This window comes from Nissabacter archeti, from assembly GCF_018257325.1.
Taxonomy (GTDB): Bacteria; Pseudomonadota; Gammaproteobacteria; order Enterobacterales; family Enterobacteriaceae; genus Chimaeribacter; species Chimaeribacter arupi.
On sequence record NZ_JAERKB010000012.1, the window covers coordinates 115,343 to 171,237 of the forward strand.

The 55,895-nt window shown below is 57.5% G+C and carries 57 protein-coding genes, 1 other RNA gene and 1 CRISPR repeat array (1 of these 59 cut by a window edge); of the genes, 21 read left to right on the top strand and 37 right to left on the bottom strand.

The annotated features are described in order from the left end of the window. On the bottom strand, positions 1–2,712 hold the 5' portion of the coding sequence (gene purL / locus JK232_RS17145) for a phosphoribosylformylglycinamidine synthase (protein ID WP_212589443.1). Its footprint begins 1,182 nt before the window's first position; 2,712 of the gene's 3,894 nt are visible here — the first part of the coding sequence; the start codon lies at positions 2,710–2,712; the stop codon falls past the left edge of the window. A 275-nt stretch (positions 2,713–2,987) separates the two neighbouring features. On the opposite strand from purL, the gene mltF reads away from it, so the two are divergent. Continuing rightward, a complete protein-coding gene (gene mltF, locus JK232_RS17150; protein ID WP_072930208.1) occupies positions 2,988–4,448 on the top strand; it encodes a membrane-bound lytic murein transglycosylase MltF in 1,461 nt (486 codons plus the stop codon). Positions 4,449–4,460: 12 nt separating this feature from the next. Here the strand turns inward: mltF and tadA are convergent, their stop codons facing one another. The 4 genes from tadA to murQ form a co-directional block, all read right to left on the bottom strand. Continuing rightward, positions 4,461–4,967: a tRNA adenosine(34) deaminase TadA gene (gene tadA / locus JK232_RS17155; protein WP_276327361.1), complete on the bottom strand. Its 507-nt coding sequence runs from the start codon at positions 4,965–4,967 to the stop codon at positions 4,461–4,463. 164 nt (positions 4,968–5,131) lie between these two features. Then, positions 5,132–5,770, bottom strand: a complete 639-nt coding sequence (yfhb, locus tag JK232_RS17160) for a phosphatidylglycerophosphatase C (RefSeq protein WP_072930206.1) — start codon at positions 5,768–5,770, stop codon at positions 5,132–5,134. A gap of 3 nt (positions 5,771–5,773) precedes the next feature. Beyond that, complete coding sequence (locus JK232_RS17165) at positions 5,774–7,135, bottom strand: PTS transporter subunit EIIC (RefSeq protein WP_101834572.1); 1,362 nt, start codon at positions 7,133–7,135, stop codon at positions 5,774–5,776. A gap of 19 nt (positions 7,136–7,154) precedes the next feature. Continuing rightward, entirely contained in the window at positions 7,155–8,048 is an 894-nt protein-coding gene (murQ, locus tag JK232_RS17170; RefSeq protein WP_072930202.1) for an N-acetylmuramic acid 6-phosphate etherase, read from the bottom strand. A 161-nt stretch (positions 8,049–8,209) separates the two neighbouring features. On the opposite strand from murQ, the gene JK232_RS17175 reads away from it, so the two are divergent. Both JK232_RS17175 and JK232_RS17180 read left to right on the top strand, forming a co-directional pair. Further along, the gene (locus JK232_RS17175) at positions 8,210–9,058 is read left to right on the top strand and encodes a MurR/RpiR family transcriptional regulator (protein WP_072930200.1); all 849 of its coding nucleotides are present in this window, start codon (positions 8,210–8,212) and stop codon (positions 9,056–9,058) included. 84 nt (positions 9,059–9,142) lie between these two features. Beyond that, positions 9,143–9,397, top strand: coding sequence for a YfhL family 4Fe-4S dicluster ferredoxin (locus JK232_RS17180; protein ID WP_072930199.1), 255 nt, complete (start codon positions 9,143–9,145; stop codon positions 9,395–9,397). Between the two features lie 34 nt (positions 9,398–9,431). On the opposite strand, the gene acpS is transcribed toward JK232_RS17180, so the two are convergent. The 7 genes from acpS to lepA form a co-directional block, all read right to left on the bottom strand. After that, positions 9,432–9,812 (bottom strand): holo-ACP synthase, encoded by a 381-nt coding sequence (acpS, locus tag JK232_RS17185; RefSeq protein WP_101857717.1) that lies wholly within the window; start codon positions 9,810–9,812, stop codon positions 9,432–9,434. Next, on the bottom strand, positions 9,812–10,543 hold the full coding sequence (gene pdxJ / locus JK232_RS17190; RefSeq protein ID WP_072930196.1) for a pyridoxine 5'-phosphate synthase: 732 nt from the start codon (positions 10,541–10,543) through the stop codon (positions 9,812–9,814). The genes acpS and pdxJ overlap by 1 nt, the downstream gene beginning before the upstream one ends. A 74-nt stretch (positions 10,544–10,617) precedes the next feature. Continuing rightward, positions 10,618–11,355, bottom strand: coding sequence for a DNA repair protein RecO (recO, locus tag JK232_RS17195; protein ID WP_072930195.1), 738 nt, complete (start codon positions 11,353–11,355; stop codon positions 10,618–10,620). A gap of 12 nt (positions 11,356–11,367) precedes the next feature. Next, complete coding sequence (era, locus tag JK232_RS17200) at positions 11,368–12,273, bottom strand: GTPase Era (RefSeq protein ID WP_101829062.1); 906 nt, start codon at positions 12,271–12,273, stop codon at positions 11,368–11,370. After that, positions 12,270–12,950 (bottom strand): ribonuclease III, encoded by a 681-nt coding sequence (rnc, locus tag JK232_RS17205; RefSeq protein WP_072930182.1) that lies wholly within the window; start codon positions 12,948–12,950, stop codon positions 12,270–12,272. Before rnc ends, era begins: the two co-directional genes overlap by 4 nt. A 182-nt stretch (positions 12,951–13,132) precedes the next feature. Then, the gene (lepB, locus tag JK232_RS17210; RefSeq protein ID WP_072930181.1) at positions 13,133–14,110 is read right to left on the bottom strand and encodes a signal peptidase I; all 978 of its coding nucleotides are present in this window, start codon (positions 14,108–14,110) and stop codon (positions 13,133–13,135) included. A gap of 14 nt (positions 14,111–14,124) precedes the next feature. Next, the gene (gene lepA, locus JK232_RS17215; RefSeq protein ID WP_072930180.1) at positions 14,125–15,924 is read right to left on the bottom strand and encodes a translation elongation factor 4; all 1,800 of its coding nucleotides are present in this window, start codon (positions 15,922–15,924) and stop codon (positions 14,125–14,127) included. 566 nt (positions 15,925–16,490) lie between these two features. Between lepA and JK232_RS17220 the strand changes: the two genes are divergently transcribed. Continuing rightward, positions 16,491–17,309: a hypothetical protein gene (locus JK232_RS17220; protein WP_072930179.1), complete on the top strand. Its 819-nt coding sequence runs from the start codon at positions 16,491–16,493 to the stop codon at positions 17,307–17,309. Between the two features lie 122 nt (positions 17,310–17,431). On the opposite strand, the gene rseC is transcribed toward JK232_RS17220, so the two are convergent. The 4 genes from rseC to rpoE are packed head-to-tail and all read right to left on the bottom strand — an operon-like array spanning position 17,432 to position 20,119. Further along, on the bottom strand, positions 17,432–17,899 hold the full coding sequence (gene rseC / locus JK232_RS17225; RefSeq protein WP_072930178.1) for a SoxR-reducing system protein RseC: 468 nt from the start codon (positions 17,897–17,899) through the stop codon (positions 17,432–17,434). 11 nt (positions 17,900–17,910) lie between these two features. After that, complete coding sequence (gene rseB / locus JK232_RS17230) at positions 17,911–18,864, bottom strand: sigma-E factor regulatory protein RseB (protein WP_072930177.1); 954 nt, start codon at positions 18,862–18,864, stop codon at positions 17,911–17,913. Next, positions 18,864–19,514, bottom strand: coding sequence for an anti-sigma-E factor RseA (gene rseA / locus JK232_RS17235; RefSeq protein WP_072930176.1), 651 nt, complete (start codon positions 19,512–19,514; stop codon positions 18,864–18,866). Before rseA ends, rseB begins: the two co-directional genes overlap by 1 nt. 29 nt (positions 19,515–19,543) lie before the next feature. Next, positions 19,544–20,119: an RNA polymerase sigma factor RpoE gene (gene rpoE, locus JK232_RS17240; RefSeq protein ID WP_072930403.1), complete on the bottom strand. Its 576-nt coding sequence runs from the start codon at positions 20,117–20,119 to the stop codon at positions 19,544–19,546. Positions 20,120–20,333: 214 nt separating this feature from the next. Between rpoE and nadB the strand changes: the two genes are divergently transcribed. After that, on the top strand, positions 20,334–21,989 hold the full coding sequence (gene nadB, locus JK232_RS17245; protein WP_101829063.1) for an L-aspartate oxidase: 1,656 nt from the start codon (positions 20,334–20,336) through the stop codon (positions 21,987–21,989). On the opposite strand, the gene trmN is transcribed toward nadB, so the two are convergent. Further along, positions 21,964–22,710, bottom strand: a complete 747-nt coding sequence (gene trmN, locus JK232_RS17250; RefSeq protein ID WP_241506097.1) for a tRNA(1)(Val) (adenine(37)-N(6))-methyltransferase TrmN — start codon at positions 22,708–22,710, stop codon at positions 21,964–21,966. The two genes, nadB and trmN, sit on opposite strands and share 26 nt — an antisense overlap. A 165-nt stretch (positions 22,711–22,875) precedes the next feature. On the opposite strand from trmN, the gene srmB reads away from it, so the two are divergent. Next, complete coding sequence (srmB, locus tag JK232_RS17255; protein ID WP_072930170.1) at positions 22,876–24,198, top strand: ATP-dependent RNA helicase SrmB; 1,323 nt, start codon at positions 22,876–22,878, stop codon at positions 24,196–24,198. A 63-nt stretch (positions 24,199–24,261) separates the two neighbouring features. Here srmB and grcA read toward each other — a convergent pair whose 3' ends face one another. Next, entirely contained in the window at positions 24,262–24,645 is a 384-nt protein-coding gene (gene grcA, locus JK232_RS17260) for an autonomous glycyl radical cofactor GrcA (RefSeq protein WP_072930169.1), read from the bottom strand. A 340-nt stretch (positions 24,646–24,985) separates the two neighbouring features. On the opposite strand from grcA, the gene ung reads away from it, so the two are divergent. Next, positions 24,986–25,675 carry a uracil-DNA glycosylase gene (gene ung / locus JK232_RS17265; protein ID WP_212589444.1) on the top strand — a complete coding sequence of 230 codons (690 nt, stop codon included), beginning with the start codon at positions 24,986–24,988 and terminating at the stop codon, positions 25,673–25,675. A 52-nt stretch (positions 25,676–25,727) separates the two neighbouring features. Here ung and grpE read toward each other — a convergent pair whose 3' ends face one another. Continuing rightward, entirely contained in the window at positions 25,728–26,315 is a 588-nt protein-coding gene (grpE, locus tag JK232_RS17270) for a nucleotide exchange factor GrpE (protein WP_072930164.1), read from the bottom strand. 123 nt (positions 26,316–26,438) lie between these two features. Here grpE and nadK point away from each other — a divergent pair, with 123 nt between their 5' ends. The 3 genes from nadK (at position 26,439) to bamE (ending at position 29,525) form a co-directional block, all read left to right on the top strand. After that, positions 26,439–27,317, top strand: coding sequence for an NAD(+) kinase (gene nadK, locus JK232_RS17275; RefSeq protein ID WP_072930162.1), 879 nt, complete (start codon positions 26,439–26,441; stop codon positions 27,315–27,317). Positions 27,318–27,403: 86 nt separating this feature from the next. Continuing rightward, on the top strand, positions 27,404–29,065 hold the full coding sequence (recN, locus tag JK232_RS17280) for a DNA repair protein RecN (protein WP_072930160.1): 1,662 nt from the start codon (positions 27,404–27,406) through the stop codon (positions 29,063–29,065). 112 nt (positions 29,066–29,177) lie between these two features. Next, positions 29,178–29,525: an outer membrane protein assembly factor BamE gene (gene bamE / locus JK232_RS17285; protein ID WP_072930158.1), complete on the top strand. Its 348-nt coding sequence runs from the start codon at positions 29,178–29,180 to the stop codon at positions 29,523–29,525. Positions 29,526–29,592: 67 nt separating this feature from the next. Here the strand turns inward: bamE and JK232_RS17290 are convergent, their stop codons facing one another. Next, positions 29,593–29,877 carry an RnfH family protein gene (locus JK232_RS17290; RefSeq protein WP_101829066.1) on the bottom strand — a complete coding sequence of 95 codons (285 nt, stop codon included), beginning with the start codon at positions 29,875–29,877 and terminating at the stop codon, positions 29,593–29,595. Further along, positions 29,870–30,304 carry a type II toxin-antitoxin system RatA family toxin gene (locus JK232_RS17295; RefSeq protein ID WP_072930155.1) on the bottom strand — a complete coding sequence of 145 codons (435 nt, stop codon included), beginning with the start codon at positions 30,302–30,304 and terminating at the stop codon, positions 29,870–29,872. The genes JK232_RS17290 and JK232_RS17295 overlap by 8 nt, the downstream gene beginning before the upstream one ends. Before the next feature lie 159 nt (positions 30,305–30,463). Here JK232_RS17295 and smpB point away from each other — a divergent pair, with 159 nt between their 5' ends. Both smpB and ssrA read left to right on the top strand, forming a co-directional pair. Beyond that, positions 30,464–30,946 (top strand): SsrA-binding protein SmpB, encoded by a 483-nt coding sequence (gene smpB, locus JK232_RS17300; RefSeq protein ID WP_072930154.1) that lies wholly within the window; start codon positions 30,464–30,466, stop codon positions 30,944–30,946. A gap of 49 nt (positions 30,947–30,995) precedes the next feature. After that, positions 30,996–31,360, top strand: a transfer-messenger RNA (tmRNA) gene (ssrA, locus tag JK232_RS17305). 143 nt (positions 31,361–31,503) lie between these two features. Here the strand turns inward: ssrA and phnX are convergent. Then, positions 31,504–32,313, bottom strand: a complete 810-nt coding sequence (gene phnX, locus JK232_RS17310) for a phosphonoacetaldehyde hydrolase (protein WP_101829079.1) — start codon at positions 32,311–32,313, stop codon at positions 31,504–31,506. Positions 32,314–32,322: 9 nt separating this feature from the next. Continuing rightward, complete coding sequence (gene phnW, locus JK232_RS17315; RefSeq protein WP_212589445.1) at positions 32,323–33,426, bottom strand: 2-aminoethylphosphonate--pyruvate transaminase; 1,104 nt, start codon at positions 33,424–33,426, stop codon at positions 32,323–32,325. A 134-nt stretch (positions 33,427–33,560) separates the two neighbouring features. Here phnW and phnR point away from each other — a divergent pair, with 134 nt between their 5' ends. From phnR to phnV, 5 genes are all read left to right on the top strand, one after another. Then, positions 33,561–34,280, top strand: coding sequence for a phosphonate utilization transcriptional regulator PhnR (gene phnR, locus JK232_RS17320; protein WP_072930151.1), 720 nt, complete (start codon positions 33,561–33,563; stop codon positions 34,278–34,280). A 140-nt stretch (positions 34,281–34,420) separates the two neighbouring features. Then, positions 34,421–35,434: a 2-aminoethylphosphonate ABC transporter substrate-binding protein gene (gene phnS / locus JK232_RS17325; RefSeq protein WP_101834557.1), complete on the top strand. Its 1,014-nt coding sequence runs from the start codon at positions 34,421–34,423 to the stop codon at positions 35,432–35,434. A gap of 5 nt (positions 35,435–35,439) precedes the next feature. Then, positions 35,440–36,558 carry a 2-aminoethylphosphonate ABC transport system ATP-binding subunit PhnT gene (phnT, locus tag JK232_RS17330; RefSeq protein WP_212589446.1) on the top strand — a complete coding sequence of 373 codons (1,119 nt, stop codon included), beginning with the start codon at positions 35,440–35,442 and terminating at the stop codon, positions 36,556–36,558. Continuing rightward, a complete protein-coding gene (phnU, locus tag JK232_RS17335) occupies positions 36,551–37,420 on the top strand; it encodes a 2-aminoethylphosphonate ABC transporter permease subunit (protein WP_101829081.1) in 870 nt (289 codons plus the stop codon). The genes phnT and phnU overlap by 8 nt, the downstream gene beginning before the upstream one ends. A gap of 2 nt (positions 37,421–37,422) precedes the next feature. After that, positions 37,423–38,208, top strand: a complete 786-nt coding sequence (gene phnV, locus JK232_RS17340; protein ID WP_072930147.1) for a 2-aminoethylphosphonate ABC transport system, membrane component PhnV — start codon at positions 37,423–37,425, stop codon at positions 38,206–38,208. An 89-nt stretch (positions 38,209–38,297) separates the two neighbouring features. Here the strand turns inward: phnV and JK232_RS17345 are convergent, their stop codons facing one another. Next, positions 38,298–40,712: a DUF3772 domain-containing protein gene (locus JK232_RS17345; RefSeq protein WP_101829082.1), complete on the bottom strand. Its 2,415-nt coding sequence runs from the start codon at positions 40,710–40,712 to the stop codon at positions 38,298–38,300. Between the two features lie 398 nt (positions 40,713–41,110). On the opposite strand from JK232_RS17345, the gene JK232_RS17350 reads away from it, so the two are divergent. Then, positions 41,111–41,404, top strand: coding sequence for a hypothetical protein (locus JK232_RS17350; RefSeq protein ID WP_212589447.1), 294 nt, complete (start codon positions 41,111–41,113; stop codon positions 41,402–41,404). A 141-nt stretch (positions 41,405–41,545) separates the two neighbouring features. Beyond that, positions 41,546–42,187, top strand: coding sequence for a glutathione S-transferase family protein (locus JK232_RS17355; RefSeq protein WP_101829083.1), 642 nt, complete (start codon positions 41,546–41,548; stop codon positions 42,185–42,187). A gap of 40 nt (positions 42,188–42,227) precedes the next feature. Here the strand turns inward: JK232_RS17355 and amyA are convergent, their stop codons facing one another. Continuing rightward, positions 42,228–43,721, bottom strand: coding sequence for an alpha-amylase (amyA, locus tag JK232_RS17360; protein WP_072930140.1), 1,494 nt, complete (start codon positions 43,719–43,721; stop codon positions 42,228–42,230). 488 nt (positions 43,722–44,209) lie between these two features. Between amyA and JK232_RS17365 the strand changes: the two genes are divergently transcribed. Next, complete coding sequence (locus JK232_RS17365; RefSeq protein ID WP_165698459.1) at positions 44,210–44,383, top strand: hypothetical protein; 174 nt, start codon at positions 44,210–44,212, stop codon at positions 44,381–44,383. Positions 44,384–44,387: 4 nt separating this feature from the next. Here JK232_RS17365 and JK232_RS17370 read toward each other — a convergent pair whose 3' ends face one another. After that, on the bottom strand, positions 44,388–45,185 hold the full coding sequence (locus tag JK232_RS17370; RefSeq protein WP_072930137.1) for an AraC family transcriptional regulator: 798 nt from the start codon (positions 45,183–45,185) through the stop codon (positions 44,388–44,390). Positions 45,186–45,475: 290 nt separating this feature from the next. Here JK232_RS17370 and JK232_RS17375 point away from each other — a divergent pair, with 290 nt between their 5' ends. Further along, positions 45,476–45,916: a DUF1198 family protein gene (locus JK232_RS17375; RefSeq protein WP_072930135.1), complete on the top strand. Its 441-nt coding sequence runs from the start codon at positions 45,476–45,478 to the stop codon at positions 45,914–45,916. Here JK232_RS17375 and JK232_RS17380 read toward each other — a convergent pair whose 3' ends face one another. The 11 genes from JK232_RS17380 to casA all read right to left on the bottom strand — a co-directional run bounded on the left by JK232_RS17380 (position 45,917) and on the right by casA (position 55,821). Further along, a complete protein-coding gene (locus tag JK232_RS17380; protein ID WP_072930133.1) occupies positions 45,917–46,252 on the bottom strand; it encodes a DUF2002 family protein in 336 nt (111 codons plus the stop codon). A gap of 151 nt (positions 46,253–46,403) precedes the next feature. Further along, positions 46,404–47,606, bottom strand: a complete 1,203-nt coding sequence (locus JK232_RS17385) for an MFS transporter (protein WP_212589448.1) — start codon at positions 47,604–47,606, stop codon at positions 46,404–46,406. Between the two features lie 124 nt (positions 47,607–47,730). Next, on the bottom strand, positions 47,731–47,829 hold the full coding sequence (ydgU, locus tag JK232_RS23125) for a small membrane protein YdgU (RefSeq protein WP_455423857.1): 99 nt from the start codon (positions 47,827–47,829) through the stop codon (positions 47,731–47,733). A gap of 98 nt (positions 47,830–47,927) precedes the next feature. Next, positions 47,928–48,302 (bottom strand): acid resistance repetitive basic protein Asr, encoded by a 375-nt coding sequence (gene asr, locus JK232_RS17390; protein ID WP_212589449.1) that lies wholly within the window; start codon positions 48,300–48,302, stop codon positions 47,928–47,930. 188 nt (positions 48,303–48,490) lie between these two features. After that, positions 48,491–49,861: direct repeats of the CRISPR family, unit length 29 nt; unit sequence CGGTTTAGCCCCGCTCTCGCGGGGAACAC. 95 nt (positions 49,862–49,956) lie between these two features. Then, positions 49,957–50,250 carry a type I-E CRISPR-associated endoribonuclease Cas2e gene (gene cas2e, locus JK232_RS17395; RefSeq protein WP_072930127.1) on the bottom strand — a complete coding sequence of 98 codons (294 nt, stop codon included), beginning with the start codon at positions 50,248–50,250 and terminating at the stop codon, positions 49,957–49,959. 2 nt (positions 50,251–50,252) lie between these two features. Beyond that, complete coding sequence (gene cas1e, locus JK232_RS17400; protein WP_212589450.1) at positions 50,253–51,170, bottom strand: type I-E CRISPR-associated endonuclease Cas1e; 918 nt, start codon at positions 51,168–51,170, stop codon at positions 50,253–50,255. Beyond that, positions 51,167–51,829, bottom strand: coding sequence for a type I-E CRISPR-associated protein Cas6/Cse3/CasE (gene cas6e, locus JK232_RS17405; protein WP_212589451.1), 663 nt, complete (start codon positions 51,827–51,829; stop codon positions 51,167–51,169). Before cas6e ends, cas1e begins: the two co-directional genes overlap by 4 nt. Further along, a complete protein-coding gene (gene cas5e, locus JK232_RS17410; protein ID WP_212589452.1) occupies positions 51,811–52,566 on the bottom strand; it encodes a type I-E CRISPR-associated protein Cas5/CasD in 756 nt (251 codons plus the stop codon). Before cas5e ends, cas6e begins: the two co-directional genes overlap by 19 nt. 9 nt (positions 52,567–52,575) lie before the next feature. After that, complete coding sequence (gene cas7e / locus JK232_RS17415; RefSeq protein WP_212589463.1) at positions 52,576–53,643, bottom strand: type I-E CRISPR-associated protein Cas7/Cse4/CasC; 1,068 nt, start codon at positions 53,641–53,643, stop codon at positions 52,576–52,578. A 13-nt stretch (positions 53,644–53,656) separates the two neighbouring features. After that, the gene (gene casB / locus JK232_RS17420) at positions 53,657–54,247 is read right to left on the bottom strand and encodes a type I-E CRISPR-associated protein Cse2/CasB (RefSeq protein ID WP_212589453.1); all 591 of its coding nucleotides are present in this window, start codon (positions 54,245–54,247) and stop codon (positions 53,657–53,659) included. Further along, a complete protein-coding gene (casA, locus tag JK232_RS17425; RefSeq protein WP_212589454.1) occupies positions 54,244–55,821 on the bottom strand; it encodes a type I-E CRISPR-associated protein Cse1/CasA in 1,578 nt (525 codons plus the stop codon). The genes casB and casA overlap by 4 nt, the downstream gene beginning before the upstream one ends. Positions 55,822–55,895: the final 74 nt, after the last annotated feature.

Below are 55,895 nucleotides of genomic sequence, written 5' to 3' on the forward strand. Positions count from 1 at the left end.
ATGGCCGGCGAAGGCCATTTCTGCCAGCGTCACCAGCAGGCCGCCGTCACCGCGGTCGTGGTAGGCCAGCAGTTTTTCGTCGGCCACCAGCGCCTGCATGGCGTTGAAGAAACCGGCGAGCTGCTGGGCATCATGCACGTCAGCGGTCTGGTCACCCAATTGGCGGTAAACCTGCGCCAGTGCGGTCGCACCCAACGCGTTCCGGCCGTTGCCGAGGTCAACCAGCAGCAGCGCGCTGTCGCCTTTATCGGTACGCAGTTGCGGCGTCACGGTGCGGCGCACGTCTTCCACGCGGGCAAAAGCGGTGATCACCAGCGACAGCGGGGACGTCATCTCACGCTGTTCGGTACCGGCCTGCCAGCGGGTTTTCATCGACATGGAATCTTTGCCGACCGGGATGGTGATGCCCAGCGCCGGGCAGAGTTCTTCACCCACGGCGCGCACCGCGTCATACAAACCGGCGTCTTCGCCAGGGTGCCCGGCCGCGGACATCCAGTTGGCGGAGAGTTTCACCCGCTTCAGGCCGCCAATCTGCGTGGCCGCCAGGTTGGTCAACGCCTCGCCCACCGCCAGGCGTGCCGAGGCGGCAAAGTTCAGCAGCGCCACCGGCGCGCGCTCACCCAGTGACATCGCCTCACCGTGGTAGCTGTCGAGGCTGGCGGTGGTCACCGCGCAGTCTGCCACCGGGATCTGCCACGGGCCGACCATCTGGTCACGCGCGACCATGCCGGTCACGGTGCGGTCGCCAATGGTGATCAGGAAGGTTTTTTCCGCCACCGCCGGCAGGTGCAGTACGCGCTTCACGGCGTCCGCCAGCGTGATGCCCTCACGCTGCAACGGCGCACCGGCCGCCTGCTGGCGCGTCACATCACGCAGCATCTTCGGCGTTTTGCCCAGCAGCACATCCAGCGGCATGTCGATCGGCTGGTTGTCGAAATGGCGGTCATTCAGCGTCAGGTGGCGCTCCTCCGTCGCTTCGCCAATCACCGCATAGGGTGCACGTTCACGGCGGCAGATGGCGTCAAACTGCGCCAGCTGGGCCGGGTCAACCGCCAGTACATAGCGCTCCTGCGACTCATTACACCAGACTTCCAGCGGGCTCATGCCCGGCTCGTCATTCAGGATGTCACGCAGTTCAAAACGGCCGCCGCGGCCGCCGTCACTGACCAGCTCCGGCATGGCATTCGAGAGGCCGCCTGCGCCGACGTCATGGATAAACAGGATCGGGTTCGCTTCGCCCAGCTGCCAGCAGCGGTCAATCACCTCCTGGCAACGGCGCTCCATCTCCGGGTTGTCACGCTGTACTGATGCGAAATCGAGATCGGCATCAGACTGGCCGGAGGCCATTGATGAGGCTGCGCCGCCGCCAAGGCCGATATTCATGGCCGGGCCGCCGAGCACAATCAGTTTGGCACCGACGGTGATCTCGCCCTTCTGCACATGGTCGGCACGGATGTTACCGATGCCGCCCGCCAGCATGATCGGCTTGTGGTAGCCGCGCAGCTCCACGCCGTTATGGCTGTTGACCTGTTCTTCATAGGTACGGAAGTAGCCCAGCAGCGCCGGGCGGCCGAATTCGTTATTGAATGCCGCGCCGCCCAGCGGGCCATCGGTCATGATCTCCAGCGCAGTGACGATGCGCTCCGGCTTGCCGAAATCCTCTTCCCAGGGCTGTTCGAAGCCGGGAATGCGCAGGTTGGAGACCGAGAAGCCCACCAACCCGGCTTTGGGTTTCGCGCCGCGCCCGGTGGCACCCTCGTCACGGATTTCACCGCCGGAGCCGGTGGCCGCGCCCGGCCACGGGGAGATGGCGGTCGGGTGGTTGTGGGTTTCCACTTTCATCAGGATGTGCGCCTCTTCCTGATGGTAGTCATAGCGCCCGTCCTCTGCGTCAGCAAAGAAGCGCCCTACCTTCGAGCCTTCCATCACCGCGGCATTGTCTTTATAAGCAGACAGCACGTGATCCGGGGTTTTCTCAAAGGTGTTTTTGATCATTTTGAACAGCGATTTCGGCTGCGTTTCGCCATCAATCACCCAGTCGGCGTTGAAAATTTTATGGCGGCAGTGCTCGGAGTTTGCCTGGGCAAACATGTACAGCTCGATATCGGTCGGGTTGCGCCCGAGCGTGGTAAAGGCCTGTTGCAGGTAGTCGATCTCATCCTGCGCCAGCGCCAGCCCAAGGCGGAGGTTTGCCTGCTCCAGCGCGCCGCGCCCTTCACCCAGCACATCCACATGCTGAACCGGGGCGGGCTGATGGTGCGCAAACAGTGCCTGGGCCTGCTCCAGTTCGGTAAACACGGTTTCCATCATGCGGTCATGCAGCAACGCGGCCAGTGCCTGCCACTGATCGTCCGTCAGCGTGGGCGCTTCAATATAGAAGGCCAGGCCGCGCTCCAGGCGCGTGACCTGCATAAGGCCGCAGTTGTGGGCGATGTCGGTGGCTTTGGAAGACCAGGGGGAAATCGTACCAGGGCGTGGGGTCACCAGCAGCAGGCGGCCTTGCGGCGCATGTTCGGCGAGAGAGGGGCCATATTTCAGCAGGCGTTGCAGCTTGGTCTGTTCGTCAGCGCTGAGCGGCGCAGAGACGTCGGCGAAGTGTACATATTCAGCGTAAACCGCATCGACCGGCAGGCGGGCTTCCTGGCAACGGGATAACAGTTTGTTAATACGAAAAGCCGACAAAGCGGGCGAACCACGCAGTATTTCCATCATTTCAGTTCTCTCGTCTTCGAAGCCGCAGGCAAAAGGGCTTCATTGGGCGCAACAGGGGGAAAACGCCGGCCATTATAGAGAATCCCACCCGCATACGAAACCGTTTGCGTAGCGATTGTTGCGATTAACTGCACCGCCCTGCCTTTTGGCATAGGATGCCAATAAAGTTGCACGCTGACTTTTTGTTGAGCAAAATGCCCCGGCACAGTGATTTCAGCTCTATTTTGGCAACATTTTACACACGCAATCAACACGCGCCGCGACGAGACAACTATTTGAAGCGCATACAATTAAATTACCTTTTGGTCGGTGCGGTCGCCCTGCTGCTGGCGCTGGCCCTTTGGCCCGCCATACCCTGGCACAGCAACCAGAACGACCCGCTTGACCGCATCCTGTCGCGTGGCGAACTGCGCATCAGCACGCTTAATTCGCCGCTGACCTATTACACCTCCCAGACCGGGGCCGGTGGGCTGGACTACGAACTGGCCCAGCGTTTCGCTGCCTACCTGGGGGTGAAACTGGTGGTGACGCCGCGCCGCAGCATCGATGAACTGTTTGATGATCTGGACGACCAGCGGGCCGATCTGATCGCCGCCGGCTTGATTTATAACACCGAGCGGCTCGCCCGCTTCCGCGCCGGCCCCGCTTACTACTCTGTGTCGCAGCAGCTGGTTTACCGGCAGGGCAGCGTACGGCCGAAAAATATCGACGCGCTGAAAGGGCGGCTGGCGGTGGCCTCCGGCTCGGCCTATATCAGCACCCTGAAGCAGCTGAAAGAGGGCAAGCACCCGGATCTGGCGTGGGAATCCTCCAGCGATCTCTCCACCCGCGAGCTGCTGGAACAGGTCGCGGACGGTAAACTGGCATACAGCATCGGCGACTCGGTAACCATCGGGTTGCTGCAACGCATCCACCCACGGCTGGCGGTGGCGTTTGATATCACCGAAGAGGAACCGGTCACCTGGTATTTCCCGCGCGGCGGCAATGACAGCCTCTATGCGGCGATGCTCGATTTTTTCAGCCAGATGATGGAAGACGGCTCGCTGGCGCGGCTGGAGGAGAAATACCTCGGCCATGTCGGCAGCTTTGATTATGTGGATACGCGGACGTTCCTGGCCGCCATTGACAGCACCCTGCCCAGCCTGAAACCGCTGTTTGAGAAGTATGCGCGCCAGATTGACTGGCGGTTACTGGCGGTGATCGCCTATCAGGAGTCGCACTGGGACCCCACCGCCACCTCCCCCACCGGGGTGCGCGGCCTGATGATGCTGACCCGCGCCACCGCCGCCGGGCTGGGCGTGGATGACCGGCTGGACTCCGAGCAGAGCATTCAGGGCGGCGCGCTCTACCTTGAGCGGCTGATGGCGAAAGTGCCGGACACCATCCCGCCGGATGAGCGCATCTGGTTTGCGCTGGCGGCGTACAATATGGGCTACGGCCATATGCTGGATGCGCGCAAACTCACCAAAGCGCAGCAGGGTAACCCGGACAGCTGGGTGGATGTAAAACAGCGGTTGCCGATGCTGAGCCAGCGCCGCTATTACACGCAGACCACCTACGGCTACGCGCGCGGCCAGGAAGCGTACAACTACGTGGAGAATATCCGCCGCTATCAGGCCAGCCTGGTCGGCTATCTGGAAGAGCGCGAGAAAAAAGCCGCCCAACAGGCGGCCCTTGATGCGGAATATGCGACAGCGTACCCGGCCGTGCCGGCCGCCGTGGCGCTGGCCCCTTAACCGCAGGGAGACTCAGTGGCCGCCTGCGGCTTTGGCGGCCTGTTTCAGTGCTTTCTGCTGCGCGCGGCGCAGGCGGAAGAAGTCACTCAGCATCGCTGAACAGGCGTCAGCCAGCACGCCGGATTCAATCGCCACCTGATGGTTCATGCCGGGGTGGCGCAACACATCCAGCAATGAGCCGGCCGCCCCGGTTTTACGATCGTCTGCGCCGTACACCAGCCGCCCGATCCGGCTGTGCACCATCGCCCCGGCGCACATCACACACGGCTCCAGGGTGACATACAGCGTGGCCTCCAGCAGGCGGTAATTCTGCATCACCTGCCCGCCCTGGCGCAGGGCCATGATCTCCGCATGGGCGGTAGGATCGTGGCGGCCAATCGGCCGGTTCCAACCCTCGCCAATCGGCTGGTTATCCAGCACCAGCACGGCACCGACCGGCACTTCCCCTTCATCCTGCGCGCGTTGCGCCAGCGTCAATGCGTGCCGCATCCAAAATTCATGGTTAATATCCTGCGTCACCTTGACCTCTCATTCATTTGCCGCGCGCATTATACACGGCAGACGATCGCATTCTAGCTTATCTATCGGCCCCGGCCCGGCTCTGTGGCGCACGCAATAAAAAAGGGCGGAAATTCCGCCCTGAGAGTCCCTGGCTGCCGGTTTGCCACGCCGGCGTGCTGCCGTTACTCGAGCTGTTGCAGCTCCCCTTCTTTGCTGACGCGGAAACGGTGCTCACAGAAAAACAGCAGCGGGTTATCCTGCTTGCTGTCACTGTACCCGCTGTAGAGTTTCAGCGGGGTGCCCAGGCGCTGTTCAAGCTCCACCACTTTCTGCATCCCGAGGCAGCGCAACGGCAATACCCAGCCCCCATTACGGCGCGCCATCCGGCTGCCGACCAGCCGCACACGCGGCAGGAATTCGGAGCCGCTGTAAACCTGCTCCACCAGCCGTTGCGGCGATCCGGTAATCAGCCAGACTTCGGCATTGTGCTTGTCGAGATACTCGTTCAGGCGCATCTGTACCACCGGGAAAGCGGTCACAATGCTGCGGAACCAGGTGACAAAACGCAATTCCAGGTCGCGCAGGTGCGCCTCGCTGTGGCCAAAGGTGATGGCCCACAGCAGCAGGCTCATCGGCCAGCGGGTCGCCCGGCCGCCGATCAGCAGGCCAAGCCCAATCACCGGTAACAACGGCACCACCAGCACCAGATTTTGCGGCATCCGCCACAGCAGGAAACGTAAAAAACTGCCGAACATGTCCTGCTGATGCAGCGTTCCATCCAAATCAAAAAACACTACCCGCCGGGCTTGTTCCGCGCTCAAAAGTTACTCCTCAGGATCGGTGAATCCTAATATCCAGGTGAAAATAAATCCTGCCAGTACCGTGATCAAACAACCCATCAGATAAAACATCACTTTACCGGCAATAATGGTCAGGGCCAGCGGCAATCCTGAGATGCCGAAAGTAATGACCGTAGCCACTTTCCAGTAACTTATCAAGGCACCGCCCACTGCCCCGCCCAGGCACGCACCCAGAAACGGTTTGCCCAGCGGCAGGGTCACACCAAAAATCAGCGGCTCGCCAATACCCAGGATGCCCACCGGCAGCGCGCCTTTAATCACTTTCTTCAGCCGCGCGTTGCGTGTCCTCAACAATACCGCGAGGGCGGCCCCCACCTGCCCGACACCGGCCATCGCCAGAATCGGCAACAGGGGATTGTTACCGTGCGCCTGTACCATCTCCACATGGATCGGCACCAGCCCCTGATGCAACCCGGAGAGCACCAGCGGCAGGAAAAAGCCGGACAACAGCGCACCGACCAGCAGCCCGCCCTGCTCCAGCGCCACATTCACGCCCAGTACAATGGCATCAGAGATATATCCGCCCAGCGGCTGCACTATAAGGATAGCCAAGCTTGCGGTGATCAACGTGGTCAGCAGCGGATTGACTATCAGTTCCACCGATTCCGGCAGCCAGGCGCGTAACCGGCGTTCCACCCAGCACATCAGCGCCACCACCAGCAATACGGCAATCACCCCGCCGCGCCCTGGTTGCAACGGCTCGCCAAACAGCACAATTTGCGCCAGGGCCGGGCTGGTTAAAATCCCGGCCATCACCCCGCCCATCGCCAGCGAGCCGCCAAAGACCCGCGCCGCGTTCACCCCCACCAGGATATTCATGATGGCGAACACCGCACTGCCGAAAATGCCCAGTAACCCCAGCACATTCGGGTAATGCACCGCAAACTCACCGGCAATGTCCGGCCGTTTCAGCAGGTTGATGATGCCGGTAATCAGGCCGGAGGCGATAAACGCCGGGATCAGCGGGATAAACACCGCCGCCAGTTTTTTCAGCGCCTCACTCATCGGTGCCGCGTATCTGGCTTTCGCGGCAGCCTTGTTGCGTGCTATCTCATCCTGCGCGGTGGCCGGCCTTTCTGACAGCAGGCTGCGCATACAATCCACCACTTTGGCCGCCGCGCCGGGGCCAACGATGAACTGATGCTGTTCACCCTGCTTGATGTAACCCTTTATCCCGTCCAGGTTGCGCAGCTCGGCCAGCATCAGTTGCTGTTCATCTTTGACTTCAACGCGCACCCGCGTCATGCAGTTTTCCAGCTTGCTGATGTTCGCTTCGCCGCCGATACCCGCCAGGAGTTCGGTCGCTAAGGCTGTGGTTTTGTCCATTTTTCCACCTCATCTGGTGTCAGCCCGCGATCGCCGCGCGCAAATAGCCGTTATGGTGTGCCAGCCGCCGGCAGGCTTCGTCCGCGCTGACCTCAGCCAGGATCATCAGGATGGCCGGCTTCACCTCAAAACCGGTCTGCTGCAACGCCTGTTCCGCCTCGTGACGTGCAGCACCGGTGGCCTCCACCACAATGCGGCAGGCGCGATCCACCAGCTTTTCGTTGGTGGCTTTCACGTCCACCATCAGGTTCTGGTAAACCTTGCCGGTTTTGACCATGGCGCCGGTGGAGATCATATTCAGCACCAGCTTTTGTGCCGTGCCGGACTTGAGCCGGGTTGACCCGGTCAGTGCCTCCGGGCCCACCACCGGGCTGATGGCCACCTGCGCCTCATGGGCAATGGGCGAGTCCGGGTTACAGGAGATCGCGACCGTGGCGCAACCGGCTTCGCGTGCATGGCGCAATGCGCCGATCACATACGGGGTACGGCCCGACGCCGCCAGCCCCACCACCAGATCATGCGGGGCCAGCGCGATGGCCTGAAGATCCTCTGCGCCCAGCGTCAGGCTGTCTTCCGCGCCCTCCACGGCTTTCAGCAATGCGCCCGGGCCCCCGGCGATAAGCCCCACCACCACCCCATGATCCACACCAAACGTGGGCGGGCACTCTGACGCATCCAGCACGCCCAGCCGCCCGCTGGTGCCGGCACCGAGATAGATAATGCGCCCCCCGGCACGCAGCGCCGCTGCGGCCAGATCAACCGCCTCCGCCACCTGCGGCAGCACCTGGGCAATGGCGTCCGGCACTTTGTGGTCTTCACGATTGAAGGCGGTGACCATCTCCAGCGTGGTCATCTCATCCAGCCGCAGGGTGTCGGGGTTACGGGTTTCAGAAATCAGTGAGCCTAGGTTCATAACGTTGCCTTTGAATATTTAATTCATGAAAGATAAATTATCATTGAATATTTTATTCTTTAACACGAGCAGAATTTGCTACTTTATTTGTCAGGCGATCAAAACCGTGATCGGCGGCGCGCTTGCCCGTGCTTCTGTTGCCCCTTTGCAGGAATGAATTTATGAGCAGCTTTTTACGTATTCGTCAGATTTATCATTCGCTGGCGCAGAATGACCGCAAACTGGCTGATTTTCTATTGTCACACACGGAAAGCGCCCGTCATCTCAGCTCCCAACAACTGGCGCAGCAGGCCGGGGTTAGCCAGTCGAGCGTGGTGAAATTTGCCCAGAAGCTCGGTTACCGGGGTTTTCCGGCACTGAAGCTGGCCCTGAGCGAAAGCCTGGCCTCCGCCGGGGATCAGGCGGCGGTGACGGTGCATAACCAGATCCTCAGCACGGACAGCCTGAAAATTGTGGGCGAGAAATTACTGGCAGAAAAGCAGGCGGCTTTACGCGCCACGCTGGACATCAACAGCGAGGAGCGGCTCCAGCAGGCCTTGAACATGCTGGCTGCGGCGCGACGGGTGTTACTGGTGGGCATCGGCGCATCGGGGCTGGCGGCGAAAGATCTGGCCTATAAACTGCTGAAGATTGGGGTGCTGGCCAGTGCAGAATCTGACACCCATGTGCAACTGGCGACCGCCCAGGCATTGACGGCAGATGACCTGCTGCTGGCTATCTCATTCAGCGGTGAGCGGCGTGAAATTAATCTGGCGGCAGAGGTGGCGCGGCAAGCCGGGGCGAAGGTGTTGGCGCTGACCAGTTTCTCCCCCAATGGGCTGCAACAGCGCGCCGACCATAGCCTCTACACCGTCGCAGAACGCCCGGCCACCCGGGGCGCAGCCATCTCCGCCAGCACCGCGCAATATGCGCTGACCGATCTGCTGTTTATGGCGCTGATCCAGCACGATGCCGATCATGCGTCGTCCCATATCCGCCACAGCGAAGCGCTAATGAAAAAGCTGATTTGACCGGGATCAGGCCGGCGTGGCTTAGCTCAGCAAGATTCAGGCGTTCTGGTATACTCCGCCTCCCGTTTTAATGAAGAGACCACCATGGCCCTGCTGATCACCAAAAAATGCATCAACTGCGACATGTGCGAGCCGGAATGCCCGAATCAGGCCATTTCAATGGGAAAGGCTATCTACGAGATTGACCCGGCGCGCTGCACCGAGTGCGTCGGCCATTATGACGCCCCCACCTGTCAACAGGTCTGCCCGATCGACAAAACTATCCTGATCGATCCGCAGCACACCGAAACCCGCGAGCAGTTGTGGGACAAATATGTTGAACTGCATCTGGTAAGCTGACCCACCCGATGCAGTGTTGTGCCAAAGGCCGGTGTTACCCTTCCACAATCACGGTGGCACAGGCGTAGCGGCGTTCATCCGCCAGGGTGACATGAATTGACGTGACGCCCATTTCGGCAGCAATCTCGGCCGCACGTGCATGCAGTACCAGCCCGGGCTTGCCGAGCGCATTATTGACCACTTCAAACTGCTCAAACGCCAGCCCCTGACGGATGCCGGTGCCAAGCGCCTTGGCGGCCGCCTCTTTCACTGCAAAGCGTTTGGCCAGAAACCGCACCGGTTGCTGGTGTTGCTGGTAGAGCGCCCACTCATTGTCACAGAGGATGCGCCTGGCCAGCCGGTCACCATTGCGTTCCACCACGGCTTCAATGCGTGATATTTCTACGATATCGGTACCCAGCCCCAGAATAGCCATCAGCGGCGGGCATCCAGCATCAGGGTTTTCATATCCCGCACTGCGTCTGCCAGACCGCTTATTACCGCCCGGCCAATAATGGCATGGCCGATATTCAGCTCGTGCATCTCAGCAATGGCGGCAACCGGCTGTACGTTGTGGTAAGTCAGGCCGTGGCCGGCATTCACGTAAAGCCCTTTGCCCGCGGCATAAGCAGCAGCACGTTTGATGCGCTCCAGCTCGGCCAGTTGCGCCTGCGGTGACGCCGCTTCGGCATAAGCCCCGGTATGAATTTCGATATACGGCGCGCCCACGGCTACGGCAGCGTCAATCTGGCGCAGATCGGCATCAATAAACAGCGAAACCAGAATGCCTGCCTGATTCAGGCGCTCAACGGCAACGCCCATTTTGTCAATTTGCCCGGCCACATCCAGGCCGCCTTCGGTGGTCACTTCCTGGCGCTTTTCCGGCACCAGGCAGCAGAAATGCGGCGTCAGATCGCAGGCAATGCCAAGCATCTCATCCGTTACGGCCATCTCCAGATTCATCCGCGTCTGGATAGTCTGCCGCAGAATACGCACGTCGCGATCGGTGATGTGACGGCGATCCTCACGCAGGTGCACGGTAATACCGTCTGCGCCCGCCTGCTCTGAGACAAACGCCGCCTGTACCGGATCGGGGTAATTTGTGCCGCGCGCATTACGCACCGTGGCGATGTGGTCAATATTGACACCAAGCAATAAGTCAGCCATGACAGTCCTCGGAAAAAGGTGGGGGTGCAGGCAGTTTACACTGCCGATGCGGTGAGGGGTAATCGGAGGAGAGGTCAGTCAGCGGAATCGAGGGGTTTTTCGGACGGCGCTTTTACACTGAACTGGCGGAACAGTTCCCGGCTTTTCAGCGGCTTACCGCCAAGATAAGGCTTCAGCGCCATCCGGGTAAACCGTTTGGCCGCGCGCAGGGCATCGCTGTCCGGAAACTCGCGCTCTGCCAGCGCTTTGAGCTGGCGGCCGGTGAAGCTGTGGTTATCAATGACCAGGCTGGCGATAAAACCTTTCTCTTCGCGGTAGCGGTAAGTCATCTCATCGGTGACCTGCTCGCCGCTGCCGGCGCAGTGCAGAAAATCCACGCCATAGCCCAGGTGCGCCAGCAGAGCCAGTTCAAAACGGCGCAGCGCCTGTTCCGGTGAGCCCTGCCCGGCCGCCAGTAACTGAATGCAGGAGAGGTAATCAAAGAACAGGGAGGCGCAGTCTGTTTCCGGCTCCAGCACGCGTGCCAGCAACTCGTTAACGTATAGACCGCTGTAGAGCATCATTCCGCTGAGCGGCAGAGAGAGTGACACCGGTTCGGCATTGCGCAGGGTTTTTACTTCCCCGCGCCCGCCCCAACGCACTAACAACGGGGTAAAAGGCTGCAGCGCCCCTTTCAGGGTGGAACGGCGGCTGCGTGCGCCTTTTGCCAGCACCCGCACCCGCCCATGCCCTTCCGTGAACAAATCCAGCATCAGGCTGGTTTCACTGTAGGGCCGCCCATGTAATACAAATGCCCGCTGCCAGCCTTCCATCGGCATTGCGCCTTAGAGGTCGTCTACGTAACCCAGGCTGCGCAGCGCACGTTCGTCGTCTGCCCAACCGGATTTCACTTTTACCCAGAGTTCAAGGTGCACTTTGGCCTCGAACATCTCTTCCATGTCCTGACGTGCTTCAATGCCGATGGTTTTGATCTTGGCCCCTTTGTTCCCGATCACCATCTTCTTCTGGCCTTCACGCTCCACCAGAATCAGCCCGTTGACGTCATACCCGCCGCGTTCATTGGACGCAAAGCGCTCAATCTCCACGGTGACCGAGTAAGGCAGCTCTTCGCCCAGGAAACGCATCAGTTTTTCACGGATGATTTCAGAGGCCATAAAGCGCTGTGAACGGTCAGTGATGTAATCTTCCGGGAAGTGGTGAACCGCTTCCGGCAGGCGCTTGCGCACGATGCTGGCGATGGTGTCCACATTGGTGCCTTTCTCTGCGGAGATTGGCACCACATCGAGGAAGTTCATCTGCTCGCTCAGGAACTGGATATGCGGCAGCAGTTTGCTTTTGTCTGCCACGTTATCCACTTTGTTGATCGCCAGCACAACCGGGGCTTTCAGGTCACGCAATTTGTTGACCACCATCTCATCGTCCGGCGTCCAGTGCGTGCCTTCCACCACAAAGATCACCAGCTCCACGTCACCGATGGAACTGCTGGCTGCGCGGTTCATCAAACGGTTGATGGCACGCTTCTCTTCGATGTGCAGTCCTGGGGTATCGACATAGATCGCCTGATAAGGGCCTTCAGTGTGAATGCCCATAATACGGTGGCGGGTTGTCTGCGGCTTACGTGAGGTGATGGAGATTTTTTGCCCCAACAACTGATTCAGCAGCGTCGATTTGCCTACGTTCGGTCGCCCGACGATGGCGGCAAATCCGCAATATGTTTTCTCTTCGCTCATTCAAGCTCCAGCTTTTTCAGCGCTTGTTCCGCTGCCGCCTGTTCGGCTTTACGGCGGCTTGAGCCGGTGCCAACCACCGGTTCACTCAACCCGCTGACCTGGCAGTGGATAGTAAATTCTTGATCGTGCGCCTCACCGCGAACCTGTACGACCAGATAAGAAGGCAACGGCAGATGGCGACCTTGCAAAAACTCCTGTAAGCGGGTTTTTGGGTCTTTCTGCTTGTCACCGGGACTGATTTCATCCAACCGGCTCTGATACCAGTTAAGAATCAAACGTTCGACGTTCTGGATATCGCTATCTAAAAACACGCCACCAATCAGGGCTTCTACCGTGTCCGCGAGAATAGATTCGCGGCGGAAACCACCACTTTTCAATTCACCAGGGCCCAGGCGCAAACATTCGCCAAGATCAAATTCACGCGCCATTTCTGCCAGCGTATTGCCGCGTACCAGCGTGGCACGCATACGGCTCATATCGCCTTCATCCACTTTGGGAAAACGGTGATAAAGCGCATTGGCAATGACAAAACTGAGAATAGAGTCACCCAAAAACTCTAACCGTTCGTTATGTTTGCTGCTGGCGCTGCGATGAGTCAGTGCTTGCAGCAAGAGCTCCTGCTGTTGAAAAGTGTAGCCCAGCTTTCGCTGTAGCCTGTTTATTACGATGGGGTTCATGAGTTACCAATAGATCAAGAATGCGTCAAAAACTTCAGCATACGGAACAGGCCTGCTTCGCCCAAAGCCAATCCAAAGCTGTTTCGTTTGCAGTGGCTCCTCTGGGATGAGGAGCCAACTTTTATCGCTCAAGGGGTTATTCTACAACGAGTCGCGACATAATGCTGCGTTTATGGGCCGGATTAATGGATTCCACCAATACGGCTGAAGCGTACACCGGTCGGCCATTCGCCTTCCTGCTTCTCAAAACTCATCCAGATAGCGGTGGCTTTGCCTACCAGGTTCTTCTCAGGCACAAAGCCCCAGTAGCGGCTGTCGGCACTGTTATCCCGGTTGTCGCCCATCATGAAATAGTGCCCGGCCGGTACCACCCAGACGCCCAGCGGCTGCCCAGGTTGCTGGTAGTACATCCCCAGCTGATCCTGTGCGCCCGGTACATCCAGAATATTGTGCGTGACGCCCCCCAGGTTCTCCTGACGGTCGCGCAGGCGGATGCCGCCATCCGGCACGGTATCGCTCTGCGGCACATCATAGAACCCGCTGGAGGCCTCGCTGCCGGCGCTGTGACCAAAGGTCTGCACCAGGTTGCTCGGCACGGCCTGGGTGTAGGTCACAGCCAGGGCTTTATCGCAATTGCTGTCACTGTTGCAGGCCGGTTGCACCGTTACGCGCTTGCTGACCGGGTCATAACTGACGCGGTCGCCCGGCAGGCCAACCACCCGTTTGATGTAGTCAACCCGCGTGTCGCGCGGGTATTTAAACACCACAATGTCACCACGTTTTGGGTGGCCGGTCGGGATAAGCGTCGTCTGGGTGATCGGGTCTTTCAGGCCGTAAGCGAATTTCTCCACCACGATGAAATCCCCAATCAGCAGCGTTGGCATCATCGACCCTGACGGGATCTGGAACGGCTCAAAAATAAAGGAGCGCACCACAAACACGATGAATAATACCGGAAACACCGAGGCGCAGGTTTCCACCCAACCCGGTTGCTTCGCGACACTGTTCAGGGTTGCGCTGTCGAGATTACCCGCTGTCTGAGCGTTAATGGCGGCCGCTTTTTTCCGGCGGGCCGGCGCCCAGACAACGCGGTCAAGACACCAGATAATCCCTGTGAGCAGGGTTGCAACAAACAACCCCAGCGCAAACATGTTAGCCATGCTGACTCCTTAATTTATTTGCTGTCTTTACCAACATGCAGAATGGCCAGGAACGCTTCCTGCGGCAACTCAACGTTACCCACCTGCTTCATGCGCTTTTTACCTTCTTTCTGCTTCTGCAGCAGTTTTTTCTTACGGCTGACGTCACCGCCGTAACATTTTGCCAGAACGTTTTTGCGCAATTGTTTCACGGTGGAACGGGCAATGATGTGGTTACCGATGGCAGCCTGAATCGCGATGTCAAACTGCTGACGCGGGATCAGTTCGCGCATCTTCTCAACCAGCTCACGGCCGCGGTACTGGGCGTTATCGCGGTGGGTAATCAACGCCAGCGCGTCCACGCGCTCACTGTTGATCAGCACGTCAACCCGCACCATGTCGGACGCCTGGAAGTGTTTGAAGTTGTAATCCAGTGATGCATAACCCCGTGAGGTGGATTTCAGGCGGTCGAAGAAATCGAGCACCACTTCCGCCATCGGGATTTCATACGTCAATGCAACCTGGTTACCGTGGTAAACCATGTTGGTTTGCACACCGCGTTTTTCAACACAGAGCGTAATCACGTTGCCCAGGTACTCCTGCGGCATCAGCATGTGGCACTCAGCGATCGGCTCACGCAGTTCGGCAATGTTGTTCAGCGCCGGCAGTTTGGAAGGGCTGTCAACATACACGATTTCACCGGAGGTGGTTTCCACCTCGTAAACCACGGTCGGGGCCGTGGTGATCAGGTCCAGGTCGTATTCACGCTCCAGACGCTCCTGAATGATCTCCATGTGCAGCAAGCCCAGGAAGCCACAGCGGAAGCCGAAGCCCAGCGCGGTAGAGCTTTCCGGCTCATAGAACAGCGAGGCGTCGTTCAGGCTCAGTTTGCCGAGCGCATCACGGAACGCTTCGTAGTCATCAGAACTGATCGGGAACAGGCCGGCGTAAACCTGTGGTTTCACCTTTTTGAAGCCCGGCAGCGCTTTCTCTGCCGGTTGGCGGGTCAGCGTCAGGGTATCGCCTACCGGTGCGCCCAGAATGTCTTTGATGGCGCAGACCAGCCAGCCTACTTCCCCGCAGCTCAGGGAGTCACGATCCACCTGTTTCGGGGTAAAGATGCCCAGACGGTCAGCGTTATAAGACTGGCCGGTGCTCATTACTTTCACCTTGTCGCCTTTGCGCAGGGTGCCGTTTTTGATACGGATCAGTGACACAACGCCGAGGTAGTTGTCGAACCAGGAGTCGATGATCAGCGCCTGCAACGGTGCATCCGGGTCGCCTTGTGGCTGGGGAATGTCGCGCACCAGGCGCTCCAGCACGTCCGGTACGCCTACGCCGGTTTTGGCAGAGCAGCGTACGGCATCCGTGGCGTCGATGCCGACGATATCTTCGATCTCCTGCGCAGCGCGATCGGGATCGGCGGCCGGCAGGTCAATCTTGTTCAGAACCGGCACCACTTCCAGATCCATTTCGATCGCGGTGTAGCAGTTGGCGAGGGTCTGTGCCTCAACGCCCTGCCCGGCATCTACCACCAGCAGTGCCCCTTCACAGGCTGCCAGCGAGCGGGAAACCTCATACGAGAAGTCAACGTGCCCCGGCGTATCGATGAAGTTGAGCTGGTAGGTCTGGCCGTCCTGCGCTTTATAGTCCAGCGTCACGCTCTGCGCTTTGATGGTAATGCCGCGCTCACGTTCCAGATCCATGGAATCCAGGACCTGCGCCGCCATTTCACGATCGGAGAGCCCGCCGCAAATCTGGATAATACGGTCGGACAGCGTCGACTTACCGTGGTCAATATGGGCAATAATGGAGAAATTTCGTATATGCTTCATTATAAAAGTTTTTCTGCCTTGGTATTTCTGAATCGCTCGCCTATGGGGACACGCATGGACAAGAAGCGACGGTGAGTTGATTGGCTCTCTTACGCCTGAGTCGCAGCATTCTACATGCCGGGCCTGTGAAAGCCTAGTCATCCGCCATGCTATCGCTTAATTATGGATATCATCGCGCAAAAGTGGCGGCAAAGAGGGAAATAAGATGTGAGGAGGTGCGACAAACCGCGACAGGTAAGTAAAATTGTTTTGCGCACTGCCCGGCGTGCGCCCTTTGCCGCCTTACCCCGCTATTTTTCCCTAAAATAACTAAGGGAAATAACGAAAATATAATGTTTCATATTATTGGGTATGCTGCGCCCGGCTTTCCCCCCTCCTTTTTATTTCACCTTGAGTCACGCCTTTTCGTGCGCCCGCCTGCCTTTAGGATAATGCTCATTTACACCTTTCCTCTCAGTAGACTAGATAGTGTATTCGCCAGTAGAGCGTAAACAATAATGATTCTAAAAGTGGCTTTAGAGATATTTTAGTTTTTTCATATTATTCAGGTTACAAGGATACCCGTTATGATCGAGGAAGGACGGTTACTCAGCCGCCATGGTTTCACCAAAACCAACTCGTGGATAACCATTGTCATTTCTGCGCTGCTGATGTTGGCGGGGGCGGTGCTGTTTCTGTTTTTACTCACGGCTGAACGCGCAGAAGATGATCGGGTACAATTCACGCTGTTGGCCGGTATGGCCTGTATCGTGCTGGGCATTACATTAATGTTCCTGCGTCATTTAATTAAACCCAAACAAATCTACCAGCTGCATGAGAATGGTATTCTGGTTATTAATCAGCATGACCAAAAGGATCACTTTATTCCTTTTGAGAAAATCTGTGATATTTACCGTTACCGCAGTGGTAACTATACCGGGAAATTAATCAATGCCCTGGCATTCCGCACAGATATATACAGTGCCTGGAATAAGATTTCCCCGAATGTGGCCGGTTCAGCGCGCCTGATTGAAGTGATTATCAACCAGCAGTTGATCCATCGCGGCCCGGCAGCCCTGACCATGTTGGCCAATGATGGGCATGTGAGCTTTTTCTATCTCTGCCCCAGCCGCAGCCTGCTGAAACGGGTCTTGTCACGCAATTTTTGGATGATGAAAGAGAAGCAATTACGGCTGAGCGCCCTGTCGCTGAGCACAGAGGATCAGATGATCCCGATCGATGAAGTTCATCATATTGTTTCCGGCGGCCCCGGCGAGCCGATTGAATTACTGGATGCCCAGGATCGGGTACTGTTCTCGATTCCCTATATGTCGCTGTTCAGTGCCGATCTGTTTATTGCGTTAATCGAGCATATGATTCAAAGCCGGATCCCGATTCGCACATAACAGGTGGAGTGAGGCGGCTCACAGGACGAGCTGCCGGCGGCAACAGGCGTGAACTACAGGAAAGGTCATTACGCGCTACCGTGTTGCAGCGCGTCACGCTTTTTTAGGCAGGGAAAAGGCTATCAGGAAAGGTCGCTTTGCATACGGAACGCCGTAGGCGGCAGGCCAATCTGCAAGACCACCGGCTGGTAGTCATGCTCTTCTGCACTCTGTTTAGCCAGGAAACGTGCAGTGATAAAACCCGCGGCCCCGCCAGCCACCGCGCCCAACAGGGCAAAGAGATCGCTGTTAAGCCACATCTGCATTGCCCCGCCGCCCAGCAACAGCCCCGCCAGCGGTGTCATATACACCAGCAACGCCGAACGCAGCAAACTGCCTTCAGTAATGCCTAATTCCACTTTCTGGCCGGGTTCCAGCGGCTGGTCAATATTTACCTGCAAGTGATGGGTAGGCTGCGGCCCCAGCTTATTCAACGTCCGGGTGCCGCAACCGGTACGTGCATTGCAACTGCCGCACCCGGCCTGAGGGTCACACTGCAGCAGTGCAACGCCCTTTTCCCACGAAATGACGGTGGCCCATTCTTTCATCATAATGAATTACCTTATTGCGACCCGGTCAGAACAATGCTGTCAGCAATGCGCTTTGCTGTAGAGGGCGGCAGTTCGCCGACCACGGTAATCTCCCGGCCGTCACGGATTTCAGTGTGTACCGTGCGCCGCCCCTGCCGGACAAACTGCTCAGACGTCGGGCTGCCGGACGTGCTGATGTTGACAGAGAAACTGAACAACCCATCAGAGTAAAGCCGGGATTCTATCGGAAGCGGCAGATTTGGCAATGTGCGGCGGCTGCGTGAGACTTCCGTGACCCCGACCGGCAGCCATTTCGGCGCCCAACTGAAATTCACTTTGTCGGTGGCCGGAATAGAGAGCAACGGGGGCAACTGCGCTTTTTGCAGGCCGGCCAGCGCTTCCTCTACCTGATCGCTGGCAACAAAGGAGATCACCCGGAACTGCTCCAAAGTCTCCCCATCCCGATCCAGCAGATCGGCCCGCAGCGGCAGTTTGGTTTCTTCATCGATCCAGACGATATAGCTGTAACGTGTGCCGTCACGCGCCACAATGCGGATAACCTCACTGGGCCGATCGGAGATGCGGGCGCGGCCTACCGGGATAAAGTCATAGTATTTTGCAAGCTGCCCGTAATCAGAAAACGCCAGGGCCGGTAATGCATCAACAATGTGATCGCCGGTCAGGGTAAAAGGCTCCAGCCCCGCCTCAAAATAGCTGATCTCATTGCCTCGCTGCAAAATCTCGCGGCGTGGGCCGTCCATCTGCAACAACTGGGCAAACGACTCTTTGCCCAGCTTTACATGGCGATAGCGTGAGGAATCTATTCCCTGCTTGCTGATGCTGATAAAGGCGATTTCATAATCGAGGGTCTGGCTGGCGCTGTTCATCTGTTGCAACAACGCCCCGGACGCAGTCTGCGCCGGGGCGATGGTAGGATAAATCAGGCTGCCTGTCAGCACACTCACGGCAAACCAAAATTGCTTCATTACTGCGATTGCATTCCTAATGACTGATTACCGGGTACCTGAACAGCGGCCTGCTGCGGACTCGTGGAGTCCAGCTGAAGCTGATCAGAATGCAAACGGCGCTGCAACTCATAATCCTGCAAAATCGCGTTAATACGTTTGCGCTGCTCCTGAAGTTGCTGCTGACCCCCGTTCGCCGTGGTGTTATCACTCGGCACACCGAAGCTGACCTGAGAGGCTTTTCCGCCCATCATCGGCAAGGTGTTGAACACCGGCGTTTCAGGTGAGCTGCTGCCTTCAGGCTGGTTGTAGTGCTGAACACCCACGATCACGGCCAGCGAGACACAGGCAGCAACACCTACCTGGGTAAGCTGACTGGCCCACGGGCGGACTTTATGCCAGAACGGCATCTTCTGCCAGGTGTGCGGCTGCGGCTGGGCGTCCGGAATCGCGTTCGGAACCAGGCGGGCCGGTTCTTTCTCAATCGCGGCGGCCACCTGGGCAGCGATGTCCAGATGCATCACCTCACCGACATCGCCCCGCATCGTGTCACGGATCAGATGATAGCTCTGCCAGCGGTCCTGAAGCGCTTTGTCGTTTGATAACGCGTTCAACAACTCGGAATCAAGCGCTTCACCATCCATCAGAGCGGAAAGCTGTTCTTTCTGCATGCCTTAGTACCCTTCCTGTGCCCGCTGTACTAACGCTGAATCAGCGGTTGGACTTTATTATCAATAGCTTCCCGAGCGCGGAAGATGCGGGATCGCACCGTGCCTACCGGGCACTCCATAATAGCCGCTATCTCTTCATAGCTCAGGCCATCCAGTTCCCGCAAGGTTATCGCCATGCGGAGATCTTCAGGGAGTGATTCAATAGTGCGGAAAACTATCTGTCGTAACTCCTCAGACAACATTAAATTCTCAGGGTTCGAAATTTCTTTCAATGCGCCTGCACTTTCAAAGTTTTCTGCATCGTTGGCATCAACGTCGCTGGCCGGTGGCCGGCGCCCTTGTGCGACCAGATAATTTTTAGCCGTGTTTACGGCAATACGGTATAACCAGGTGTAAAACGCACTGTCTCCCCGGAAGGACTCCAGCGCACGGTATGCTTTAATAAAAGATTCTTGTACCACATCCGGCACATCGCCCTGGGGTACATAGCGGGAAACGAGACTCGCCACTTTATGCTGGTAACGGATCACCAGTAAATTGAACGATTTTTGATCTCCCTTCTGGACCCGCTCAACCAGAACCTGATCCGTAAACTGCTCGCTCATCCGAGGTAAATTCTCCCCAAACCTGTTTCCACGCATAAAATTGTACTGCCAGCCATCATCTTTTTTCCTGAGCAAGCACCTGCTTGGAGTTTACACGGTACGCAGAGTTCCGCATTGTCTCTGTTTTTTCTGTTGGCACCTCAAGCACGTGGCTTTTGCCCGAGCAAGTAGGCTAACATGATTTCCACTCTTCTTCTGCACAACATCATACGCTATGTCATCTCCTTCTGAACATGTCAGCGACGTCCTGATTATCGGCAGTGGTGCGGCGGGGCTCTCCCTGGCGCTGCGTCTGGCAGAGCATTGCCGCGTTACCTTACTCAGTAAAGGCCCGCTCCGCGAAGGGGCAACACTCTATGCGCAAGGCGGCATCGCTGCCGTATTTGATGAGGCCGACAGCATCGCGTCGCACGTTGAAGACACCCTGGTGGCCGGGGCCGGGTTGTGTGACCGGCAGGCGGTGGAATTTATTGCCGGCAATGCCCGCCACTGTGTGCAATGGCTGATTGATCAGGGTGTCTGTTTTGATACCGAGGCGGATGCCGCCGGCGATGCCCGTTATCACCTTACCCGTGAGGGCGGCCACAGCCACCGGCGCATCCTGCATGCGGCCGATGCCACCGGCAAGGCAGTAGAAACCACGCTGGTGGCGAAAGCAAGTTCACACCCCAATATTTGCGTACTGGAACGGCATAACGCGATTGACCTGATTACCGCCGCCAAAGCCGGGCTGGCCGGGCCGGAACGCGTCGTGGGGGCTTACGTCTGGAACCGTGACAGCGAATCAGTCATGACATTCCGCGCCGGGGCAGTGGTGCTGGCAACCGGCGGGGCCGCCAAGGTTTATCAGTATACCACGAACCCGGATATCTCCTCCGGCGACGGTATCGCGATGGCCTGGCGGGCGGGCTGCCGGGTGGCCAACCTGGAGTTCAACCAGTTCCACCCTACCTGCCTGTTCCACCCGCAAGCGCGTAACTACCTGCTGACAGAAGCCTTGCGCGGTGAAGGGGCCCACCTGATACGGCCCGACGGCAGCCGTTTCATGCCGGAAATTGATCCGCGTGCTGAGCTTGCCCCACGCGATATTGTGGCCCGCGCGATTGACCATGAGATGAAACGGCTCGGTGCCGACTGTATGTATCTCGACATCAGCCATAAACCGGCTGAATTCATTCTCCAGCACTTCCCCACTATCCATGAGAAGTTGCTGTCGCTGGGGATAGACCTCACGCGTGAGCCGATTCCGGTTGTTCCGGCGGCACATTACACCTGTGGCGGGGTAATGGTTAACCACCAGGGGCGGACCGATCTCGACGGGTTGTATGCGATTGGCGAAGTGAGTTACACCGGGCTGCACGGTGCCAACCGGATGGCCTCCAACTCTTTACTGGAGTGCCTGGTGTATGGCTGGTCGGCGGCCGAAGATATCCTGGCGCGCCTGCCGCAGATCCCTTTGCCTGATGCCCTGCCCGCCTGGGATGAGAGCCTGGTGGACAATGCCGATGAGCAGGTGGTTATCCAGCATAACTGGCATGAGCTGCGGCTGTTTATGTGGGATTACGTGGGCATTGTGCGCACCACCAAACGGCTGGAACGCGCCCTGCGGCGCATCATGCTGCTTCAGCAGGAGATTGATGAATACTATGCGCGTTTCCGCATCTCGAATAACCTGCTGGAGCTGCGCAACCTGGTGCTGGTCGCGGAGCTGATTGTCCGCAGCGCCCTGCTGCGCAAAGAGAGCCGGGGGCTACATTATACCCTCGACTATCCGGAGCAGCAGGCTGAACCGGTGCCGACCGTGCTCTGCCCGGCGTCTGCGGGGAAAGCGGCCGGTGAACATATCAATAAAACAGATAGAAATCGGTAATCATCTGGCGGAAGGCGGCACTGTAGCTGCCGTTTTCATCGCGCAGTGCCAGCTCGTCCTGTTGCAGGGCCACGGGTGAGCGAGCCAACGACAGCAACATACGGTGCAGCGGTTTGCCCGGCCGGTCACGGATTACCACCTGCTGCGCCGGGTACCAGCCTCCCGCCTGCGCAGTGGCGATAAAGCGTTCGCCAATCTCATACGGCAGCACCACACAAAACCGGCCCCCCTCGTCCAGCAAGGCGGCAGCGCAGGCCAGCAGGGCGTCGTGGCTCAGCGTGCCGGTATAACGCGCCTGGGTCCTTGCCGCATCCCGGCAGGCCACTGCCGGTTCAAAATAGGGCGGGTTGCTGACGATCAAGGCGTAGCGGGCGGCTGCGTCACGCGCCACCTGATGAACATCGCTCGCCAGCACGCTGATCCTGTCAGCCCACGGCGACGCGCCGGCATTTTCCCGTGCCTGCGCGGCGGCCTCTGCATCCAGCTCCACGGCATCAATCCGGCAGGCTGGTGAGGCACGTTGTGCCAGCATTAACGCAATCAGCCCACTGCCCGTGCCGATGTCCAGAATACGTCCGGCATTGTCCACGGGTGCCCAGGCACCGAGCAGCACGCCGTCAGTGCCGACTTTCATTGCACAGCGATCGTGGGCCACAAAAAATTGTTTGAAGGTGAAACCGTTGCGGCGCAAGGCGGGAGCGGGGGTTGATTCGGTAGTCACAGGTTCTTCCAGGTCAGATCCAGGGGCGCCTTATTCAGGCGCAGCACGACAAAACCTGCGTAGCATAGGATAATCGTTAACAGAGTAAAAGCGCCACCCGCGGCTTAAATAGGTGAAGAACGCGTCTAACCCGTCTATAATCGGCGCCCCACGTAGAGGTAGACCATGACAGCAACCACTTTTTCCGAACTCGATCTAGACGAACGCCTGCTCGACGCCTTGCGCGACAAAGGCTATGACCGCCCCACCGCAATTCAGGCTGCGGCGATCCCGCCTGCTATGGAAGGCCGTGACGTTCTGGGTTCGGCACCCACCGGCACCGGCAAGACGGCCGCATTTCTGCTGCCGGTCATGCAGCATCTGCTCGATTTCCCGCGCCGGAAATCCGGCCCGCCGCGCATTTTAATTGTGACGCCAACCCGCGAACTGGCCATGCAGGTCGCCGATCAGGCACGTGAGCTGGCGGCCCACGCGTCACTGGATATCGCCACCATTACCGGCGGTGTCGCGTACATGAACCACGCCGAAGTGTTCAGCGAGAATCAGGACATCGTGGTCGCGACCACCGGCCGTCTGCTGCAATATATTAAGGAAGAGAATTTCGACTGCCGCGCAGTAGAAACGCTGATCCTGGATGAAGCAGACCGTATGCTGGACATGGGCTTCGCCGAAGACATCGAAAAAATCGCCGGCGAAACGCGCTGGAGAAAACAGACCATGTTGTTCTCCGCCACGCTGGAAGGCGACGCGATCCGCGACTTTGCCGAGCGCCTGTTGCAGGACCCGGTCGAAATCGAGGCGGACCCGTCACGCCGCGAACGCAAAAAAATTCTGCAATGGTACTACCGGGCCGATAACCTGGCGCACAAAACCGCCCTGCTCTGCCACCTGCTGAAACAGCCGGATGTGCAGAAGTCGATTGTGTTTGTCCGCACCCGCGACCGGGTACATGAAATGGTGACCTGGCTGCGTGAAGCCGGCATCAACTCCTGTTACCTCGAAGGCGAAATGGTGCAGGCCAAACGCAATGAGGCGGTAAAACGCATGACGGACGGGCGCGTCAATGTGCTGGTTGCCACCGATGTGGCGGCGCGCGGGCTGGACATCAATGATGTCAGCCACGTGTTTAACTTTGACCTGCCGCGCACGGCGGATACCTACCTGCACCGTATCGGCCGCACCGGCCGCGCGGGCCGCAAAGGCTGCGCCATCTCCCTGGTGGAAGCGCACGATCACCTGCTGCTGGGTAAAATCGGCCGTTATCTCAACGAGCCGCTGAAACCGCGCGTGATTGATGAACTGCGCCCGACCAGCAAAGCGCCGAGCGAGAAGAGTAACGGCAAGCCGTCGAAGAAAGTGCTGGCGAAACGCGAAGCGGATAAAAAGCAGGCGAAAGCCAAGCCAAAAGTCAAAGTGCGCCATCGCGACGCCAAAAATGTCGGCAAACGCCGCCAGCCAAAGGCTGAAACCGGCACACCGGGCGAATAATACGTGGGATAGAGAAAGGGGAGCTGCGGCTCCCCTTTTTTATGCTGTGTGCAGGAAAAGGTTTTACAGGCTTTCGGTAAAGGTACGGGCGATCACGTCGCGCTGTTGTTCCGGCGTCAACGAGTTAAAGCGCACGGCGTAACCGGAGACACGGATGGTCAGTTGCGGATATTTTTCCGGATGCTCCACCGCGTCCAGCAGCGTTTCACGGCGCAGCACGTTGACGTTCAGATGCTGGCCGCCCTCAACACGCACCGTCGGCTGCACATCTACCGGCACTTCACGATACTCAATCTGGCCCAGTTCCCGCAGGGGAACGATCTGGTCTTCCTGATACGCCGCTTTGGCACAGAGGCAGCGTGCCTCCTCTTTTTCGCTGTCCAGCAGCCAGAAAGAGTTCACCAGCGCCTCATTATTGGCCTGAGTAATTTGAATACCTGTAATCATACTTTCCTCCATAAGGCAGCGGTACGCCACCCTGATAAGTGACCGGCGGTGTTACCCAGGTAAAACCGCACCTTCTCATCCCTGTATACCAGCGCAAAAACCGCTCTTCTTTGATTAAAATCAAAAACATCACCTCTGCATCATGAGCTGTTAAAGCAAGTTTTTGTTTTTAATCAAAATAGACGTCTCAATGATTTACAAGAATTTTGTAAATTATCAATTAATTTTGAAATGATACGGGAGACAGCGGACCGCGCAGCCATTTCCCCCGTTTTACTGGTAAGCGGATGCAGGTACTCTATAGTCATCAGATTATCTGCAAAAACAAAGGAGAGCGTTAATGCCCACTTCACTCACCTGGCATGACGTGATTGGCCAGGAAAAAGAGCAGCCCTATTTTCAGGAAACCCTGGCATTTGTGGCGGCTGAACGCGCCGCCGGCAAGACCGTGTACCCGCCGCAAAAAGAGGTGTTCAACGCGTTCCGCTTCACTGAGCTGAACGATGTGCGGGTCGTGATTCTGGGGCAAGACCCTTACCACGGGCCAAATCAGGCGCATGGCCTGGCGTTTTCTGTGCGGCCGGGCGTTGCCGTTCCCCCTTCGCTGGTGAACATCTATAAAGAGCTGGAGAGTGATATCCCAGGCTTTCAACGGCCGCCGCATGGCTGCCTGCAAAGTTGGGCTGAGCAGGGGGTGATGCTGCTCAATACCGTGTTAACGGTAGAACGCGGCCAGGCCCATTCTCACGCCCGTCTGGGTTTGGAAAGGTTCACCGACAGTGTGATTGGCGCCATTAATGAGCATCGTGAAGGCGTGGTATTTTTGCTCTGGGGTTCACATGCCCAGAAGAAAGGGAGTTTCATCGACACCCAGCGCCATCATGTGCTGAAAGCGCCGCACCCGTCCCCACTCTCCGCGCACCGCGGTTTTCTGGGGTGCCGCCATTTTTCCCAGGCCAACGCGTTGCTGGAAAAGCAGGGGCTGCCACCGATTGACTGGACGCCGGTGCTGCCGCAAAACCTCGACTGACCGGCCATCCCGGCAATAAAAAAGGCACCCGCAGGTGCCTTTTTCGTCTCAATTACGCTTTGGCTTTTGAAACGGCAACCATCGCCGGGCGCAGCAGGCGGCCATTCAGCGTATAGCCCTTCTGCATCACCATCATGACATGGTTCGGCTCATGCTCCCCGGACTCCATCAGGGTCATTGCCTGATGCACTTCCGGGTTAAACGGCACATTGGTGTCACCCACTACTTCGATACCAAACTTGCGTACGGAATCCAGCAGAGATTTCAGCGTCAGTTCCACGCCTTCAATCATTGATGCCAGCTCACTGTTGGATTTATCCGCCAGATCCAGCGCGCGCTCCAGGTTATCGATAACCGGCAGCAGTTCGCCGGCAAATTTTTCCAGGGCAAATTTATGGGCTTTTTCAACGTCCAGTTCAGAACGGCGACGAATGTTCTCCGCCTCTGCCTTCGCGCGCAGCAGGCTTTCACGCTCGCGTTGCTGTACATCTTTTAACTGCGCTTCAAGTTCAGCAATACGGGCGTCACGCGGATCGACGTCGTCTGCCGTCTCGGCTCCAGCTTCCGCGTGCAGTTCCTGATCTTTTTCCATTTCATCCGAGACTTGCTCGTTTGCTGTGTTCTGTTCTTTACTACTCATGAAATTCTCCGCGTTTTAGCATTACACTTGCTAGTTCGCTTATTATGGGGATCAAAACCCGGGTTTCAAGGGAACCGTTCACAATGTGTGGGACAAAACCCCATACTGAGGACAAGTGAGACAATGAGTAATAAATTTGAGCGTATCGGCATCGTCGGCCATCCGCGCCATCCCTCTGCGCTGGCCACGCACGAAATGCTGTACCACTGGCTGCGCAGCAAGGGCTATGACGTCATTCTTGAGCGTCAGGTCGCGCGTGAGCTGAAACTGGAAGAGGCTGCTACCGGCACGCTGGCGGAGATTGGGCAACAGGCCGATCTGGCGGTGGTGGTGGGCGGCGACGGCAATATGCTCGGCGCAGCGCGCGTGCTGGCGCGTTATGACATCAAAGTAATTGGCGTAAACCGCGGCAATCTCGGCTTTCTGACCGACCTCGATCCGGACAATGCCCAGCAGCAGCTCGCCGATGTGCTGGAGGGCCATTACCTGGATGAGCAGCGCTTCCTGCTGGAAGCCCAGGTCAGGGGCCGCAATGGCCATAGCCGGATCGGCACCGCGATTAATGAAGTGGTGTTGCACCCCGGCAAAGTGGCGCACATGATCGAATTTGAGGTCTACATTGATGACCGCTTCGCATTTTCCCAACGTTCGGACGGCCTGATCATCTCCACGCCAACCGGCTCCACCGCCTATTCCCTCTCCGGTGGCGGCCCGATCCTGACCCCAACGCTTGACGCCATTGCGCTGGTGCCGATGTTCCCGCATACCCTGTCAGCGCGCCCGCTGGTGATCAACAGCAGCAGCACGATCCACCTGAAATTTTCGCAAATCAGCAGCGATCTGGAGATCAGCTGCGACAGCCAGATTGCCCTGCCCATCCAGGAGGGAGAAGAGGTGATGATCCGCCGCAGCGCCTTCCACCTGAATTTAATCCACCCTAAAGACTACAGCTATTTCAACACATTGAGCACCAAACTCGGCTGGTCAAAAAAATTGTTCTGAAAAGCGCATTCCCTACTTTACTGGATATAATTCCAGATTATACTGTACGCAATTACAGCTCTGTAGTTATGTACAGGAAGGTGGCTATGCTGGCTCAACTCACTATCAGTAACTTTGCAATTGTCCGTGAGCTGGACATTGATTTTCAGACAGGAATGACCGCAATCACCGGTGAAACCGGTGCAGGTAAGTCGATTGCAATTGATGCGCTGGGCCTGTGCCTGGGTAGCCGCGCGGATGGCAGCATGGTGCGTAACGGCGCGGCCCGTGCCGATCTGTGTGCCCGCTTTACCCTGGCCGATACCCCTTCCGCTCGTGACTGGCTGGCCGAAAACCAACTGGATGAAGGCAGTGAATGCCTGTTACGCCGTACTATCGGTGCCGATGGCCGCTCCCGCGGTTTTATCAACGGTACGCCGGTGCCCCTCTCCCAGCTGCGTGAGCTGGGCCAGCATCTCATCCAGATCCACGGCCAGCACGCGCATCAGCTGCTGCTGCGCCCGGAGCACCAGAAATCGTTGCTGGATGCCTACGCGGACGAGCCGCTGCTGCTGGCCTCCATGCGCAGTGCCTACCAGGAATGGCACCAGAGCTGCCGCGCCCTGGCGCAACATCAACAACTGATGAGCGAGCGTGAATCCCGCCGCCAGCTGCTACACTACCAACTGAAAGAGCTGAACGAATTCTCACCGGTTATGGGCGAGTATGAGCAAATTGACAGTGAGTACAAACGCCTGGCCAACAGCGGGCAACTGCTCTCGCTGAGCCAGCAGACGCTCTATCTTCTGGCAGACGGCGATGACCAGAACATTCTCAGCCAGCTCTACACCGCGAAAAACCAGCTGGGCGAACTGGCAGAACTCGATGAGAAAATGGGAGAGCTGCTTTCCATGCTGGAAGAAGCCTCTATCCAGATCAGTGAAGCCAGTGATGAATTGCGTCATTACAGCCAGCGTCTGGACCTTGACCCAAACCGCCTGTATGAGCTGGAACAACGCCTGTCACGCCAGCTGTCGCTGGCACGCAAGCACCGTGTTTCGCCGGAAGAGTTGCCGCTGCTCTACCAGCAATTGCTGGATGAACAACAGGCGCTGGACGATCAGGAAAACAGTCAGGCAGAGCTGAGCGAGGCGGTAACCCGCCATCACCGCAAAGCGGCCGGGATTGCCGCCCAGTTGAGTGAAAAACGCCGTGCCTATGCGGATGAACTCACTACCCTGATTACCCAGAGTATGCAGGCGCTCTCTATGCCGCACGGTAAATTCCAGATCAACATTCATTTTAATCCGGAACACCTGAGCGCAGAGGGAGCGGACCAGATTGAATTCCAGGTCACGACCAACCCTGGCCAACCGTTGCAGGCGTTGGCTAAAGTGGCATCCGGGGGTGAGCTCTCGCGTATTGCGCTGGCTATCCAGGTGATTACCGCCCGTAAGATGGATACCCCGGCCCTGATCTTCGATGAAGTAGATGTGGGTATCAGTGGCCCGACGGCTGCCATTGTCGGCAAGCTGCTGCGCCAGTTGGGCGAATCTGCCCAGGTGATGTGTGTGACCCACCTGCCGCAGGTCGCGGGCTGTGGGCACCAGCACTACTTCGTCAGTAAACAAACCGATGGTGAAGCGACGGAAACCACAATGGTGCGGCTGGATAAACGCGCCCGTCTGCAAGAATTGGCCCGCCTGCTGGGCGGCAGTGAAGTCACGCGGAACACGCTGGCCAACGCCAAAGAGTTGCTGGCTGCATAGAAAAGTTAACTTTTTTACTTTCCTGTGGTCATACAGGGGCCCCGTAAAGGTTCCCAACTGCCGTAAGGTTTATTATTATCGGCATCTTATGCCCTAAAGGAATGTGATTACTATGCGCTGTAAATTGCTGACTGCCGCCGCTGTGGTTCTTGTGATGCTAACCGCAGGCTGTTCAACACTGGAAAAGGTGGTTTACCGGCCTGACATCAATCAGGGGAACTACTTGTCTCCCGCTGACGTCGCCAAGGTTCATACCGGCATGACTAAGCAGCAAGTGGCTTATGTTTTGGGTACGCCGATGTTGCAAGACCCATTCGGGAATAACACCTGGTTCTATGTTTTCCGTCAGCAACCAGGGCATGAAGATGTCTCACAACAGACACTGACACTGACCTTTGACAGCAATGGCGTTCTGACCAACATGGATAACAAAGCCACACTGACAGGCCAGAAAGACTGACAGTGGCCAATCAGGCTATCATGGTTGTCCCATGCTGAAGATGATAAAAAAGGTGCCATTTGGCACCTTATTTTTTTGCCCGCTCTGCGCGCTGGCGGCGAAGCTCTTTGGGGTCAGCTATCAGTGGCCGGTAAATTTCAACCCGATCCCCGTCGCTGACGCTGTCCGCCAGTTTGACCGGCCGGCTATAGATGCCGACTTTATTGACGGCCAAATCTATCTCCGTGCGTTGTTCCAGAATGCCGGACGCCATAATAGCCTGCTCTACACTGCTGCCCTCTTCCAGCGTCACGCTGCGAAGGTACTGGCGTTCCGGCAGGGCATACACCACCTCGACACGGATCTCAGGCACTGTAGACCTCTTTGGCGCGTTGCGTAAATGCCTGAACCATGCTGCCCGCCAACTCTTTAAAGACCCGGCCAAACGCCAGTTCAATCAGTTTGTTAGTGAACTCAAAATCCAGGTTAAACTCGATCTTGCAGGCTTCCGGGCTGAGTGGGATAAAATGCCATCCCCCCATCAGCTTGCGGAAAGGCCCATCAACCAGGTGCATCTTAATGCTTTGGTTACTGGAGAGCAGATTGCGTGTGGTAAAGGTTTTGCTGATGCCCGCTTTCGCAACGTCGACGGCCGCCATCATCTCGGTCGGTCCCTCGGCCAATACCCGGCTACCGGTGCAGCCTGGCAAAAATTCCGGATAGGAATTAACATCGTTTACCAACTGGTACATTTGCTCAGCGCTGAAGGGCACCAACGCAGAACGGCTGATCTGAGGCATATCATTTCCTGTGTGTCTAAAACGTACAGATAATAACATTTATCTGCCCTGTGACAAAAAACTGCTTACCCTGAAAAGCTCAGATGAGCATAAAAAGGCTAAGCGCTTCTGGCCTAAGGCATTTCATTCGCCACACCATGCGGTATAATAACGACCACTATGACTAAGAAAAAAGCACATAAACCCGGTTCCGCGACCATTGCGATGAACAAGCGCGCCCGCCACGAATACTTCATCGAAGAAGAGATCGAGGCCGGTCTTGCTTTGCAAGGATGGGAAGTTAAATCGCTGCGTGCTGGTAAAGCCAACCTCAGTGACAGCTACGTCGTTTTCCGCGATGGCGAAGCGTTTCTGTTTGGTGCCACCATTACGCCGCTCAACGTTGCCTCCTCACATGTGGTGTGTGAACCTATGCGCACCCGTAAATTGCTGCTTAACCGCAAAGAGCTGAGTTCTCTGTTCGGTGCGGTAAACCGCGATGGGTACACCATTGTGGCGCTGTCTCTTTACTGGAAAAACGCCTGGACGAAAGTCAAAATCGGCCTGGCTAAAGGTAAAAAAGAGCACGATAAGCGCGAAGACACGCGCGCGCGTGAGTGGCAGGTAGACAAAGCCCGTATCATGAAAAATGCAAACCGTTAAGTGACTGGCGTTGCATGGTAAAGTTCTGGTATACTTACCGATAGTACTTGGGGCTGATTCTGGATTCGACGGGATTTGCGAAACCCAAGGTGCATGCCGAGGTGCGGTAGGCCTCGCTAAAAAACCGCAAAAAAATAGTCGCAAACGACGAAAACTACGCTTTAGCAGCTTAATAACCTGCTGAGAGCCCTCTCTCCCTAGCCTCCGCTCTTAGGACGGGGATCAAGAGAGGTCAAACCCAAAAGAGATCGCGTGGAGACCTAGCTTGGGGTTGAAGCGTTAAAACGAATCAAGCTAGTTTGTTAGTGGCGTGTCCATCCGCAGCTGACAGGCGAATGTAAAGATTGGACTAAGCATGTAGTACCGACGGCGTAGTAATTTCGGACGGGGGTTCAAATCCCCCCAGCTCCACCAAATAAGTGTCCGGTTATCACCAGATAAGGCCGGAAACAGTGAGAAAGCCGCAGCCCGCAAGGGTTCGCGGCTTTTTTATTGCCTGTGATTTGCGTCTCCCAGTGAGCTATTGCGCTCCCCAAGTCAACCGGCCCTGTCCTGTTTTACGGGCGTTCGCCCTGTTGTAACCGTGCATTGATCTGCTCAATGACTGCCGGCAATTCTGCCAGTGTATCAATGATGTAGTGCGCCCCGGCGGCCCGTAACTTGTCTGCTGCCCGGTTACGGCGACGCTCAACCTCTGCCGCGTCCATCTGCTGAAACGCCTCCCAGGTCGCACCAAATTCATTGCCGGACACCGACACGCCGACACTCCACATGCCCGCACGCAACCCCTCTTCAATGCCGGGAACGGCATCGTCGACTTTTATGCAGTGAGACACTGACTCAATCCCCAAGGCGATGACATTCTGCAAGGCCATCCAGGGCCCTGGGCGTGCGCCTGCGGCGAGGTCATCAGCGGCCACCCAATAATCCGGCGCATACCCTGCCGCTGCGGCAGCTGGAACGAGCCGCTCCATCACCGGGCGCGGGTAGCCGGAGCACGAACCAATCTTGATGCCCTGTGAACGCAGGTGGCTGATGACCTCCACAACACCGGCAATCGGTTCTGCAAAATCAACCACTTTGGCGATCTGCAACGGCATAAAGGTGTCATACAGCGCATCGACATCCTCCCTGCTCATTGCACGCCCTACTTTGTCCTGCCAGCGCGCGTCTACTGAAGGCAGTTTGCCCAGCGCCTCAATGTGCTGCCATTTGCCCAACCCCATCGGAATGCGGGCCTCTTCAAGGGTGATCTCTACCCCAAAAGCCTGGCGAAAAGCCTCGACAAAAATCTGCGTTGGCGCGAAGGAGCCAAAATCGACGGTGGTTCCGGCCCAATCGAGCACTACAGCACTGATACGTTGCATAGGATGTCCTTATTTTTGCCAGTACATGGCGTTTTCGATAGCCGCAAGCAGCCGGATGATGTCCGCCTCATACACTTCGCCGATATTACCGATCCGGAAACAATCACTCTGCGACACTTTGCCGGGGTAGATCACGAAGCCCTGCGCTTTCAGGCGCTGATAAAATTCACTGAAGCGATACGCGGGATGATGCGGGGAATAGAAAGCAGTGATGACAGGCGAATGCAGCATGTCTTCAAGCAGTGTCTTAAAGCCCAGCTTACGCATTCCGGCGACCAGCGTGCGCTGATTGGTGCAGTAACGCGCATAACGGGCCGTAATGCCGCCTTCTGCTGCCAGTTCTTTCAAGGCCTGGGCGAAGGCCAGTACGGTGTGCGTCGGCGAGGTAAAACGCCATTTACCCTGGTGATCCTCCATACAGCGCCACTGTGCGTACAGATCCAGAGAGAGCGATCGCGAGCGGCCTCTGCACGCCTCCAGCGCCGGCCGGCGGGCAATCACAAAACCAAACCCCGGCACGCCCTGAATGCATTTATTGGCGGAGCTGATCAGAAAATCGATATTGAGCTCAGCCATATCAAAAGGAATACCGCCGAAGCTGCTCATGGCATCAACAATGAACACCTTACCGTAGCGTTGTGCCAGCCCCGCCACTTCCGCCACCGGGTTCAGCATTCCGGTAGTGGTTTCGCAATGCACCATGGCAATGTGCGTAATGCCGGCATCGTCACGCAGGATATTTTCCATATCAGCCACATCCGGGCGATGAACCTCCCCACAGTCGTAAACGTGGTAAGCAATACCCATCAGCGATGCCATTTCCGCCATGCGCGCCCCATAGGCACCGTTGCTGACAATCAGCACCTTATCGGTAGCGGCAACCGCGCTGCCCAGCACCGCCTCCACGGCATAACTGCCGCTGCCCTGAAGCAATACGGAGGTGTAGCCCGGTGCCTGGGTCGCGAGCGACACCAGTTGCTGCCGGATGGTCTGTACCACGTCGAGATTGTAGTCATCATCCCAGGTGCAGCTGTCAAACAACATAGCTTCCTTGACCGTACGGGAAGTCGTCAGCGGGCCGGGCGTCAATAAAAGAGAGTGTCGGGGGTTCATGTTTTCACCATTGGTCTATACCAGATTTTCATTATTAGTGATCTGGTTTTGACGTAACAAGGGGAAATCGGCCTTGCAACAAAAAATTCATCTGGGCATGTATAATGGCATGTCAAAAATTGCAGCGAGCCAGCATGAAATCGTTAACCACGGATATTCCGCAATATCTGCTTATTAAGGCTGAACTTCAGGCCCGCATTCAGAGCGGCGCACTGAAAACAGGGGATAAATTGCCGTCAGAGCGTGAGCTTTGCGCCATTTTTACCACCACGCGAACCACTATCCGCGAGAGCCTGGCGCAGCTGGAAGCCAGCGGGGTGATCTACCGTTCCGATCGGCGTGGCTGGTTTGTTACCCCTGCCCGGCTATGGCTTGATCCCACGCAGAACACGAACTTCCATAAACTCTGTCTGGAACAGGGGCGTGAGCCGAAGACCGTGTTGCTGAACGGGCGCCTGACCACCGTACCGCTGGACGTTATGAAACCCCTTGAATTACAGCCGTTTGATCAGGTCTACCTGCTGGCGCGCCTGCGCTATGCTGATGGCCGGGCGATTTGCTATTGTGAAAACCACTGTTTGCCGGCCAGAGTGCCCGAACTGCTGCGCCACGATCTTAACGGCAGCCTGACGGAGGTTTACCAGACCCATTACGGCCTGACCTACACCAGTATGCACCTGACGTTTTTCCCTACTTCCGTACCGGCACACGCGGCGGCGGCATTGGGCATTATGGAAGGTTTACCGGCACTGCAATTAAGCCGCCTTAATTACGATCAGCATGGCCGCGTATTGGATTACGACATCGAATACTGGCGTCACGACAGCCTGCGTATTGAAGTCACCACCCATTAATTTTGCCCGGCCCCCTACCCTGTTCAGCCATGACCAGGGCTTTTTTTGCCTGTTTCATTGTTTTGTCACATAAAGCCATTAGCGTAAAAAGCTCTTCTGGTACAGTCCAGATGCCCTTTTTGCTCTGATGAGGCTGATAAATGAAACGTTCACGACTTGCCCTGCTTACTGTTATTGCTGTTGCATCAAGCCCGGCCTGGGCAGACTCCGTAGTGACTGTTTACTCTGCTGATGGGCTGCACAGTGGGGAGAACAGCTGGTATAAGGCCGAATTTGAGGCGTTCACGCAGGCAACCGGCATTGCCGTGCGCTATGTCGAGGGCGGTTCCGGCGCCATTGTGGAACGCCTGGCAAAAGAGCGCAGCAATCCGCAGGCTGATGTGCTGGTCACAGTGCCGCCGTTTATTCAGCGTGCCGCAGGCGGGAACCTGCTGGCTTCGTTTACGCCTGATGCCGCCGCCCATATCCCCGGCACCACGGCGCACTATGCCCCACTGGTGAACAACTACCTCAGCTTCATCTACAACGCCAAACTGTTGAAAACCCCGCCGGCCAGCTGGAATGACCTGCTCGACAGCCGCTACAAAAACAAATTGCAGTACTCCACACCGGGCCAGGCAGGCGACGGCACCGCCGTTATGCTGCAGGCATTCCACAGTTTCGGCGGCAAAGAGGCCGGTTTTGACTACCTGGGCAAACTGCAGGCCAACAATGTCGGCCCTTCTGCCTCTACCGGCAAGCTGACGGCCCTGGTCAATAAAGGCGAGCTGTATGTCGCCAATGGTGATCTGCAAATGAACCTGGCACAGAAAGCCCAGAACCCGAACATCAATGTTTTCTGGCCCGCCAATGCCAAAGGTGAGCGCAGCGCACTGGCGCTGCCTTATGTGATTGGCCTGGTGCAGAATGCGCCGCAACAGGAAAACGGTAAAAAGCTGATCAACTTCCTGCTGGATAAGGCGGCGCAAACGCAGGTGAGTTCATTGGCCTGGGGCATGCCGGTACGCAATGACATCACCCCGTCCGACAGCCATTACCAACAGGCGAAAGCGGCGCTGGAGGGGGTAAACATCTGGCAGCCGGAATGGGACACCGTGGCGAAAACCCTCCCGGCGGACATTGCCCGCTGGCATCAGGTCACCGACAGCGAGTAAGCGATATGTTGATGAAAACCGCCTTACCCGCCCCTGGGGCAGTCACGAACACGTCGGGCATCGTGCTGGATAATCTGCGGGTGCAGTATCAGCATCAGGTGGTGCTGAAACCGTTGTCCCTGACCATTGAACCCGGCGAAGTGCTGGCATTAATTGGCCCGTCCGGCTCGGGCAAGACCACGGTGCTTCGCGCCATTGCCGGGTTTATCCCACCGGCAGGCGGCCGTATTTTGATGGGCGGGCATGACATCACCTCGCTGCCGCCCTATAAGCGCGGCCTTGGGATGGTGGTGCAAAACTATGCGCTGTTCCCCCACCTGACCGTAGAAGAGAATGTCGCGTTTGGCCTGCGCGCGCAGAAACAGCCGAAGCCCTTGATTAATGCCGGGGTTCAGCAGGCGTTGAAAAGCGTCGGGATGGCTGATTTTGCAACGCGTTACCCGCACCAGCTTTCCGGCGGCCAGCAACAGCGCGTGGCGATTGCCCGCGCGATCGCCACCAAACCGCAGGTGCTGCTGCTCGATGAGCCGCTGTCAGCCCTGGATGCGCAAATCCGCCATGCGATGGTTGAAGAGATTGCGCGCCTGCACCGTGAATTGCCGGAGATGACCATTCTCTACGTCACGCACGACCAAACCGAGGCGCTGACGCTGGCCGATAAGATCGGCATCATGAAAGACGGCGTGATAGTGGCGTATGGCAAAACGCATTCACTTTATCAATACCCGCCTAACCGCTTTGCGGCCGAATTCCTGGGGCGCGCCAATATCCTGGGGGCGACGCTGCTTTCACAGGATCCTGACGAGGGGGATGTGTCCGTCAGCTGTGGCGGCACCCTGGTCAACGCCACCCTGCTGGGCGACATGCGCAGCCGCCATAAATTGCTGTGCGTACGCCCGCAACACATCACGCTGCATCAGCGGACCGCACGCAGCAACCGCTTCCATGCCACTTTAACCGCGCTGCACTGGCAGGGGGATTTAACCCACCTGTTGTGTGATGTGGCAGGTGAAACGGTGCGTGTGGTGCTCACCCAGCTCTCGCCGCTGCCGAAAGCGGGCGACCGTTTATCGCTGTGGTTTGAGCCGGAAGATGCGATGGTGCTTGAGGTGGGCCATGTCTGAGAACATCACGCTTGCGCGCCCGGCCATGGCGCGGGCGTCGCTGAAACGCCATGCCTGGCTGCTGTTGCCGCTGCTGGTATTGGCGACGCTGTTTTTCTATCCGCTGCTGCTGATTGTGCAACAGGCGCTGCAGGATGAGAGTGGCCGGGCGGGCGTGGGCACCTTCCTGCAGGTGTTTGAATCGCGGCGCTTTGTGAGTGCGCTATGCAATACGTTGCAGATTGCGCTGTTCACCACGCTGGGCTGCGTGATCCTCGGCAGTGTGATGTCACTGATTCTGGTGTTTATCCCGTTCACCGGCAGCCGTTTTATCAGCCTGATCATTGATACTTTTATTGCGCTGCCGACATTTCTGATCACGCTGGCCTTCACGTTCATCTACGGATCGGCCGGCCTGGTTAACGGCGGGCTGATGACCTTTTTTGATTTCGACTTACCGCCGGTGGATTTCCTCTATTCGATGCCGGGCGTGATTCTGGCCGAAATCACCGTGTTCACACCGTTGGTAATGCGTCCGCTGATGGCATCACTGCGCCAGCTTGACCGCGGGTTGCTGGAAGCGGCCAGTGTGTTGGGCGCCCCGCCGTTACGGGTGGTCACCCAGGTGATTTTCCCGGCTGCGCGCCCCGCCCTGTTGGCAGGCGGCAGTTTATGCCTGCTGCTGGCGACGAATGAGTTCGGCATTGTGCTGTTTATCGGCGCGAAAGGGGTCAATACCCTGCCGATGATGGTCTACAGCAAAGCGATCCTCGAGTCGGATTACACGGCCGCATGCGCGATTGCGGTCATTAATGTCTTGCTGTCGCTGGGCCTATTTATGCTGTACCGCCTGGCGCTTTCCCGTACTGAAAAAAGGAGCTGAGGATGCTGGTCTGGTCACCGATTGCCCGCAAAGTAATGAGCACCGTGGCGGTCATGCTGTTTGCGGTGTTCTTTCTGCTGCCGTTGCTGGTGATTTTACTCTCCAGCCTGAGCCAACAGTGGAATGGTTTTCTGCCGTCAGGCGTCACCCTTGACCACTTCCTCAGCGCTTTCCGGGGTGCCGCCTGGGATTCGCTCTTTGCCAGCCTGGTGGTGGGGTTTGCTGCCAGTCTGTTTGCCCTGGTCTGCGGAAGCTGGGCGGCACTGGCGCTGCGCCAGTACAGCGCCCGGTTGCAAAAACGCCTGGCGTTTATCTTCTTCCTGCCGAGTGCGGTGCCGTCGGTGTCCGTCGGGCTGGGCATTCTGGTGGCGTTCAGCCAGGGGCCGATGCAGATGAACGGCACCCTGTGGATTGTGCTGGCGGCGCACTTTGTCCTGATCTCGGCCTTTAGCTTCAGCAATGTGTCAACGGGGCTGGCGCGCATCCCGGCGGATATCGAAAACGTGGCTTCCAGCCTCGGTGCTTCGCCGTGGTATCGCCTGCGCCGTGTGACCTTGCCGCTGCTGATGCCGTGGATGCTCTCCGCGCTGGCGCTCAGCCTGTCGCTGTCGATGGGTGAACTCGGTGCCACGGTGATGATCTATCCGCCGGGATGGACGACGCTGCCGGTCACCATTTTCAGCCTGACTGACCGCGGCAGCATTGCAGAAAGCTCTGCCCTGACTATCGTGCTGGTGGCCGTGATTTTATGGCTGACGGTGAAGCTGGAGCGGCTGGCAAAACGCTGAGCCTTACCCCAGGGTGCCGGGCGCAGCGGGGAAATGCCATAAAAAAAGCACACCCGAAGGTGTGCTGTGAAAGGCAGTGCGGAGGCGGCTTACGCGGCAGGCGTTTCCAGGATCATCTTCTGCGGCATCGACAACGAGACGTCTGCGTCACGCAGGCGTTTGAGGATGTCATACAGCAGCTCGCTTTTGGTGCCGCCGACGATGCGCGGGCTGTTCACATAACCGGTTACGCTGAGCACGATGCCGGTAGGTGCCAGCTGGCTGAACGTCACAGACGGCGCCGGGGTGTCCAGAATCGCTTCATGGGCCTGATACGCTTCCAGCAGAATGCCGCGCACCTGCTCCGGGTCGATATCCAGCGGGAAGGTCAGCGCGATGGTCGCCACCCCTTGTGCATTGCCCATCGTGGCGTTGCGCACGTTCTGGGAGATCAATTGGGAGTTCGGCACAATCACCGTGGAACGGTCCGCCAGCTGAATTTCGGTGGCACGCACGTTAATCCGGCGGATATCTCCCTCCACCCCGCTGATGGTAATCAGGTCACCCACTTTTACCGGGCGCTCGGTCAGCAGGATCAGGCCGGAGATAAAGTTCTTCACAATCTCCTGTAAGCCGAAACCGATACCCACCGACAGGGCGCTCACAATCCAGGCCAGTTTGTTCCATTGAATCCCCATCGCTGACAGGGTGATCAGGATCACCAGCACATAGCCCACATTGCTGAACAGCGTGACCAGCGAGGCGCGGATGCCCTTGTCCATCATGGTTTTTGGCAGGAAATCGTTATCCAGCCAGCGGCGTGCCGTGCGCAGCACCACCAGCCCGACCACCAGGCAAATCACGGCGTTGATCAGCTGGGACGGCACGATATTAAGTTTTTCCAGCCCCTTGCCGCCCCAGATATCAACGACTTTGCTGATCAGCTCCAGCGGCGTGGTGGTGCCGAACGTGCCGTTCAGAATGGCGACCGCCGCCAACAGGATAAAGATGGTCTTGCCAATCGCCGAGAACAGCGTGGCCGCCAGCGTCAGGTGGCGATCATCAATATTCAGCGAGTTTTTGATGATCTTGCCGCTGGTACTGGTCGGTGAAAACAGGCTGTCACACAGGTCAGTGATCAGGTGCACCAGCAAGTAGAGGCAGCCGAGCACCAGCCCAATCCAGACCAGTTCATACGTCAGGAAACGCGCCAGCGGAATGTAGCCCACCAGCAGCGCCAGCAGGATCACGAACGCCGTGACGCTGGTCGCCAGGTGCAGCAGCCCCGCCAGCGTCGAGCGCACTTCCGGCGTCTGGCCTTCGGCGATATAGCGGCGGCGCAGCCGGTTTACCCGCATCGGGCCGACAATGGCCGTCAGGGCCACCAGCAGCGAGGCCAGGCCATTACCGAGCAGGCTGGTCGGCACGCTGGCCCCAATCAGGTTGTTGAGTTGCTCAACGGCACCAAAAATCAGGATAAAACTCGCCAGCAGCAGCGGGAACGGGTTCAGCGTGCGGGCAATCTCATCGGCAATCGCCGGCAGCCGCCAGGACGGGTGCTGGTTAGCCAGCAACGCCTGCCCTAACCCGGCAATCAGCGCGGAGAACAGCGTCAGGTTAATCAGCGCGTCGGCATAATCCTGCACCATCGGCGCCACATTCTCCTCACGGGTGACGATCTGGCAAAGCAGCTGTGCTGCGATCCCGGCTGACAGCAGCACAGAGAGCGCGGTACCGGCCGCCAGCCCGCTGCGCCGCAGCCGCCCTTCCGGCAACACTTTCAGCACCAGCAGGGTCAGGGGTTTATCCAGCAGGCGGCGGCCAAACAGGCCAATCGCCAGCGCCGCCGCCAGCAGCATCAGCGACCCATAGCGCCACTCCGGCGACCAGGCCACGGCCAGGCTGGCAGAGAGCTGATTGCCGAACGTCGTCAGGCGGCGCGCATCATTGGCTTGCCCATCCAGCAGCGGAGACCAGAAACGGTGGCCGAGGATACTGCCGGTATTGAGCGCCAGCTGGGTTTTCAGCGCGTTGCGGCGCAGCGACGTGATCTGTGCGGCGAGGTTGGTGGCCGCGCTGTTGATGGCGGTCGCCTGGCCGATCTGATCCTGCAGCTGTTCCTGCCGGTTATTCAGCGAGGTGCGCTGTTTCGCCACATCCGCCGTCTCTGCCAGCGCCTCATCAGTAGGCGCCGGGCCGAGCACGGCAAGTTGCGCCTGCACCTGGGCCAGCAGCGGTTGCAGCGCGGTATTGAGCGCATCGGCATCGCCCGCCAGTTCCAGCGTACTGTCATTCAGGGCGCTGAGCTTGTTATCACTGGTGGTATTGGAAACCTGCTGCTTAATGTTATCCAGCCGTTTCTGCAATTGGGCAAGCGTAGCCGGTGCATTGATGTTGGCGGGCTTCACGGCCGTCTCACCCGTGGCATTCTCCTCCGGCGCGGCATAAGCGGGGTTAACGAGTAAGGGGGTAAACAGCAATAACGCAAAGAGCAGGCGCATCACGCGCGAGGGTGTGGTCGGCATACAAACATTTTCCGTTAGTCATCAACAGGTGAGGGGGTCTGGCTTTTTCGTACGTTAAAAACGCATTGCAGACTTTTTTCCATAGTGAAGCATATAGGCAAATCCTGTGGCGGGATGCCAGAAAAATCGGGAAATACCTGAAACAGTCAGGCTGCCGGAACGCGGTTACCCTCGCATGTAGAATTACGTAAGTGTTTGTAAAGAATGATAAATAAAGGGACAACCCGATAACTGATGGTTATTTGATCAGGATCATTAAAAGGTAACATCTCGCTATTTTTTACTTCTATTAATGCAAAGTGTTAACACATAATGTTATTTAAAATTAAATTATGCTTAATTTATCTTGAATTTTACCCTACCGCTGCCCTCACGGTTTGACGCATAAGGAGATCCCGATGGAGTGGAGAGTCATCGATAGTGTTGTGTGCCCGCGCAGTAATATGACCTTTGTATGTGTCATCTCCTCAAAGAACCTGAAATTGATCGTCTGGACAACCACCACGCTGAAGCTTAAATCCGGTGATCGCCTGCTGCCCACCCGGACGGGTTACCAGCTCAACCGGAACCCTGATCAGGTGATCAATGTGGTCAACGCCACGCCTTTCCGCCCCCGGCTGTGGCAAATCCTGCTGCAAAACCGGCCCGGCCAGGACATGCGCCTCAGTGATACGGATGCGCTGTGGTTCTGAAGGCTGTGGTTGTGAAGGCTGTCGTTGTGAAGGTTATGGTTCTGAAGGCCGTTGCCGTGAACGCGGCAAAATCTGAAATTTCCTTTCCCTCCTCTCACGCCTGATAGGCTGTTATCTCTGTTCACTTCAGGGGAAAATGCAATGCTGCAAATCTGGGGCAGGAAAACGTCATCCAACGTGCAGGCCGTCATGTGGTGTGTCGGCGAACTGAAACTCGATTATCAGCGTTATGATATCGGCCACGTTTATGGCGGTAACCATACGCCGGAATTTCTGGCGATGAACCCGAACGGCATGGTGCCGGTGATCCGGGATGAGGACATGCCGCCCTTATGGGAAAGCGGTGCCATCCTGCGTTACCTGGCAACCCGCTACGGCACGGCGCCTTTCTGGCCACAGGATCTGGCAGGCAGAACCACGGTCGACATGTGGGCCGAATGGGCCAAAATAAATATCTCACAGAATTTTACCGGCCCTATTTTCTGGCAACGGGTACGCACCGCCGCCAAAGATCGGGATGAAGCGGTGATCGCAAAAGGGCTGGAAAAACTGACGCCTTTCCTGCAACGGGCAGATAACCGGCTGGAACGCCATCCCTGGCTGGTGGGGGATGACTTCACACTGGCGGATATCCAGTTCGGCCACCTGCTCTACCGCTACTACGATATTGAGCTTGACCGGCCGGTACTGCCGGCGCTGGCTGCCTACTACCAGCGCCTGACTACCCGCCCGGCCTACCAGAAGCATGTGATGGTCTCTTACGAGGCCCTGCGCGTGCAGTAACCTTCGGCATCAGGTGCGGGCCGCCTGTGGCCCGCACCTCTCAGTTTTCCATGCACTCCTCCAGCACCCAGACGCTGACGCTGCCGCCGTTGCAGGTAAACACGCCGTTGCCCTCTTCGTCTGTGGTGATGCGCTCTTCGCGCTTGCCGAGATAGTCACGCCACTGTTTATTGGCCAGGCCCGCGCCCAGCGCAACGCTCTTCTCGCCCTCCGCCCCGTTGGACAGCACCACCACACAGCCCGGTAAGTCATCCGTTCCGCTGCGGGTAAAGGCGATGCAACTGGCATGGTCGAGGTAGTCAGTCTGTATGCCGTGGGCAAAGCGCTGGCGTGCCTTGAGCAAGGCCGGTAATTCCGCCACGGCCGGCAGGTCAATGCGGTGCTCATTGCCGTCCTGCCCCTGGTCCTCATACGTCACCCCGAACAGATCCGGGTAGAACACCGTCGGTACGCCCTGCTCACGCAACAGTACCAGCGCATAAGCCAGCGGCTTGAACCAGGTTTCCACCGGCGCCTCCAGTGCCTGGAGCGGCTGGGTATCGTGGTTGCCCACCAGCGTCACCGCATGGAACGGATCGTCTGCCACCAGCGTGTTGTCATACAAGGTACGGAGATCGAAATCCTCGCCATGCTGTGAGGCGTGGTGGAAATTCATATACAACGGCACATCAAACAGCATGGTGCGTCCTTCCACCTGGTCAAGGTACTGCTTCAGCACCTCAAGATCCGCCGACCAGTATTCCGCCACCACCAGGAACGGCTCGTCCCGCAGTGACTGCACATACGCCAGCCAGTCGCGGTAGAACCAGGCCGGGATATGTTTGACGGCATCCAGCCGGAAACCGGCACAGGGCACCTGCTCCAGCAACCAGCGGATCCAGTATTCCAGCTCGCCGCGCACCGCGTGGTTACGGAAATCAATGTTGGCCCCCATCAGGTAGTCGAAGTTGCCCAGTTCGGCGTCCACCTCAACGTTCCAGCCTTCCGCCGTATAGTCGTTGATAATTTTGAAGATGCCCTGCTCCTGAGGGTTGTCGATGCAGTCGACCCCGCTGAAGCAGGTATAGTCCCAGATAAACTGGGAATATTTCCCGGCCCGGCCTGGGAAAGTGAAACGGGTCCAGGCCTCACACTCCACCACCTCGTCAGCAATGTCGGTGCGGTTGCTTTCATCAACCCGGTTTACCTTTACCGCTTCTTTTTCATCCGCGCCCATTTTGTGGTTCACCACCACATCCATCATCACCCCGACTCCCGCGCGGTTGAGGGCCTGTGCTGCCCGGACTAATCCGGCTTTGTCCCCATACTTGGTGGCGACGCTGCCTTTTTGGTCAAATTCCCCCAGGTCGAACAGATCATAAATGTCATATCCTACAGATTGCCCGCCTTCCGAGCCTTTATACGCCGGGGGCAGCCACGCATGGCTGATGCCCAATTCGCCGACATAGGCTGCTTGCTGCTCAACTTCTGCCCAGAGTTTGCCGCCCTCTGGGTAATACCAGTGAAAGAACTGCAAAATAACGGGGTTTTTCATCGGGTGAGACTCCACTTCTCTGAAGGTAAAAGAAGTATGGTCTAAAAGTGCGCAAATAAGATTCAGCCAAAGACTATTTTTTCCCCCGGTAAATTCATTGCCGGATTTTTCTGACGGGATGTGCACAGGAACAGAAAGGCGGATAAGGTGTTTCCTTATCCTCACTATTGCCGGTGTTTTCCGGCTCGCTGCCCCCCGCACACCGGCAGCCGCCTGCTGTGCCGGGCCTGCCCGGCTTGCGCTGACTAAAGTTAAATAAGCAAAATAACCTGCTGGGGGCTTTCCGTATAATATTCCGCTTCATGATAAGCGCACGAATAATTGTCTCTCACTTTGCAGGCAGAATAGTCTGAATCATTATTTACCGGCCTGTTCCGGCTTATTTTTTCTGGATTAATTCCCGGCGGCGAATTAAGGTGCTGAACAACAGGGATGTCACCGTTTTATTATTTTTTCCTGCCGTTGGCAGACTTCTGGAGTTCACTATTATGATCAAACGATTATCACTTATTTGCAGTGCACTGCTGCTGAGCAGCCTGTTGAGCGGCTGTATTTATCACGGCTACCACGGCCACCATGACAATGGCCGCCATAATGGCCATTACGGCCATCACGGCAAAGGGCACCATGACAACGGCCGCCATAACGGCCACCGCCACTGATCCCCTACCCCCGGAACCGGTCGCGGAACTGGCGCGGCGACAGGGCGTGAGCCGCCTTGAATACGCGTGAAAAATGGAAAGGCGAAATAAAGCCGCACTGTTCTGCGATCTTATTGACCGACTGCTGGGTATGTTTCAGTAATACCTCGGATTGATTAATCCTCACCTGCCGCAAATAGCGCGCCGGGGTGGTGTTCAGGTAATGCTTGAACAGATTAATCAGGTGATTCACGGAACAATGCGCGTGCTGCGCAATATCCTCCAGCGCCAGGGGTTGCTGGTAATGGGTGCTGATATAGCGGCACGCCTGGCGCAGCCCGCGCGGCATGGCCCGCGGCCGCGCGTCTTCCTCCAGCGCGCCCAGCGCTGAATAGTAATGCAGCAGTGTTTGCGCCAGCTCAATCAGCACCCGGTGGTTATTGATGTGGCGTGAGCCGGTAATGCTGACGCCCAACTCCATCATCTGTTCCATCTGTGGGTCGACCGGCAATTGCGGGGCCAGGCTGTTCAGGTAACGGTGCAACCCCGGCGGGATCTCATCAAAATCGAGCTGGCACCAGCTGTGGCGGCTCTCCTGCTGCGCATCAAAGCGGAAATTCACCGCCCGCTGCGGCAACAGCAGCGCCATGTTGCCCGGCAGCAGGTGGCGCGTCTCCCCGGCGACCTCCATTTCCAGGCTGCCGCTGAGCATGGCGAGAAACTGAATCCCCTGTTTCATGTGCGGGCCGTGGCTGCTGCCGGGTGCAGAACGGCTGACACCAAAGTAACCTTCACGTGGAGTAATGCGCAGAATGTCCGGCATGATGTCGCCAACCTCAGTCAGGTGAACCGGGAACGTTTCTCATTCACGCTCCGCTCTGATTCGGTTGTAGCGTACCGCCCGCTTTTGCCCCACCTCAGGCTGCAAAATTTGCTGGAGAGATCGCTTTTTCAAGGGATTATCGGCAAAACCTGCCCGGCAGCGTGCTGTTTTTTTCGGCAGTCAGTCAGACATTTCAGCGGCCGCACGCCTATTCACCAAAGAAGCAGATACACTCAGGCAGTGCAGCGGGTGCCACCCGGCATCCGGCAAGCTGGAGAGCAGATGTTCCCATGACATGGATTATCATTGCCGCGCTGGTGGCGGTCTTTGTTGCCGGATACCTGGTGATGACCGCCGATACCCGCAAAGCCAACGATTCACTGGCCGCGTTGCTGAAAGTAAAACCGCTGGTGATTGAGTCAATGTTGCTGGAAATGGGAAAGCGGCAGAGCCAGATGTTCACGCGCGCCATCAGCCGCGGCTATGCCGAGGAGTTGCGCAAGGCAGCCTATGTCGTCTTTATCTATCAGACGTTTGTGCGGGATGACTCACCGGAGAACATTGCCCACTGGCGCGAGGTGCTGGTGCGCGCGCACCTGTCGCCGATGCTGACCAATGAGCACGCCGAACAGGCTCTGTTTTACTTTTCCGAGTTGGATCTGGAACCGTTTGAGCTGGCGCAGTTCCGCCGCCATTACAACGAAACCTATAACCAGATCCACCTGGTGTGATTACTTGAACACATTCTCCAGGTAGCTGGCCAGCAACTGGCGCGAACTGAACCCGTGGGGAATGCCGTAATACAGATCGCCGCCGCCTGACGGGTCACGCGGGAACTCCGTGTAATGCTGGCTGGTGCGTATCTCTGAGGTCGGCTGCGCAAAACGCAGGCTGTAATCTTTCAACGCCGGGTGAATCACCAGCGCCGTGCGGCCCAGACGGGCCTCGCGGTTAACGTACACATAGTGCACACCGCGGCGATAACCGTAGGTTTTGTCATCGACGTAATCACGCTCAAATCCTGAACCTTCTAATACCCGTGCCACTTCATCCGGCCGTAAATACATTGTTTCTCCTCGCATCTTGAACTGCCCAGCGACCTTACCGTATTAGCCCGATCAGACAATGTCTTTATCCTGCATTCTGGATGATTTCGGAATATTCTCCACCCGCTTGATGAAATAACCCGCGCCGGCGCAGCTTTTTGCGCCCTTTTTCTCAGTTTATCCCGGTTTCCGGCGGAAGACGGCGGCTAAGCTGCAATTTCAGCGTAATCAGCCACGCGATGCCGACGGTCAGCGCCGCCACCAGATAGATGGAGGTGATCCCGGCGTGGTTGATAATCAGCCCGGCCACCGGCCCGGTCAGCCCTAACCCGAGATCGAGAAACGCGGAGTAGAGGCCGAGCGCGGTGCCCTGGTTCTGCACCGGCACCTGTTTCACCGCCTCGACGCCCAGCGCCGGGAACACCAGCGAGAACCCGGCACCGGTCAGGAACGCGCCGCACTCCACCATCAGCGGGGTGGACGCCCCCCAAATCAGCAGCAACCCGCCGATTTCAAACAGGAAAGAGACCAGCGACACCTTAAGGCCGCCGTAACGGTTAATGTTATTGCTGAAGATAAGCCGGATGCCGACGAAACCGAGGCTGAACAGGGTCAGGGAGAAGGCTGCCCCTTCCCAGCCCCGGTCGCCGTAATACAGGGTGATAAAGGTGGCGATAACGCCAAAGCCAATGGTGCCGAACCCCAGCCCAAGGCCGTAGAGCCAGATCCGCCCGACCACCGCGCCGAATGCGATACGGTTACCGGCCACCACGGAAACAGGCGCTTTGCGTCCGGCGAGCAGCATCGCGGCCGCCACCGCCAGCACAATGACCGAGGCAACGCCTGCCAGCCCCCACTGCTGATTGAGCCAGACACCCAACGGCGCCCCTACCGCCATCGCCCCATAGGTGGCGACGCCATTCCAGGAGATCACGCGGGCAGTATGCATTGACCCCACCGCGCCAATGCCCCACAACGTCGAGCCGGTGCTGGCAAAACTCTCCCCGACGCCGAGCAGCACCCGGCCGATGCACAGCAGGCTCAGGCTCAACAGCGGCTGGGCGGTATTCCACCAGGCCAGGGCATAGAAGATGCCGCTCATGCCGCAGCAGGTCAGCCCGAACAGCACAACCCTTTTCGGCCCCAGCATATCGGCGTAGCGCCCGGCGTGGGGGCGGCTGACCAGCGTAGCAAAATATTGGGCGCTGATCACAAGCCCAGCCAGTACCGAGTTATACCCCAGCGTGTGGTGGACGAACCCCGGCAGCACTGCCAGCGGCAATCCGATGGTGAGGTAACAGACAAAGGTGAACACCACGATCGACAGGATGCGTGTATTGAGTTGCAGGTTTTGGCGTGCGGGGCTAACGGGCATGGTCGGGCCTGAGCTGAAAAGATGAGGGAAGTTAACAGCATAGCGCCTGAAGGGAGAACAGGGTACGTTAAAAACGTGAGAAAATTTATCGCGTTAACCGGCGGGCCGCTAAGGCTGCACCGGTTCAGATCAGCCCATCAGCCAGAAACAGCGCCCAGGCCACCACCAGGCCACACAGGGTGACCACGGCAAAAATCACTTCAAACCGATAGCGTTTCAACATGACAGCCACCGCCCTGAGGCTAAAAAAACGCCCGTACAAGACGGGCGTCAGCATATGTTTTCCGGCAGGCGGGCTGCGCCGCCTTCCGTCGTTAACCCTTACGCTGCGGTATGGGCCGCTGCTTTTTTATGGGTCACTTTTTTGTGGGTCTTTTTCGCTGCCTGGGCTTTCTGGGCAACCGGGGCTTTGTGCGTCACTTTCTTGTGTGCTTTTTTCGCGGCCTGGGCTTTCTGGGCAGCCGGCGCTTTATGGGTCACTTTCTTGTGTGTTTTTTTCGCGGCCTGGGCTTTCTGGGCAACGGCTTTCTTATGTTTTTTATGGTGCACGGTTTTCGCAGCCGGTGCGCTGGCCGCCGGTGCCGTGGTGGTGGTTGCAGCGGCAGCCGCCGGTGCAGGGTTAGCGGTTTCCGCAGCAAACGCTACAGAGGACATACCCAGGGTAGCGGCAACAATCATAGCGACGATCTTTTTCATAATATTCCTCAGCGTGTTGGAGTCAGCCTGAAGTAGGCCGGTGAGGAGAGTCTACGCAGTTTAGGGTCAGCGCTCCGTGAGTGATTGGTGTCGCTGCGTAACGAAATGTACAAAGCGGGGACAGGTGTAGTTTGGCCCCGCATAAGCGGGGAACATGCTCTGTTAGACGTGGACACTACGCCTCAACCCGGTTTAGCCCCGCTCTCGCGGGGAACACTTCAATACACACCTTGTCGTTACGCGTGATACCGGTTTAGCCCCGCTCTCGCGGGGAACACGGCTCCAGCGTCCAGAAATTCCCGCTGTTTTGCGGTTTAGCCCCGCTCTCGCGGGGAACACACACAAAATCCGCCGGCCTGGCTGCGGCAGTACGGTTTAGCCCCGCTCTCGCGGGGAACACTCCGCAACCAACTGACGCGCCCGCACCAACCCCGGTTTAGCCCCGCTCTCGCGGGGAACACCAGTGGGAGGATCTTCCCGGACGGCAACCGGCCGGTTTAGCCCCGCTCTCGCGGGGAACACTATGCTGTGCAATTCCCATATTTCAGATTCTCCGGTTTAGCCCCGCTCTCGCGGGGAACACTTTGCCAGCCCTTCCAGGTTGCGGACGTGAGTCGGTTTAGCCCCGCTCTCGCGGGGAACACATGACGTGCGCAAGGTCTTCAATGCGCGTTCACGGTTTAGCCCCGCTTTCGCGGGGAACACATGAATCAGGCGGATGCCTCGGATTACCAGGCCGGTTTAGCCCCGCTCTCGCGGGGAACACACGTTTAGCGCGCGGCCGTCGTCGTCTTTGACCGGTTTAGCCCCGCTCTCGCGGGGAACACCCCAAAGGCGATCACCTACTGCACCGAAGGGGCGGTTTAGCCCCGCTCTCGCGGGGAACACAATTATCGACCGTTCCCACGTCAGGATTACGGCGGTTTAGCCCCGCTCTCGCGGGGAACACGGGTAAGGATGTTGCCGATTTATATATGCAGTCGGTTTAGCCCCGCTCTCGCGGGGAACACTATCGTGGGTCTCTGTGGCTGACGATGTTTGCCGGTTTAGCCCCGCTCTCGCGGGGAACACGATTCTTCTTCATAAACTATTTTATCTTTATACGGTTTAGCCCCGCTCTCGCGGGGAACACTAATTTATCTGCAATATAACTATCAATTTCAGCGGTTTAGCCCCGCTCTCGCGGGGAACACGCCGCGTTGGCACCGTATGAAGCCAACGACACCGGTTTAGCCCCGCTCTCGCGGGGAACACGTCACGAAATACCGCTGCGGCGGCGGGCGTGACGGTTTAGCCCCGCTCTCGCGGGGAACACCTGCGCGGCGTCCAACCTCCCTGTTGTAATCTCGGTTTAGCCCCGCTCTCGCGGGGAACACATTGTCTTGTCTGTCTCGGTTGTGGCTGTGGCCGGTTTAGCCCCGCTCTCGCGGGGAACACATCGATGCCAAGACCGTTTGCGGTGTCAACCTCGGTTTAGCCCCGCTCTCGCGGGGAACACACGCCGCGCCAGCCCGGCGGTGGCTGGCGGCACGGTTTAGCCCCGCTCTCGCGGGGAACACTCTAAAAGTAGATAATTGTTCTAAAAGGAGTTTTTACCTCTCTAAAAAAACACCGATTTTTTGCTTAAATTTTAACCCTTGGCGATAGCGTTAAATTATTGATTTTCAATGGGCAGAAATGAAACCAGCCTTAGCCCGTCATATTCCACCGGAATCCGTCGGTTAACGCCATACGTTTGAAAATCAAAACCCGATTCTGTGTTAGTCGCCCACGCCATGACGACATTGCCCTCCTCTGCCAATATGTCGATTTGCTGCCAGATCATTTCGCGTATTCGCCGTGAAGTGTCGCCGATATAAACCCCTGCACGTACCTCCAGTAACCAGACAGCCAACCGGCCGCGCAAACGTGGAGGAACATTCTCTGTGACCACAATTAACATGCTCACGATTAATGCCCCCGATGCCCACTGTCTGCGAGTGTCTCCGGCTCCGGAATTGCCGGCGGCAGCATATCCGGGGCCGGTTGGGGTGGCAGAATATCCCCGGCAGCAAGCACTTCCTCAATTAAAGGAATGAGCTTGCCGGTCAATTTATCACTGCGAAAAATATCCCGGCACGCCAGGCGTACTTCCTGATCAGGCTTCAAAGGCGATGTTGACGCAATTTCAAAGGCTTTTGGGACGATGGCATCAAATTTAATGATGTCGGCAATATCGTAGACAAATGAAAGTGGTTTACCGCTATGGATAAAACCGATCGCCGGCGCATAACCCGCGGCCAGTATCGCCGCCTCCGAAATGCCGTACAAACATGACGTCGCTGCGCTGATACAGCGGTTAACCATATCCCCCTTTTCCCAGTCTTTAGGATCGTAATTACGCCCGTTCCACGTTACCCCATAGCGCCGTGCCAATAGCGTATAGGTCTGTTTCACGCGCGCGCCTTCAATACCGCGCAGTTGCTCCACTGAACGGCGACTGGGTGGTGGCTCACCAAAACGCAGTTCGTACATTTTGCGCACCACTTTCAGCCGTAACTCCTCATCCAAGGCCAGTTTGGCCTGGTAGAGCAATTTATCAGCGCGCGCGCCGCCCGGTTGGCCCGCGGAATAGAGCCTGACACCCGCCTCCCCCACCCACACCAGCAGCGTGCCTACGGTGGCCGCTAACCGGACGGCTGCGTGGGAAACCCGCGTCCCTGGTTCCAGCATAATGCAGGCTACCGCCCCGACCGGGATGTGGGTGCGCACACCGGTTTTATCGATTAATACAAATGCGCCGTCCAATACGTCCAGTTGTCCGTATTGCAAAAAGATCATGGAGGTACGATTTTTCAATGGAATAGGATTCAGTGGAACATAACTCACACTTCCCCCTTCGCAGGCTTAATCAGCATCAGCCCGCAGCCAAATGCCCGGCTTTTGCCGAAGCCTTTTGCCAATTGCCCGGTAAATCGCGCGGGGTCATCCACCGTCAGCACGCCGCTGAAATCCACAGTGCTGAACTGTACCAGGCTGCGTGATTTAGGGCGCACGACCTGTTGCTGCTGGTAGCTCATCACGGACACCGCCCCCGGTTGCGGCGTGAACCCGGCCTGCGCGCCCTGACTCGCCAGCCATTCCTGCGCGGCACGCTCCTGATGCGCCCACATCGCCTCCGGCTTCACGTCGTTGCGCAGCCGGTGTTTGGTATGCATCAGCAGGTCATGCCTTTTCCCCTGCCGACAGATAACCGGGTTCGCCCGCAGGGAAAAACCAAGCTGCATCCCGGCTTCAAGGTGCGGCGTGAAGGGTTTGCACTCCACCTGCAGCAAAGGGTGCGTCATGACCGGCCGGTTGTGTGACAGCAGATAAAAGCGCAGCGCGCCGCGTCGCTCCTCCCGGCGGTAGATAAAATCACGCTGCTGCTGATGCGGGAACAGCTCCCAGAGCCATTGATGAAACACATATTCACCGGCGCGGGCGAGCTGAAACAGTTGCTGCGGCGCAAACGCGCCTACCGGCACCGTTATTCTTGAGAAATACATGGCGTCTCCTCCGGCAGATGGCTTTTCTTCACCATCCGTTCGGCAAATTGCCAACGGCGGCGGCTCAGCGGCTGGTCGCGGCGCTGGGTCACTGCGGTGACGATTAAGCCCGGATAGTCGCCCTCCCACCAGCACCAGGGCTGTAATTCGGTAATGAAACCCGCCATCACCTTCAGATCCTTCAGGGCCAGGCGATAGTGGCTCTGCGCCTGTGTCAGCACCTCTTCAATGCCGCCGCGAAAACAGTGCGGCCAGAGCGGCAGCGCGAGCGGGTGGCTCTTGCGGCCGAGGAAAAGCGGAAATACCGGCTGCCTCAGCGCCTGTTGCAACGCCGTTAAGGCATAAGGCGCGCCTTCTGTCATCGCCACCACCACCAGCCAGTAACCGTCACAATAAAAATCACGGCGCGAGATCGTGGTTTGCAACAGTAGCGGGTCGCGGCGAAGCTCATCACGCCGGGTGAAATAGCGCGCTTTACGGCTCTCTTTCGGCACCTGCACCGTATGGTAGTCACGCATCCAGCGGCTTTTCGCATTGGCGCAGACCAAAAACTGGTAGTGCCGGTTGAATTCCGCCAGCCGTTGCTCCTCGTCCCGGCGGATGCCGAGTGCGGCAGCCAATAACCCCAGCAGCGCAGAGCGCGACGGCAACGGGTGCGTATGCCGAACCTCGCCCGGTGCCGGTTCGCCCCAGGAAGCCATCGGCCCCTGAAGCTGAAAGACCAGATATTCACTCATGGCCTCTCCTTATGCGCTGACAAAACCGAGGAAGTCTTCCAGCGAGCCTTCCCCGGTCATGGCGTTGAGTTCCGTAACCTGATTGCTCCGGCACTGATAGACCTTATCCAGATTTTCACGCAGCGCGGTGATGCGCGAAATCGCCTGCGTAATGTGGTCATCGCCATACACCGGTTTGTAGAAGGCGGCCGCCAGCGTGCGGGGCTGTTCGGCGCCTTTTTCCGCCAGTGCCCAGGAGGCATAAGCGCGGGAGGCGAAGCTGTTCTGTTTGCCGGTCGGCGAGACTTTCAGGGTACATTCGGTTAAGGCCCGCAGCGCGCGCTGGGTGAGTGCTTCGTCGTTATTAAGGTTTTTCAGCAACTGGTCCCGATCAATGCAGATGTAGGTGTAGAACAGTGCCGCACCGAAGCCCTGCTCCCCCACATGCCCGGCGCCGGTCTCCCCGCTGTCTTGCCGCAGGTCGTCTACCGCAGTGAAAAAGTCGTCCTCTACCACTGTGGTGCTGACGCCGACGGCGTGTGCCACCTGGCAGGCCGCTTCAACATTAAATTCCGGCGACGAGGCCAACATGCGGCCAAACAGGGAGATGTCCACCGCCATCCGCTGCGCGGTTAATAAACTCAGCTCATCGGCGGTGGGTTCGCGTTTTTCCTCGCCCAGGCGTTCAGCCAGTTGTTCCACCTGCTGCCATTCAAACGGGCTAATGTGTACCAGCTGTTCGGTATCGGTGTTTAACAACGGATCGTCTTTCAGATCTTTTTCTTTGGCACTTTTGGCTTTACCGAAATAGTTGGCGATTTTGGTGCCCCACTCCGCCGCTTTTTTCTCACCGACACCACGCGCCATCATGATGTTTGCGGCTTCGCGCCCGATGCGGGCAGTGCGCTTGCCGATGTGCCCGGCCATCGCCTCTTCAAACAGATCGGAAGTGCGCCAGGCGCGTTTCAGGCTTTGGGAAGAGACGCGCAGGCGTTCGCTGCCGCCCATCATCACGGTTTTCGGCGCGCCGGTATCATCCCGGTTCAGGTTAGCGGCCGGGTAGGCGATCAACAGATGGAGTTGGATAAATGTCGTCATCATCGAAGTCCTTTTAATATTCATTAACGGGGTGTGCAGTCTGGTCAAATTCCAATTGGTCATCTTCAGGGGTGACCGCCTGGTAATACTCCATTGCCCAGCGAATGCGGATATATTCCGTGGGCTTTAATTTTACGTAGTGATCGCTCTCTTCCCGGCACCAGCGGAATATACCTTCGGCCAAATCGGGAATATTCACCACGCCTTCACATAATTTGACGGCGCGGCGCAATTGCCTCAGCAGTTCATCATGCGTTTTCGCGCCGCTCAGGCGGGAAAAACGCAACTCAGACATCACAATCCGCCCTTTTTTCTCAACACCTAATTGCGCCGCAAAATGTTCTCGTTCATTATTGGTTTTCACATGCGCTACTGTCGCCGCTAATATTGCCATAGCGCTAAACCGCCAGGGTTCCTGTTCATGGTTCCATAATGCAGGCAGATCATTTTTATATAGCAGGGAGCGGAAACCTTCAGCCTGGCAAACCTGATGAATATCACTGCATCGCCGTAATGAAGCGCGCAGCCGCCGCCCTTTGCTGTCATTTACTGCGTCATGCCAGCTCAGTAATGCCTGCCTTTGCCCATCATTTAAATAGCTCATGCTGTCGCCTCCTGCTTTTTCTTACCGGTGGAAGGTTTCTTTTCAAGAACAAAGTATTTTTTTCTGGCCTTCATTATGCGGCTAAGTTTATTTTGTTCCGGGTGGGTGAACACATGCTCATCGAAATAGTTCATGGCAAAGCGGCGTAAATAACGTTGCCACGCCTTTTCCTGAACAGTGATTTCCTCGCGCTGTTTCGTGGTGAGGGGGCTATCGGCATCAGAGGTTATGTTGTCGAGGAGTTCTGTAAAGCAGGGTTCGGTCTGGTGCCAGAAATCGACATCAATAAAGCTGAAATCCCCGCGCGCCTCTTTAGGGTTATCGAACCAGGCCTCTTTTAACGCGCTTTTCAGGAAGCTCAGCTGGCGGGTCGCATTCGCCACGGCGCGTTGTATCGGTGCCTGAAGCTGTTGCCATTGCTCATCCGTCAACATTAACAGCGGCGTATGGTGCTCATACCAGCAGCGCGCTTTCATATTGTCGAAGTCATAACCAAACCCCCATAACCCTACCCGGATACCCGGTTCCCGCAATTTATGGGACTGATAGGCGGTCACGACTTCTGCCGGGTACTCCTCGTTATTCTCGCTGTGGGTTGTATGCATCAGCCCCAGCCAGTCACGGTAGACGAGGCCGCCCGGCTGGCCTTTCAGGGAGAACAGCTCCCCGCCCTCTTTTTTCGGCCTGCGATATGGCGTCAGCGGGTGTCGCCAGCCGACATATTGCACGCCATAGTTTTTGGCGGTGATCTGTTGCAACAGCGCCGGATGGTGCTCGCCGCACAGGTCACAATCGCCTTCCACTGTGTTGGCAAAGTCAATGCGGAAACGGCGCGGCATCCCCCAATAGGCCTGTAACACATGGCTGTCTGTAGGGGTAGTGATGCCGCTGGCTTTTTCACTGGTGCGGGTTGGCGCAAGCCACGGAAAAATGCGGGCATCATAGGCGGGGGTTTCATCCTGCGGCTGCGGCATCACATTCAGCCAGAGTTTGCGCCATAACGGATAATCACGGGTGGCGTCTGTGTGTTTCAGCTCCAGCAAGGTGGTGATGGGGCCGCCGCCGCGTAACCCGGTGCGGTAGCCCTGGCCGCCGGACGGCGCATTGGTTTGCAGGGCAAACAGCGCCAGCGCGGCACAGTGCGGGCAGAGCTTTTCCAGCGTGCCGCGTTTTACAAAGTGATCTTTGTTGAACTTCGTGGTTTGTGCGCCGGGTGCCTCTACCAGCAGCTGGCCGATGGCGATGGGATCGCCCTTGAGTGGCTCAATATCCTGCATAAACGAGGGTGACGCCGGGCCAAACTGAAACGCGTGCTCAAGCCGGGCAAATGCTTCGGTGACCTGCTGCTCTGTCAGCCCGTCGTGCCAGATGTCCTCCCATTCCTCGCTATCCTCCGGCGGCCGCGCGGTTTGCAGCAGGCCAATCAGGAATTGCCAGGCCGCGCCCTGCAGGTCAGCACGCGGGGCGGCAATATCGATAATGTTTTTGTCTGCTAATTGACTGGGCGCAATTTTCCCCAGCCGCCCATCTTTAAACCGGGCGGGAAGCCAGGCTGTTGTTAATAGTGACCACACGATAAGAACCTCCGTGATAAAGGGTGGTGAGTTCCTTAAATTACTTATTTAGTGCCATCCGTGGCACAGCCCCT

Bases quoted from the DNA above. Each gene is read 5' to 3' on its own strand.
- casB (WP_212589453.1), bottom strand. From the start codon at position 54,247: ATGAGCTATTTAAATGATGGGCAAAGGCAGGCATTACTGAGCTGGCAT.
- cas6e (WP_212589451.1), bottom strand. From the start codon at position 51,829: ATGTATTTCTCAAGAATAACGGTGCCGGTAGGCGCGTTTGCGCCGCAG.
- nadK (WP_072930162.1), top strand. From the start codon at position 26,439: ATGAGTAATAAATTTGAGCGTATCGGCATCGTCGGCCATCCGCGCCAT.
- murQ (WP_072930202.1), bottom strand. From the start codon at position 8,048: ATGAACCTAGGCTCACTGATTTCTGAAACCCGTAACCCCGACACCCTG.
- ung (WP_212589444.1), top strand. From the start codon at position 24,986: ATGCCCACTTCACTCACCTGGCATGACGTGATTGGCCAGGAAAAAGAG.
- cas7e (WP_212589463.1), bottom strand. From the start codon at position 53,643: ATGACGACATTTATCCAACTCCATCTGTTGATCGCCTACCCGGCCGCT.
- JK232_RS17295 (WP_072930155.1), bottom strand. From the start codon at position 30,304: ATGCCTCAGATCAGCCGTTCTGCGTTGGTGCCCTTCAGCGCTGAGCAA.
- rseC (WP_072930178.1), bottom strand. From the start codon at position 17,899: ATGATGAAAGAATGGGCCACCGTCATTTCGTGGGAAAAGGGCGTTGCA.
- phnS (WP_101834557.1), top strand. From the start codon at position 34,421: ATGAAACGTTCACGACTTGCCCTGCTTACTGTTATTGCTGTTGCATCA.
- phnV (WP_072930147.1), top strand. From the start codon at position 37,423: ATGCTGGTCTGGTCACCGATTGCCCGCAAAGTAATGAGCACCGTGGCG.
- phnX (WP_101829079.1), bottom strand. From the start codon at position 32,313: ATGCAACGTATCAGTGCTGTAGTGCTCGATTGGGCCGGAACCACCGTC.
- rpoE (WP_072930403.1), bottom strand. From the start codon at position 20,119: ATGAGCGAGCAGTTTACGGATCAGGTTCTGGTTGAGCGGGTCCAGAAG.
- asr (WP_212589449.1), bottom strand. From the start codon at position 48,302: ATGAAAAAGATCGTCGCTATGATTGTTGCCGCTACCCTGGGTATGTCC.
- phnU (WP_101829081.1), top strand. From the start codon at position 36,551: ATGTCTGAGAACATCACGCTTGCGCGCCCGGCCATGGCGCGGGCGTCG.
- JK232_RS17365 (WP_165698459.1), top strand. From the start codon at position 44,210: ATGATCAAACGATTATCACTTATTTGCAGTGCACTGCTGCTGAGCAGC.
- recN (WP_072930160.1), top strand. From the start codon at position 27,404: ATGCTGGCTCAACTCACTATCAGTAACTTTGCAATTGTCCGTGAGCTG.
- era (WP_101829062.1), bottom strand. From the start codon at position 12,273: ATGAGCGAAGAGAAAACATATTGCGGATTTGCCGCCATCGTCGGGCGA.
- JK232_RS17175 (WP_072930200.1), top strand. From the start codon at position 8,210: ATGAGCAGCTTTTTACGTATTCGTCAGATTTATCATTCGCTGGCGCAG.
- lepA (WP_072930180.1), bottom strand. From the start codon at position 15,924: ATGAAGCATATACGAAATTTCTCCATTATTGCCCATATTGACCACGGT.
- pdxJ (WP_072930196.1), bottom strand. From the start codon at position 10,543: ATGGCTGACTTATTGCTTGGTGTCAATATTGACCACATCGCCACGGTG.
- JK232_RS17180 (WP_072930199.1), top strand. From the start codon at position 9,143: ATGGCCCTGCTGATCACCAAAAAATGCATCAACTGCGACATGTGCGAG.
- JK232_RS17220 (WP_072930179.1), top strand. From the start codon at position 16,491: ATGATCGAGGAAGGACGGTTACTCAGCCGCCATGGTTTCACCAAAACC.
- cas5e (WP_212589452.1), bottom strand. From the start codon at position 52,566: ATGAGTGAATATCTGGTCTTTCAGCTTCAGGGGCCGATGGCTTCCTGG.
- JK232_RS17370 (WP_072930137.1), bottom strand. From the start codon at position 45,185: ATGCCGGACATTCTGCGCATTACTCCACGTGAAGGTTACTTTGGTGTC.
- lepB (WP_072930181.1), bottom strand. From the start codon at position 14,110: ATGGCTAACATGTTTGCGCTGGGGTTGTTTGTTGCAACCCTGCTCACA.
- JK232_RS17385 (WP_212589448.1), bottom strand. From the start codon at position 47,606: ATGCCCGTTAGCCCCGCACGCCAAAACCTGCAACTCAATACACGCATC.
- bamE (WP_072930158.1), top strand. From the start codon at position 29,178: ATGCGCTGTAAATTGCTGACTGCCGCCGCTGTGGTTCTTGTGATGCTA.
- JK232_RS17355 (WP_101829083.1), top strand. From the start codon at position 41,546: ATGCTGCAAATCTGGGGCAGGAAAACGTCATCCAACGTGCAGGCCGTC.
- JK232_RS17165 (WP_101834572.1), bottom strand. From the start codon at position 7,135: ATGGACAAAACCACAGCCTTAGCGACCGAACTCCTGGCGGGTATCGGC.
- amyA (WP_072930140.1), bottom strand. From the start codon at position 43,721: ATGAAAAACCCCGTTATTTTGCAGTTCTTTCACTGGTATTACCCAGAG.
- JK232_RS17345 (WP_101829082.1), bottom strand. From the start codon at position 40,712: ATGCCGACCACACCCTCGCGCGTGATGCGCCTGCTCTTTGCGTTATTG.
- nadB (WP_101829063.1), top strand. From the start codon at position 20,334: ATGTCATCTCCTTCTGAACATGTCAGCGACGTCCTGATTATCGGCAGT.
- JK232_RS17375 (WP_072930135.1), top strand. From the start codon at position 45,476: ATGACATGGATTATCATTGCCGCGCTGGTGGCGGTCTTTGTTGCCGGA.
- rseA (WP_072930176.1), bottom strand. From the start codon at position 19,514: ATGCAGAAAGAACAGCTTTCCGCTCTGATGGATGGTGAAGCGCTTGAT.
- acpS (WP_101857717.1), bottom strand. From the start codon at position 9,812: ATGGCTATTCTGGGGCTGGGTACCGATATCGTAGAAATATCACGCATT.
- grcA (WP_072930169.1), bottom strand. From the start codon at position 24,645: ATGATTACAGGTATTCAAATTACTCAGGCCAATAATGAGGCGCTGGTG.
- JK232_RS17350 (WP_212589447.1), top strand. From the start codon at position 41,111: ATGGAGTGGAGAGTCATCGATAGTGTTGTGTGCCCGCGCAGTAATATG.
- ydgU (WP_455423857.1), bottom strand. From the start codon at position 47,829: ATGTTGAAACGCTATCGGTTTGAAGTGATTTTTGCCGTGGTCACCCTG.
- srmB (WP_072930170.1), top strand. From the start codon at position 22,876: ATGACAGCAACCACTTTTTCCGAACTCGATCTAGACGAACGCCTGCTC.
- recO (WP_072930195.1), bottom strand. From the start codon at position 11,355: ATGGAAGGCTGGCAGCGGGCATTTGTATTACATGGGCGGCCCTACAGT.
- smpB (WP_072930154.1), top strand. From the start codon at position 30,464: ATGACTAAGAAAAAAGCACATAAACCCGGTTCCGCGACCATTGCGATG.
- grpE (WP_072930164.1), bottom strand. From the start codon at position 26,315: ATGAGTAGTAAAGAACAGAACACAGCAAACGAGCAAGTCTCGGATGAA.
- phnT (WP_212589446.1), top strand. From the start codon at position 35,440: ATGTTGATGAAAACCGCCTTACCCGCCCCTGGGGCAGTCACGAACACG.
- rseB (WP_072930177.1), bottom strand. From the start codon at position 18,864: ATGAAGCAATTTTGGTTTGCCGTGAGTGTGCTGACAGGCAGCCTGATT.
- phnR (WP_072930151.1), top strand. From the start codon at position 33,561: ATGAAATCGTTAACCACGGATATTCCGCAATATCTGCTTATTAAGGCT.
- phnW (WP_212589445.1), bottom strand. From the start codon at position 33,426: ATGAACCCCCGACACTCTCTTTTATTGACGCCCGGCCCGCTGACGACT.
- rnc (WP_072930182.1), bottom strand. From the start codon at position 12,950: ATGAACCCCATCGTAATAAACAGGCTACAGCGAAAGCTGGGCTACACT.
- JK232_RS17380 (WP_072930133.1), bottom strand. From the start codon at position 46,252: ATGTATTTACGGCCGGATGAAGTGGCACGGGTATTAGAAGGTTCAGGA.